General features: G+C 63.0%; 53 protein-coding genes and 3 pseudogenes (1 of these 56 running past the window's edge). 32 read left to right on the top strand and 24 right to left on the bottom strand.

From position 1 onward, the window contains the following. Together NMG46_RS27270 and NMG46_RS27265 are read right to left on the bottom strand one after the other, a co-directional pair. Positions 1-659: the 5' portion of a cell wall hydrolase gene (locus tag NMG46_RS27270; protein WP_254820418.1), read on the bottom strand. It extends 526 nt beyond the left edge of the window; the window shows 659 of its 1,185 coding nt (coding positions 1-659); it begins with the start codon at positions 657-659; the stop codon falls past the left edge of the window. Between the two features lie 107 nt (positions 660-766). Next, entirely contained in the window at positions 767-2,086 is a 1,320-nt protein-coding gene (locus tag NMG46_RS27265) for an MFS transporter (protein WP_254820417.1), read from the bottom strand. Between the two features lie 121 nt (positions 2,087-2,207). Between NMG46_RS27265 and NMG46_RS27260 the strand changes: the two genes are divergently transcribed. Further along, positions 2,208-3,125, top strand: a complete 918-nt coding sequence (locus NMG46_RS27260) for a LysR substrate-binding domain-containing protein (protein WP_254820416.1) — start codon at positions 2,208-2,210, stop codon at positions 3,123-3,125. Positions 3,126-3,493: 368 nt separating this feature from the next. Here NMG46_RS27260 and NMG46_RS27255 read toward each other — a convergent pair whose 3' ends face one another. From NMG46_RS27255 to NMG46_RS27230, 6 genes are all read right to left on the bottom strand, one after another. Further along, a complete protein-coding gene (locus tag NMG46_RS27255; RefSeq protein WP_254820415.1) occupies positions 3,494-4,384 on the bottom strand; it encodes an SDR family NAD(P)-dependent oxidoreductase in 891 nt (296 codons plus the stop codon). After that, positions 4,381-5,160, bottom strand: a complete 780-nt coding sequence (locus NMG46_RS27250; RefSeq protein WP_254820427.1) for a 2-oxo acid dehydrogenase subunit E2 — start codon at positions 5,158-5,160, stop codon at positions 4,381-4,383. The genes NMG46_RS27255 and NMG46_RS27250 overlap by 4 nt, the downstream gene beginning before the upstream one ends. Before the next feature lie 10 nt (positions 5,161-5,170). Continuing rightward, the gene (locus NMG46_RS27245; protein ID WP_254820426.1) at positions 5,171-5,758 is read right to left on the bottom strand and encodes a protein-S-isoprenylcysteine O-methyltransferase; all 588 of its coding nucleotides are present in this window, start codon (positions 5,756-5,758) and stop codon (positions 5,171-5,173) included. Between the two features lie 200 nt (positions 5,759-5,958). Further along, the gene (locus NMG46_RS27240; protein WP_254820425.1) at positions 5,959-6,531 is read right to left on the bottom strand and encodes a hypothetical protein; all 573 of its coding nucleotides are present in this window, start codon (positions 6,529-6,531) and stop codon (positions 5,959-5,961) included. 148 nt (positions 6,532-6,679) lie between these two features. Next, positions 6,680-6,814 (bottom strand): ABC transporter, encoded by a 135-nt coding sequence (locus tag NMG46_RS27235; RefSeq protein WP_254820414.1) that lies wholly within the window; start codon positions 6,812-6,814, stop codon positions 6,680-6,682. A gap of 199 nt (positions 6,815-7,013) precedes the next feature. Beyond that, on the bottom strand, positions 7,014-7,586 hold the full coding sequence (locus NMG46_RS27230) for a L,D-transpeptidase (RefSeq protein WP_254820413.1): 573 nt from the start codon (positions 7,584-7,586) through the stop codon (positions 7,014-7,016). 188 nt (positions 7,587-7,774) lie between these two features. Between NMG46_RS27230 and NMG46_RS27225 the strand changes: the two genes are divergently transcribed. Continuing rightward, positions 7,775-8,530: an SDR family NAD(P)-dependent oxidoreductase gene (locus NMG46_RS27225; protein WP_254820412.1), complete on the top strand. Its 756-nt coding sequence runs from the start codon at positions 7,775-7,777 to the stop codon at positions 8,528-8,530. A gap of 50 nt (positions 8,531-8,580) precedes the next feature. Next, a pseudogene (locus NMG46_RS27220) lies at positions 8,581-8,685 on the top strand (LysR family transcriptional regulator); the annotation flags it as partial. Between the two features lie 12 nt (positions 8,686-8,697). Here the strand turns inward: NMG46_RS27220 and der are convergent. Together der and NMG46_RS27210 are read right to left on the bottom strand one after the other, a co-directional pair. Beyond that, the gene (gene der / locus NMG46_RS27215; protein ID WP_254820411.1) at positions 8,698-10,131 is read right to left on the bottom strand and encodes a ribosome biogenesis GTPase Der; all 1,434 of its coding nucleotides are present in this window, start codon (positions 10,129-10,131) and stop codon (positions 8,698-8,700) included. Positions 10,132-10,137: 6 nt separating this feature from the next. Then, positions 10,138-10,803 carry a tetratricopeptide repeat protein gene (locus NMG46_RS27210; RefSeq protein ID WP_254820410.1) on the bottom strand — a complete coding sequence of 222 codons (666 nt, stop codon included), beginning with the start codon at positions 10,801-10,803 and terminating at the stop codon, positions 10,138-10,140. Between the two features lie 204 nt (positions 10,804-11,007). Here NMG46_RS27210 and NMG46_RS27205 point away from each other — a divergent pair, with 204 nt between their 5' ends. Further along, positions 11,008-12,000, top strand: coding sequence for a polysaccharide deacetylase (locus NMG46_RS27205; RefSeq protein ID WP_254820424.1), 993 nt, complete (start codon positions 11,008-11,010; stop codon positions 11,998-12,000). A gap of 28 nt (positions 12,001-12,028) precedes the next feature. Here the strand turns inward: NMG46_RS27205 and sbmA are convergent, their stop codons facing one another. The 3 genes from sbmA to NMG46_RS27190 form a co-directional block, all read right to left on the bottom strand. Further along, complete coding sequence (sbmA, locus tag NMG46_RS27200; protein WP_254820409.1) at positions 12,029-13,306, bottom strand: peptide antibiotic transporter SbmA; 1,278 nt, start codon at positions 13,304-13,306, stop codon at positions 12,029-12,031. Positions 13,307-13,420: 114 nt separating this feature from the next. Further along, positions 13,421-14,575: a YbfB/YjiJ family MFS transporter gene (locus tag NMG46_RS27195; RefSeq protein WP_254820408.1), complete on the bottom strand. Its 1,155-nt coding sequence runs from the start codon at positions 14,573-14,575 to the stop codon at positions 13,421-13,423. Between the two features lie 105 nt (positions 14,576-14,680). Further along, positions 14,681-14,899 (bottom strand): hypothetical protein, encoded by a 219-nt coding sequence (locus NMG46_RS27190; RefSeq protein WP_254820407.1) that lies wholly within the window; start codon positions 14,897-14,899, stop codon positions 14,681-14,683. Positions 14,900-14,995: 96 nt separating this feature from the next. Between NMG46_RS27190 and NMG46_RS27185 the strand changes: the two are divergent. The 3 genes and pseudogenes from NMG46_RS27185 to NMG46_RS27175 all read left to right on the top strand — a co-directional run bounded on the left by NMG46_RS27185 (position 14,996) and on the right by NMG46_RS27175 (position 17,653). Further along, positions 14,996-15,995, top strand: a pseudogene (locus tag NMG46_RS27185) (LysR substrate-binding domain-containing protein). Beyond that, the gene (locus tag NMG46_RS27180; RefSeq protein WP_254820406.1) at positions 15,992-17,248 is read left to right on the top strand and encodes an aminopeptidase; all 1,257 of its coding nucleotides are present in this window, start codon (positions 15,992-15,994) and stop codon (positions 17,246-17,248) included. The pseudogene NMG46_RS27185 and the gene NMG46_RS27180 overlap by 4 nt, the downstream one beginning before the upstream one ends. 39 nt (positions 17,249-17,287) lie before the next feature. Further along, on the top strand, positions 17,288-17,653 hold the full coding sequence (locus NMG46_RS27175) for a DUF488 domain-containing protein (RefSeq protein WP_254820405.1): 366 nt from the start codon (positions 17,288-17,290) through the stop codon (positions 17,651-17,653). 61 nt (positions 17,654-17,714) lie between these two features. On the opposite strand, the gene NMG46_RS27170 is transcribed toward NMG46_RS27175, so the two are convergent. Beyond that, positions 17,715-18,068: an ArsC family reductase gene (locus NMG46_RS27170; protein WP_254820404.1), complete on the bottom strand. Its 354-nt coding sequence runs from the start codon at positions 18,066-18,068 to the stop codon at positions 17,715-17,717. Positions 18,069-18,239: 171 nt separating this feature from the next. Here NMG46_RS27170 and NMG46_RS27165 point away from each other — a divergent pair, with 171 nt between their 5' ends. Next, complete coding sequence (locus NMG46_RS27165; RefSeq protein WP_254820403.1) at positions 18,240-18,590, top strand: helix-turn-helix transcriptional regulator; 351 nt, start codon at positions 18,240-18,242, stop codon at positions 18,588-18,590. Positions 18,591-18,592: 2 nt separating this feature from the next. After that, a complete protein-coding gene (locus NMG46_RS27160; protein ID WP_254820423.1) occupies positions 18,593-19,072 on the top strand; it encodes an SRPBCC family protein in 480 nt (159 codons plus the stop codon). A 126-nt stretch (positions 19,073-19,198) separates the two neighbouring features. Here NMG46_RS27160 and NMG46_RS27155 read toward each other — a convergent pair whose 3' ends face one another. The 7 genes from NMG46_RS27155 to NMG46_RS27125 all read right to left on the bottom strand — a co-directional run bounded on the left by NMG46_RS27155 (position 19,199) and on the right by NMG46_RS27125 (position 26,706). Next, positions 19,199-20,626, bottom strand: a complete 1,428-nt coding sequence (locus NMG46_RS27155) for an aldehyde dehydrogenase family protein (RefSeq protein WP_254820402.1) — start codon at positions 20,624-20,626, stop codon at positions 19,199-19,201. Between the two features lie 34 nt (positions 20,627-20,660). After that, a complete protein-coding gene (locus NMG46_RS27150) occupies positions 20,661-21,746 on the bottom strand; it encodes an ABC transporter ATP-binding protein (protein ID WP_254820401.1) in 1,086 nt (361 codons plus the stop codon). After that, positions 21,736-22,344: a cupin domain-containing protein gene (locus tag NMG46_RS27145; protein ID WP_254820400.1), complete on the bottom strand. Its 609-nt coding sequence runs from the start codon at positions 22,342-22,344 to the stop codon at positions 21,736-21,738. The genes NMG46_RS27150 and NMG46_RS27145 overlap by 11 nt, the downstream gene beginning before the upstream one ends. A 177-nt stretch (positions 22,345-22,521) precedes the next feature. Next, the gene (locus NMG46_RS27140; protein WP_254820399.1) at positions 22,522-23,592 is read right to left on the bottom strand and encodes an ABC transporter substrate-binding protein; all 1,071 of its coding nucleotides are present in this window, start codon (positions 23,590-23,592) and stop codon (positions 22,522-22,524) included. Further along, positions 23,577-24,455, bottom strand: a complete 879-nt coding sequence (locus NMG46_RS27135; RefSeq protein ID WP_254820398.1) for an ABC transporter permease — start codon at positions 24,453-24,455, stop codon at positions 23,577-23,579. Before NMG46_RS27135 ends, NMG46_RS27140 begins: the two co-directional genes overlap by 16 nt. Beyond that, positions 24,452-25,339, bottom strand: a complete 888-nt coding sequence (locus tag NMG46_RS27130) for an ABC transporter permease (RefSeq protein WP_254820397.1) — start codon at positions 25,337-25,339, stop codon at positions 24,452-24,454. The genes NMG46_RS27135 and NMG46_RS27130 overlap by 4 nt, the downstream gene beginning before the upstream one ends. 83 nt (positions 25,340-25,422) lie before the next feature. After that, positions 25,423-26,706 carry an FAD-binding oxidoreductase gene (locus NMG46_RS27125; protein WP_254820396.1) on the bottom strand — a complete coding sequence of 428 codons (1,284 nt, stop codon included), beginning with the start codon at positions 26,704-26,706 and terminating at the stop codon, positions 25,423-25,425. Between the two features lie 226 nt (positions 26,707-26,932). On the opposite strand from NMG46_RS27125, the gene NMG46_RS27120 reads away from it, so the two are divergent. From NMG46_RS27120 to NMG46_RS27095, 6 genes are all read left to right on the top strand, one after another. Beyond that, positions 26,933-28,090: a fumarylacetoacetate hydrolase family protein gene (locus NMG46_RS27120; protein WP_254820395.1), complete on the top strand. Its 1,158-nt coding sequence runs from the start codon at positions 26,933-26,935 to the stop codon at positions 28,088-28,090. Between the two features lie 77 nt (positions 28,091-28,167). Next, entirely contained in the window at positions 28,168-28,962 is a 795-nt protein-coding gene (locus tag NMG46_RS27115) for an SDR family oxidoreductase (RefSeq protein WP_254820394.1), read from the top strand. 251 nt (positions 28,963-29,213) lie between these two features. Beyond that, entirely contained in the window at positions 29,214-30,146 is a 933-nt protein-coding gene (locus tag NMG46_RS27110; RefSeq protein WP_254820393.1) for a substrate-binding domain-containing protein, read from the top strand. A 106-nt stretch (positions 30,147-30,252) separates the two neighbouring features. Continuing rightward, on the top strand, positions 30,253-31,239 hold the full coding sequence (locus NMG46_RS27105; RefSeq protein WP_254820392.1) for an ABC transporter permease: 987 nt from the start codon (positions 30,253-30,255) through the stop codon (positions 31,237-31,239). A 3-nt stretch (positions 31,240-31,242) separates the two neighbouring features. Further along, positions 31,243-32,037 (top strand): ATP-binding cassette domain-containing protein, encoded by a 795-nt coding sequence (locus NMG46_RS27100; RefSeq protein ID WP_254820391.1) that lies wholly within the window; start codon positions 31,243-31,245, stop codon positions 32,035-32,037. A gap of 57 nt (positions 32,038-32,094) precedes the next feature. Then, on the top strand, positions 32,095-33,117 hold the full coding sequence (locus NMG46_RS27095) for a LacI family DNA-binding transcriptional regulator (RefSeq protein WP_254820390.1): 1,023 nt from the start codon (positions 32,095-32,097) through the stop codon (positions 33,115-33,117). Positions 33,118-33,669: 552 nt separating this feature from the next. Here NMG46_RS27095 and NMG46_RS27090 read toward each other — a convergent pair. Further along, a complete protein-coding gene (locus NMG46_RS27090) occupies positions 33,670-34,251 on the bottom strand; it encodes a TetR/AcrR family transcriptional regulator (RefSeq protein ID WP_031211029.1) in 582 nt (193 codons plus the stop codon). A 251-nt stretch (positions 34,252-34,502) separates the two neighbouring features. Here NMG46_RS27090 and NMG46_RS27085 point away from each other — a divergent pair, with 251 nt between their 5' ends. From NMG46_RS27085 to NMG46_RS27055, 7 genes are all read left to right on the top strand, one after another. Beyond that, positions 34,503-34,778, top strand: a complete 276-nt coding sequence (locus tag NMG46_RS27085; RefSeq protein WP_254820389.1) for a hypothetical protein — start codon at positions 34,503-34,505, stop codon at positions 34,776-34,778. Further along, the gene (locus tag NMG46_RS27080; protein ID WP_254820388.1) at positions 34,772-37,951 is read left to right on the top strand and encodes an efflux RND transporter permease subunit; all 3,180 of its coding nucleotides are present in this window, start codon (positions 34,772-34,774) and stop codon (positions 37,949-37,951) included. Before NMG46_RS27085 ends, NMG46_RS27080 begins: the two co-directional genes overlap by 7 nt. A 16-nt stretch (positions 37,952-37,967) precedes the next feature. Then, positions 37,968-39,122, top strand: coding sequence for an efflux RND transporter periplasmic adaptor subunit (locus NMG46_RS27075; protein WP_254820387.1), 1,155 nt, complete (start codon positions 37,968-37,970; stop codon positions 39,120-39,122). Positions 39,123-39,404: 282 nt separating this feature from the next. Then, positions 39,405-40,130, top strand: a complete 726-nt coding sequence (locus tag NMG46_RS27070) for a GntR family transcriptional regulator (protein ID WP_254820386.1) — start codon at positions 39,405-39,407, stop codon at positions 40,128-40,130. A 50-nt stretch (positions 40,131-40,180) separates the two neighbouring features. Continuing rightward, positions 40,181-41,287 carry a mandelate racemase/muconate lactonizing enzyme family protein gene (locus tag NMG46_RS27065; protein ID WP_254820385.1) on the top strand — a complete coding sequence of 369 codons (1,107 nt, stop codon included), beginning with the start codon at positions 40,181-40,183 and terminating at the stop codon, positions 41,285-41,287. A gap of 214 nt (positions 41,288-41,501) precedes the next feature. Then, positions 41,502-42,824 (top strand): NAD(P)H-dependent oxidoreductase, encoded by a 1,323-nt coding sequence (locus NMG46_RS27060; protein WP_254820384.1) that lies wholly within the window; start codon positions 41,502-41,504, stop codon positions 42,822-42,824. A 20-nt stretch (positions 42,825-42,844) separates the two neighbouring features. Then, positions 42,845-44,338, top strand: coding sequence for an FGGY-family carbohydrate kinase (locus tag NMG46_RS27055; protein ID WP_254820383.1), 1,494 nt, complete (start codon positions 42,845-42,847; stop codon positions 44,336-44,338). Here NMG46_RS27055 and NMG46_RS27050 read toward each other — a convergent pair. Continuing rightward, entirely contained in the window at positions 44,335-45,297 is a 963-nt protein-coding gene (locus tag NMG46_RS27050; protein WP_031211026.1) for a sugar-binding transcriptional regulator, read from the bottom strand. The genes NMG46_RS27055 and NMG46_RS27050 overlap by 4 nt on opposite strands. A gap of 266 nt (positions 45,298-45,563) precedes the next feature. Between NMG46_RS27050 and NMG46_RS27045 the strand changes: the two genes are divergently transcribed. From NMG46_RS27045 to NMG46_RS27000, 10 genes are all read left to right on the top strand, one after another. Beyond that, positions 45,564-46,589, top strand: coding sequence for an ABC transporter permease (locus NMG46_RS27045; RefSeq protein WP_254820382.1), 1,026 nt, complete (start codon positions 45,564-45,566; stop codon positions 46,587-46,589). A gap of 148 nt (positions 46,590-46,737) precedes the next feature. Beyond that, complete coding sequence (locus NMG46_RS27040; RefSeq protein ID WP_254820381.1) at positions 46,738-47,676, top strand: sugar ABC transporter substrate-binding protein; 939 nt, start codon at positions 46,738-46,740, stop codon at positions 47,674-47,676. A gap of 33 nt (positions 47,677-47,709) precedes the next feature. Then, the gene (locus tag NMG46_RS27035) at positions 47,710-49,218 is read left to right on the top strand and encodes a sugar ABC transporter ATP-binding protein (RefSeq protein ID WP_254820380.1); all 1,509 of its coding nucleotides are present in this window, start codon (positions 47,710-47,712) and stop codon (positions 49,216-49,218) included. 126 nt (positions 49,219-49,344) lie between these two features. After that, positions 49,345-50,109: an SDR family oxidoreductase gene (locus tag NMG46_RS27030; RefSeq protein ID WP_254820379.1), complete on the top strand. Its 765-nt coding sequence runs from the start codon at positions 49,345-49,347 to the stop codon at positions 50,107-50,109. Between the two features lie 8 nt (positions 50,110-50,117). Further along, positions 50,118-50,903, top strand: a complete 786-nt coding sequence (locus NMG46_RS27025; RefSeq protein ID WP_254820378.1) for an SDR family oxidoreductase — start codon at positions 50,118-50,120, stop codon at positions 50,901-50,903. A gap of 414 nt (positions 50,904-51,317) precedes the next feature. Next, positions 51,318-52,292: an ABC transporter substrate-binding protein gene (locus NMG46_RS27020; RefSeq protein WP_254820377.1), complete on the top strand. Its 975-nt coding sequence runs from the start codon at positions 51,318-51,320 to the stop codon at positions 52,290-52,292. 68 nt (positions 52,293-52,360) lie between these two features. Continuing rightward, entirely contained in the window at positions 52,361-53,437 is a 1,077-nt protein-coding gene (locus NMG46_RS27015; protein ID WP_254820376.1) for a glycine betaine/L-proline ABC transporter ATP-binding protein, read from the top strand. Beyond that, positions 53,434-55,416, top strand: a complete 1,983-nt coding sequence (locus NMG46_RS27010; RefSeq protein WP_254820375.1) for a proline/glycine betaine ABC transporter permease — start codon at positions 53,434-53,436, stop codon at positions 55,414-55,416. The genes NMG46_RS27015 and NMG46_RS27010 overlap by 4 nt, the downstream gene beginning before the upstream one ends. 158 nt (positions 55,417-55,574) lie before the next feature. Next, positions 55,575-56,198, top strand: a complete 624-nt coding sequence (locus NMG46_RS27005) for a hypothetical protein (protein ID WP_254820374.1) — start codon at positions 55,575-55,577, stop codon at positions 56,196-56,198. Beyond that, positions 56,149-57,108, top strand: a complete 960-nt coding sequence (locus NMG46_RS27000; RefSeq protein WP_254820373.1) for a hypothetical protein — start codon at positions 56,149-56,151, stop codon at positions 57,106-57,108. Before NMG46_RS27005 ends, NMG46_RS27000 begins: the two co-directional genes overlap by 50 nt. Here NMG46_RS27000 and NMG46_RS26995 read toward each other — a convergent pair. Next, positions 57,087-57,203, bottom strand: a pseudogene (locus NMG46_RS26995) (IS630 family transposase); the annotation flags it as partial. The gene NMG46_RS27000 and the pseudogene NMG46_RS26995 overlap by 22 nt on opposite strands.

The raw sequence follows: 57,203 nt of genomic DNA, 5'->3' as shown, positions 1-57,203 counted from the left end.
GCCTTGGCGTAATCGGGGGCAGACGAGGCATAGGCGGTCGCCAGCACGTCGGGATGATCGTTGTTGACCAGCGCGGCAAGCATCGCCGGCACGCCGGAATCCGGCTTCTTGTCGACGCGCGTGTGGAAGGAGGCCGCGATCTGGATTTCCTTGCCTTTGATCTCGGGCTGGGCGAAGGCCATCCTCAGGCTGCTGTCCATGCTTGGGCGCAGCAGCGAGGAGGTTCGCTCGAAGATCGAGCCGGCGTTGAAGTTCTTCGGCGGCGAGACGGGCGAGACCTGGATGATGCGACCCTTCTTGTCGGCACGCGTGATGCGGTTCTCGTCCGGCGTCGTGCCGGCGATGCCGCCCTTGCCGCGAAACGAAACGGCGCCGATGCCGGGCAGTTGGACGCCGGAGCCGGAGAGCGAGCCGGTGCTGCTGGAATCGAGGAAGGGCATTTCGGCTGCGTGAACGGAGCCGGCGATGGATTTCTCGACATAGGCGTTCCAGCGGACGCTCGGCGCCTCCAGGCCGGAGACCAGGCTTGTCATGTCCTGATAGGCAGCGACCGTCGGAAAGCCGATCCAGATGCCAAGGCCAATAATAAACGGAGACAGGAAGGAACGCTTTTTCTCACCGGCGGCGGCGACAAGCCGCGTCAAAACACGTCGATGCACGGAACTCTCCAGAAACGCAACGGACCCCACTGGAGAGCTACAATGATGCATTAACCTTGATGGGGCGTTAACAGCTTAGAACGTTGTTTTCCCATCTCGTGTCGAAGTCAGGCGCTTTTGCGGCTGTCCGTTGGCGGAAGAAAGATCGGCCAGGCGATCAGCGCGCAAATAGCCGCACCCAGCCAGACGCCTGCCCACGAGCAGAGCACGAGAAGCCCGGGAATGGCGATCGGCACCAGGAAGAAGGCAATGAAGACCAGGCTGTTGGCAAGGCCGAGCGCCGTTCCGGCCTGGCTGGCGCCGGCCAGCGTCGCAAGCTCGGTGTAGGCGACGCCATGCCAGGAGGAGACGCAGATGCCGGCCACGACGAGCATCGCAACGATCGCCAGCGACAGCATCGGCGCTTGGCCTGACAAGAGTTGGGCCGAAAACAAGACGAGCGCCGCAAGCACGGTGAAGGCGGCCACGCTCAGCATGCTGCACAGACGCAGGAACGACCGGCGGTTGCCGTGACGGTCGGTGTAGCGGCCGCTCCAGACGCGCATGACCATGGCGCCGACCTGCACGGCAGCCAGGCTGGCGCTGATCACGGCTGTTCCCATGCCGGCAAAATCATGCAGGAAGACGGAAGCAAAGGTGAGCACGGCCACCTGTGGGAAGCACAGCAGGCCGATGGCTGTCGCGATGCGCCAGACGGCGGGGTTGCGCAGCGGCGCGGGGCCGGCCGGCTTTGCCGCGCTGCTCGAATGGGCATGGTCGTGCGCCGGCGGCTCATGCAGCCAGCGCCAGGCGAGTGAGGTCGAGACGGCGGATGCAGCCGCCAGAAATCCGAAGACCGCCGTGAAGCCATGGGCCGAAGCGAGCGACGGCAGCACCAGCGCGCCAAGCCCGCCGCCAAGCGGCACCGCCGTCTGCCTGATGCTCATGGCAAAGCCACGCTCGCCTTCGCCGAACCAGGCCATGATGGAGCGGCCGCTGGAGCCGTTGACGCTGCCGCCGAGCAATCCGGTGACCAGCAGGGCAGCGGCGAGAAGCGCGACGCCGGGAATTTGGGTTGGTGACGGCACGACCAGCGCGGCCATGACGAGCAGCCACACCGCGGTTGCGCCGAGCCCGGTCAGCAGCACGCGGCGGTCGCCCCAGCGATCGGTCAGCAGCCCCCACGGCAACTCGCTCAGCGCCACGCCCAAGCCGAGAAGGCCAAGCGCCAGACCGAGCTCGCCATTGGAGAGATGATAGCCCGAGCGCAGGAACACCGCCGTGGCCGGAATGCCGGAGAATGTCGCGGAGAAGCAGGCATTGGCGGCGACGCCGATGCCCAGCACCTTCCAGCGATGATTGGGTCGAAGCACCGCCGCCTCTGACAGGGTGGTAACGGCGGCCGGGCGACGCGGTTTGCAATCTGCTCGTGTGGCGACAGCGGACATGGTTCAGCTCCTGCATGGGCTGGTTGCGTTCGGTTCTTGACGCGCTGTCTCTACCGCCATAACTTCGTACTGAATATCAGGAAGTTTTTCAGTTAACGTCCCAAATATCAGGATTATTGCTATGCGACGCGTGACATTCGATCTCGACGTTCTGCGCAGCTTCGTTGCCGGCATGGAGCTGGGCAGCTTCGCCAAGGCCGCCGACCGGCTCGGCCGCTCGACCTCGGCAATCAGTGCGCAATTAAAGAAGCTGGAGGAGCAGGCGGCGACGCCGATCTTCCGCAAATCTGGGCGTGGCCTGGCGCTGACGGACGCGGGCGAGACCATGCTCGGCTACGCGCGCCGGCTGATCGAGCTCAATGACGAGGCCGCGTCCGCCATCCACGATGTCGAGCTGGAGGGTTGGGTACGGCTTGGGCTACAGGAGGATTTCGGCGAGGCGGTGCTGCCGGAGGTGCTCGGGCGCTTCGCCCGCGCCCATCCCAAGGTCAAGATCGAGGCCAGGATCGCACGCAGCCATGAGCTTGCCGAAAGGATCATTTCGGGCAGCCTCGATATCGCGCTTGCCTGGCACAATGGCGCGACGCTGCCCTACAGCCGGCATGTCGCCGACGTCCAGATGCGCTGGATCGGCCCGGCAAAACAGATCGAGACCTGCCTGCGCGATGGCGAGCCGTTGCCGCTGGTGGCGCTCGAAGCGCCGTGCCTGCTGCGCAGCGTGGCGACCGAGACGCTGGACCGCGCCGGCCTGGCATGGCGGATGGCCTTCTCCAGCCCGAGCCTTGGCGGCATCTGGGCAGCCGTCGCCGCGGGGCTCGGACTGACGATCCGCACCGATATCGGCCTGCCGGCCAGCGTCAGGGCGACGACGCCGGAGATCGCCGGGCTTCCCGCCTTGCCCAAGATGGCGCTGTTCCTGCATCGCAAGGAGGCCGAGCCCGACCCGATAGCGGCGCGGCTTGGCGACATCCTGCTGCAGGCGGCGCTCGAAGCGTTGCCGGGAAGTGGCGACGCGGATGGTCTGAGGAAAGCGGCTTAGCGCAGACGAGCCGAAAGGGCCGCAGGGCGCTCCATAACTTAGTCTGTCGAAGAAGCAGTAATGCTGGCGATCCCTCGCGCGCCCCTCTGTCCTGCCGGATATCTCCCCCTCGAGGGCCGCTCGAGGGGGAGATTAGCAGCTTCGCCGTCCCACCCGTCTTTCGGCGTCGGAGATTGGCTAAAAGCGGAGGGAACGGCCAATCTCCCCCGGCCGGCGAACCGGTGTCCGAGGTGCGCAAGCGATGCGGATCGGCGCGCCCGGGCATGTCGAAAGCCTCGCCTCTATGCTACCAACATGCTTACTTAACGCCCGTCATCGGCGAGCGGTCTCTTGTTTCAATGAGGTTTTTCGGTGACGTGCTGGTCCGGTCAGGGGATAATTCCCCGAGGGCCCCGGCGTAGCTGAATCTGGCGGGTACCGCAGCATTTCTTGAACTTCATACCTGAACCGCAAGGACATTGATCATTGCCGCCGCGCTGCAGCCGGCCGACCAGGGGCAGCAGCGCCGCGGAAGGCAGGAGCGCTGCCACAAGGGCAGCCAACTTGCCCGAGATTCCCGGTACGACGAGGCGACGACCGGATTTGAACGCTCGCCACGCCTGTTCGGCCACATACTTCGGATCCACCTTGGGCAAGATGTTGAAGAGCACCGTCTGATTGGCGCCTGATCTTGCGAGAAACTCCGTGGACACCGGGCCTGGTGCAACGCATGTGACCGTCACACCGGTTCGGCGCAATTCCTGGTGAAGCGCCTCTGAGAAGAAGCGCACGAAAGCTTTGCTAGCGAAGTACAGAGCCATATAAGGCCCGGGAACGAACCCGGCCACGGAACTGAGATTGAGCACCCCGCCCCGTCGGCGTGCCACCATTCCCGGGAGAAAATGAAGGGTCAGTTCTGTGAGAGAATGTATATTGAGATCGATGATGCCGAGTTGACCATCAATAGGCAGCGCCGTCGTCGCGCCCCGCAGGCCATAGCCGGCGCTGTTGACCAGGACATCACAGACCAGGCCGTGTGCGGACAGAAAGCCCTCCAGGCGCGTTGGCGCATCGCCTGCCACGAGATCCAACTCGAGCGTGAATGCCTCGCCGCCGGCCTCCCTAACCTCAGACGCCGCGGCGGCCAAACCCTCAGGCGAGCGGGCAACCAGCACAACCGCACCGCGCTCCCTTGCAGCGACGCTCGCGATCGCCCGGCCAATTCCACCCGAGCCGCCAATCACGACGATAGCTGGCCGGAATTCACCGTGCGAAATCACGTCGCGTTCCTCTGTCTTGCAGGAGCGGAAACACCTTGACCGAGCAGCACCACTTCATTGGCGACAGTGCCGTTCAGAATCTTTTCGAATCTCTCCAGTGCTCGTGCGACGTTCGCTCCATCCATGACCCGGTGATCGTAGTGGATGCGGACATTCACCGATCCGTCTTTGCCGATCGGACCGTAGTTGAGAAGCGTGGTCAATGGTGTCAGCGGGTTGAGTGATTCCGCACCGAGACCAGAATAGACGGACAGTTGGAAGGTACCGAAGTAATTTGACCTTTGCCGGGCGATGTTCAACCCTAACCACATAAGCAGCCACCTGACTGGCGCGGGCGCACCTGCCATGCGCAAGGCACGCCGGAACTCCGGGACCTCCAGGATCGGCCGTGATCGAGCCGCGTGGATGGATCGCTCAAGTTCCGTGATGGAGTAGCGCTCCGGGCGCTTGATGCAGCTCAGCAGAACGGCCGGCTCGCCATCATATTCGCGCTCGTGGGCAATCGAGGCTACGCTTGCCGGATACTCGTAAAGCTGCGGCCAGGGCAACTTGACATAGGCGCGCCGCAGCTCCGGTATCTCTAGGGCGAGAAGCGCATATCCCTTCAGGAAGATCGCGGTCCACGAGGGCCTGGTCTGCTGCGCCATTCTAGCCCTTACGAGTGGGCCGAGGTTCATCTGACGCTGCACCGCGACCCGTGGCACGCCGATCGAAAACCTCATCAGGTCGCCAACAAGGCGCCGGGGCGCGGAAAGCTTGAGGGCTCGGCCTCGCATAAAACGACCTCTAATAAAGATAAGGGAATATTCGCTTGGTCCTTTCCATATAGACACGGTATTGCGAGCCTAAATTCTCCAGCATCATACGCTCTTCCTTATCCACTCTCAGCAGGAAAAGGACTGCGAAACCAACCAAACCCGATATGCCCGCAACCCAGTTCGGCAGCAGAAAGAGCTGGCCGAGCCCCATAAGCAGGAAAGAGGTGTACATAGGGTGACGGACCAAGGCGTATGGCCCGGCGCTGACCAGTTCATGCCGTTCGCGAATCTCGAGCGTAATCGACCAGTTACGGCCAAGTTCCTTGTGGGATAAGCGAAAAATCCACAGCGCCGAGCAGAAGATGATGGTTCCGAGCGCCACCGACCACACGCTGGCCGGATGATCAGCCGCTGCGGGGATGCCGGTGGCGACATAGAAGCCAGGCAGGATCGCCAGGCCAAGTAGAGCCGATGCAAGCCCGACGGTGTCGGAACTTGAGCGGCCGCCAGCTACTATTCGCACGCGCCTTGCCCGGCGCTCGAAGGGATACCGGATCACGTACCAAGCGACGATGCCGATCACCCATATGATCTCGCCAAGTGAGGCTAAAGCAATGGTCACTTCAGGTCACCAGCGCCCTTTCTGCGATCGCGACTGTAGCAGCTGCCCCTGAGTATGGCCACTTCACCCATCGCCTCGATTTCGTCACCGGCCTACCTTCAGGCGCAGCGATCCTCTCCGAGTTAGTCCGCACACGCGAAAGCCGGAGGGGCAGTACCGATCGCATTCGGTCCCATTCATCCCTCGAATCTTGGTTATGTATTCATCTCCCGAAGCTCGGTTATGAATTGTTGCGGCCGGAGCTGAATGGCGGGAGTCTTATATCCCATGGAATGAGCGATGTCCGCCACGAAGCCGTTGCAGTTCAAGACCGTCGCCTGCCAGACATGCGAGCTCGCCTGCAGCTTGCGGATGTAGGCAACGACTTTGTCGTATTCGGCCCGGGTCAATATGATTCGCCAGCTTGCGGATCTGTATGGTTCTTCCAGATCACCGTCGCTCCACCCGGTTTCGGCTGGCACCGGCACGATATGGCCCAGAACATAGGGAACCGCACTGTTCGAAGCCGGGTGAAGGCCCGCGACTTGGGGATCGATCATTCTCCCGGCCCGGTCCAGGCGCCCAAAAACTGCGTAGGTGTGGCCGTAGCTTAGGGCGTAGCGGGAGCGGAACTCGATGAAGTACCGCTCGTCGTTTTTTTTAGGCGCAGCTCCGCCATCGGCATAAGATACGAAATTCGGCTGGGGCGGCAGGTCTTTCGTCTGACATGCCGCTGCCGGGAGGGCCACCAACGCCACAAGCAAGAGACGGCTACTTACAAGCGTCATCGCCGCGTCCATTCCCGAACTTCACAATGCACAGACCTAATAACGGCCTATGCCCGCCAACCGCGCCGTACGCTATGAAGCCGGCCAAAGCCCCGGCTGCGTATGTATGGGGAAGGGCTTGGCACCCCTTCCCCATACAAGCCGGTCCTTACTTAATCACTGGTTCCTCTACCGGAGCGGGTGCCGGAGCCTTACCCTTTCCTTTGCCGATCCAGTCGTTCGCGCAGCCGCTCAGGCTGGCAACGGCGAGCACAGCAACCATTGCAACCAATATCCTGTTCATCAAGCAATCCTTTCCCCGGGGGCGGAATAGCCTATAGAATCGCCACAACTAAAACGATATGCAGCCCCACCAAGTTAGCTGCGATCTACACCAACGCCTAGTGCAGAAATGACACAGTTGGCATCCAGTTGCCGGCGGCACCTTTGCGGTGACGTGCTGGCAGGGTTCACCATCCAACGGAGATCAGGCCTGCCCACCATCAAACAACCACCACCGTCGTGCCCAAAGGAGTACGGTCGTAGAGGTCAATGACGTCGTCATTTATCATACGGATGCACCCGTTCGATACCGCTGTGCCTATCGTCCATGGCTCGTTTGTACCATGTATCCGGAAGTGGGTGTCGCGCCCGTCTTGATAGAGATAAAGGGCACGCGCACCAAGCGGGTTGTTTAGTCCGCCAGGGACCCCCCCTGCATACTTCACTAGGCGCGGCTTGCGCTTCATCATGCTGGCGGTGGGTGTCCACGACGGCCAGTCCGCCTTTCGGCCGACGGTCGCTGTACCCTTGAACGAAAGTCCCTGCTCGCCGACGCCGACGCCGTAGCGCGTCGCCCACCCGTCCGTCTCGACGGCATAGAGAAAACGTTGCGAAGTATCGACGACGATCGTTCCGGCCGGCTCGTTTCCGTCGTACCGCACATGCTGCCGTCGGTAACGAGGATTCAGGCCAAGCCTTGGTCCGAACGCGGATGAAATCGACGTACATCCGGAGACCATCAGAGCCAGACTACCCAGCACGAGCCCCCGGCGCGCAATGTGGTGTTCTTCCATTTGTACCTGCTAGGAAACTGGTCATCTACCGCCGCCCTCGTCTCTACCATTCCAAGGCCTGCGCGCCAAGTCTCGCTGTGTGGTGGCAAAATGAATTCACAGGATTGACAAGCGAATTGGAGCGAAACTTCTTGCGATAACAGTCTGCCTCTGTTCGGTTATGTCAAAATTGGCATAGGACAGAGACGATGAAGCCTGACTTCCATGGTAAAGTCGCGATTGTGACCGGCGCAGGCTCCGGAATAGGGGCGGCTGTTTCACGGCAACTCGCGCAAGAAGGAGCCGAGATTGTTGTCGCCGACCTTGATGCCGAGGCCGCGCACTGCAGAGCCGCCGAAATAAGCTCGCAAGGCGGCAGGGCCTACGACTTTGCGGTAGATGTCACGGATGCGGCAGCCGTGGAAAGGCTGATCGAGTTCACTGTCCAGAAATGCGGCGGACTGGATATGGCGGTAAACAATGCAGGTATCGACGGCATTCGAAAAGCCACGGCAGACTATCCGCTCGACAACTGGCACAAGCTGATAAACGTCAATCTAAATGGCGTTTTCTACAGCATGAAGTACGAAATCGCCGCGATGCTGGATCGAGGCGGAGGCGCCATCGTGAACATGTCCTCCGTTCTCGGTTCCGTCGGCTTGCCAACTGCGTCCGCTTACACTGCAGCGAAACACGGGGTCGTTGGATTAACCAAGGTTGCGGCGATTGAATATGCGAGGATGGGCATCCGGATCAATGTCGTCGGCCCCGGCTGGATCGAAACGCCTCTTTTATCGGAGCAAATGGAGGCATTAGCCAGCCGGCGCATGGCAGGTCTTCAGCCGATGGGCAGGCGCGGGAAACCGGAAGAGGTAGCGGCTCTTGTATGCTTCCTCTTGTCCGACCAGGCCAGCTTTATCACTGGCAGCTACCATCTGGTGGACGGAGCCTACACTGCCCATTAGGTGCAGAGGCTGCCCCCACTCGCGCCGGCCACCCTCAGGGCGATGACGCGCCGGAGATCGCCGGGCTGCCCGCCTTGCCCAAGATGGCACTGTTCCTGCATCGCAAGGAGGCCGAGCCCGACCCGGTAGCGGCACGGCTTGGCGACATCCTGTAGGGACAGCGGCGCTCAGCGGCGCTTCTTCGCCCTGTTGGCGAACGGGTTGTCCGAGGTGCGCAAGGCGATGCGGATCGGCACGCCAGGCATGTCGAAAGCCTCGCGCAGGCTGTTCGAAAGATAGCGGACATAGGATTGCGGCATCGCGTCCGGCCGTGAGCAGGAGACGACGAAGCCCGGCGGCCGCGTCTTGGCCTGCGTGACATATTTGATCTTCAGCCGGCGTCCGGCAACCGCGGGTGGCGGATGATGCGCCAGGATGCCCTCCAGCCAGCGGTTGAGCTTGCCGGTTGAGACACGGCTGTTCCAAACTCGATGCGTCCTGATGACAGCATCCATCAGCTTGTCGAGCCCGCGCCCGGTCTCGGCTGACACCGGCACCGCCTGCATGCCGCGCGCCTGGGGAAGAAGCCGCTCGGTTTTTTCGCGCAGCTCGGCCAGCAGCTCCTGGGGATGATCGACAAGGTCCCATTTGTTGAAGGCGATTACCGGGGCACGGCCCTCGCGGATGATCAGATCGGCGATCTGCAGATCCTGCTTCTCGAAGGGAATAGTCGCATCGAGCACGATGATGACGATCTCAGCAAAGCGGATGGCGCGCAAGCCGTCCTGCACCGACATCACCTCGAGCTTTTCGTGGATCCTGGCCTTGCGGCGCATACCGGCGGTATCGAACAATTTTAGCCGGCGGCCATGCCAGTCCCAGTCGACCGAGATGGAATCGCGAGTGATGCCGGCCTCAGGGCCGGTCAGCAGCCGCTCCTCGCCGATCAGCGCGTTGATCAGCGTCGACTTGCCGGCGTTGGGCCGGCCGACGACGGCGATGCGCATCGGCTTGGTGTCGTCATAGCTCGGCTCGGCGTCCGGGTCGGTGATGTCTTCGCCGATCAGCACCTCGCTGGCGGCGATCTCCTCCTCGCCGGCCTCTTCGTCCTCGCCGAAGGCGCGCGCCTCGCCCAGTGCGGCGATCACCGCATCGCGCAAATCGGGCAGGCCCTGGCCATGTTCGGCCGAGACCGGGATCGGCTCGCCAAGGCCGAGTTCCCAGGCCTCCAGCATGCCGCCTTGGGCGCCGCGCGCCTCGGCCTTGTTGGCCACGACGACAACCGGCTTGCCGGACTTGCGCACGATCTCGGCGAAAGTCTTGTCGTCGGGCATCAGCCCGGACTTGGCGTCGATCGTGAAAAAGATCAGGTCGGCCTCGCGGATGGCGATCTCCGTCTGGGCGCGCATGCGGCCGGGCAGCGTCGAGGCGGCCGCATCCTCGAAACCGGCGGTGTCGATGACGTCGAAATGCAGATCGTAGAGCTTTGCGGCATGGACGCGTCGATCGCGGGTGACGCCGGGCGTATCATCGACAAGCGCCAGCTTCCTTCCCACCAGCCGATTGAAAAGGGTCGATTTGCCGACGTTAGGCCGGCCGATGATGGCGACTTTGAAGGTCATCCGTTGTTACGATACACCGCCCGAGCCGCGGATCAGCTCGGACATCAATGTCGCCCGCTCGCGCGTGTTGCGCGGGGCGCCGTCGTCCGCGGCAATCTGGTCGAACAGCTTCAATGCATCCGCCGCCTTGCCTTCCTTCCAGGCAGCAAGGCCAAGCGCTTCGCGCGCCGTATGGCGCAGCGTGTTGGTGTCGGCGGTTAGCGACTCGACGCGGCTGGAGACATCGGCGAAAGTGCCGTGGTCGACCAGCAGCAGCGCTGCCCTGAGGCGCGCCATGTCGCGAATGCCGGAAGGGATCTTGGTGTCGGCGGCGACCTCGTCGAAATCCTTGACGGCGGCATCGACGTCGCCCTTGTCCGCCTTGACGGTTGCCGCGCGCATACGGGCGAGAAGCGGATAGGCGCCGTAGCCGTCCTTCTCCAACGCCACCAGAGCGGCAAGCGCCTCGTCGTTCTTGCCCTCATTGGCGAGCTTGAGCGCCTGCGAAAAAGCATCGCCCGAGCGGTTGGCGCGGGTCTCGTCCCAATAGCGGTAGCCGACGACAGCGGCAGTGCCGAGCACCACCAGTACAGCCAGCACGAGCAAGGCGGGACCGAAACGGTCCCACAGCGCATGCGCCTGGTCGCGACGAATCTCTTCGTTGACTTCGCGGATAAAACTGTCGTCCGACATGGATCAAAACCATTCATGCCCCGGCCGGGGCGGTTGATGAGCCCGCGTTTTAGCGAAATTTTGCCGGCATGGAAGGGGTTCGGCAGGAAAATCGCCCATTCACGAGGCAGCCACCGCCAACGGCGGCCGCACAGATCGATCGTACCCGTGCCATATTTCACCGGTAGGCGGTGCTTCTATATTCCGTGATCCGGTCAGATGCCTTTGCCCCGTTTGTCCCGCGTTGTTGCGTTTTCGATTGCCGCGCTTGCTGCCAGCGCGGCTTTTGCCGACCCGCCGGCGGCGCCGGCAAAACCGAAGCAGACCGTCATCATCTCGTTCGACAGCGCCCGCGACATTTCGCAGTGGCAGCGCAGCCGGGCGCTGGCCCAGCGCACCGGCGCGCATTTCACGTATTTTGTCTCCTGCGTGTTCCTGCTGTCACCCGAGACGCGCAAGGAATACACCGCGCCGGGCAAAACGGCCGGCAAATCGAATATCGGCTTTGCCGCCTCCAAAGAGGAAGTCGCCGAGCGGCTCGAGCAGATCAACCTCGCCGCCAGGGAAGGCCACGACATCGGCAGCCATGGCTGCGGCCATTTCGACGGCAAGGACTGGAGCAAGGCCGACTGGCTGAGTGAGTTCGGCTCGTTCAAGCACATTCTCCAAAACGCCTATTCGATCAACGGCATTGCACCCGAACCGAAGGGTTGGCGCGATTTCGCAGGCAAGGCAGTGGTCGGCTTCCGCGCGCCCTATCTGTCGGCAAACAAGGCGCTTTACGAGGCGCTGCCCGCGGCCGGTTTCCTGCTCGACGCAAGCGGCGTTTCGCGTGGGCCGGTCGAGCCGCCGACCGTCAACGGCATCACGCGCTTTTCGCTGCCGCAGATCCCGGAAGGGCCGAGCTCAAGGCGGGTGATCGCCATGGATTACAATCTCTATGTCAGACATTCCGCCGGCTTCGAGCGGCCGAGCATGGCAGAAGCGTTCGCTGACCGGACCTATCACGCGTTCCGCGCCGCCTTCGATGCGCAATACGAGGGCAAGCGCATTCCGCTGGAGCTCGGCTTTCACTTCACGTTGATGAATGACGGCGCCTACTGGAACGCGCTGGAGCGCTTTGCCGGCGAGGTCTGCACTAGGTCCGATGTCGAGTGCATCAGTTTTCGCGACTACGTCTCGCGGCGAGGCGAAAGACAGGCGGCGGTGGGCGGCTGAGCCCAAGTGGATCGCCGCCCGTTACCCTTTAGCTCACCGGCTGATCTTCAGGGCGCAAGCCGGCTTGCTCACGCTCCAGATAGCGCTGGTCGATGTCCGGAAGCGGTTCGCCATAGATCGTTGCCTCGAAGGCGCGCAGACGCTTGTGCACCGACAGAAGCTCGACAATCGTCGACCATGAATTGACAAGATACTGGAACGAGCTCGTCACCTGACTGAAGGCTGAACTGATCTGGTTGATGAGACCCAGCGTTATGGTTCCCGCGATGATCGATGGCACCATCAAAAAGAGGGCGAATATGTTGTTGGTTTGCAAATAAAGATAGCGAACCACATTAAAATAGACGTAGTGGAAATAGAGGCGAAAGTAGTTTCTGCGCACATTTCCAAACAGTTCTATGACTGTGGGCGGCTGCGCCCGATCTGGATTGTCCTCGCCGTAGACGAGTTCCTTGCGGTATGCCGCTTCGACGCGCTGATTTCTAAACTGCAGACCGGGAAGCATTATGCCGGCGGTGGCAATGCAGACGGTTCCGAAAATTGCCCAGAAGATCGCAGCCACGACCAGCGGCTGAGGAACGTGACCAATGAACGGCAAAACGGTGATGTGCTTAGAGTAAGCCAACAAGATCGGCATGAAAGCGATCAGGGTCATGATGGAATCGACAAAGCTAGTACCAAGATCTTCCATGATCTGAGAAAACCGCATCGTGTCTTCTTGCACACGCTGGGAAGCTCCTTCAATATGGCGCAGCTTGGGCCAATGCGACATGTAATAATTGTTCATCGCAGTACGCCAGCGGAACACCCAATGGCTGACGAAAAAGTTCGTAATGACGAAAACTGTGACCGCCACCAGAGCGATGCCGAGGAAAGCTAGTACTTGCGCGTAAAGGTCGGATTCTGTCGCTGTTACAGTTTTGCTGAGGATGGCTTGAATGAGGTCCCAGAACGGCCCGTACCAGGCATTAATTGCGACGCTCACCTGCACCTGAAAATAGGTCGTGAACAAGATCAGCGAGGAACCCAGGATTGACCAACGTTCCCAAGGGTGCGGAGAATACCAATGCCAGAAGGCGTAGAAGAGCATTACGCCGAGGGTAAAGTAGATGTAAAACCAAAGGAATGGAGGCGACCAGAACACGGAAACGCCAATGATGGGCGCCGCGTCCGCTGCGAGGGGGGGCAATCCGATCAAGGCGCCTAGCTGGTAGCCGCCGAGAAACCAGACGGCCACCATTACCACGCTCCAGATGGCCGCCGAGGTGAAGAACAGCTTCGGCTGCGGGAAGAAGGATACGAACACTGTGGGGAATCCTCGGTCGATGCGCAAATCAGCGGCGTTCAGCGGGCATAAAGTCACACATTAGTGGGAAAGAAAATGCCCGTGCCAGGTGCCCGGCGCCGAGCAAAACCATAATCATGGCGATTTTGGCGCAGCCGACCAGACGATTGCACCGGAAGCGAGCAGGACGGCGGCAGCAACGATCGAGGCAAGGAAAAAGTCACCCGAGGCCTGCGCGAGCAGCCCGGCGACGATCGGGCCGATGATCTGGCCAAGGCCGAAGGCGGCCGTCATCACCGCCAGCATCCGGCGTGGTGCCTGCGGGGCCAGCTGCCTGCCGGCCTGCAGGCCAAGCGCGGTGATGGCGATGAAGGTGCCGCCGACAAGAAGGCCGCCGAGCAGCGGCCCGGTGCGTCCGTCCATGACGACACTGGCGCTGACCCCGACCACCTCGACCAGGCACCCCAAGGCATAGGTGGCATAAAGCCCTACCCTTGCCGCGAGCTTCTGCCACAGCCAGACCGATGGGAAACCGGCAAGGCCGGTGACCATCCAGACCACGGCCTCGAAGATCCGGCCGCCGCCGCCCTGGCGGACGATCGCGACCAGGAACGTCGCCGTGACGATGTAGCCGAAGCCGAACAGGCCGTAGGCGACAATGACCTTCACCAGTGAAGGGTTTTTTGGCAACGCCGGCTCCGGCCCGGCAACGCTGCTCGCGGTCGAGGTGCCGCCGGCGAGCAAGGCGACGGCGGCAAAGCCGCAGGCCGAAATCGCCGCGGACCACAGCCAGCCCGCCGCCCAGCCGGCGTGTTCGGTGACAAGGAGCGCCAACAGCGCCGAGGATGCCGCGATGCCGAGGCCGACACCGCCGAAATACAGCGCCTGCAGGTCGTTTCGCCCGGCCGCGGCGAGATGACCGAAAACGATGCTGGTCATGAAGACCAGCACGAAGGCACTGGCGAGGCCGGCAAGAAGGCGGATGAGGAGGAAGGCGGCCATCGTGCCGGTCAGGCCCATCAGCCCGGCGAGTATCGCAGTGGCGGCAAGACCGGCCAGCATCAGCTGGCGCTCGCGGCCTTGCGCCCAGCCGCCGGTGGCGGCAAGCGCGCCGACGAGGTAGCCGAAATAATTGGCCGATGCGATCCAGCCGGCATCAGCCGGCGACAGGCCGAGCTCTTCCATCATGCCAGGCAGGATCGGCGTATAAATGAAGCGGCCGATGCCCATGGCGACGGCCAGGGCGATCATGCCGGCGATTGCCAGGCGCAAGGGCGAAGCGATGTTCATCGCGGTGCACAATAAGTGCGCCTGCTCGCGAGACAATCCGCCTTTTGTTGGGCCAGAAGGGGTTGCGCAGCCGCGTCGGCGGCTGGCTCGCCTGAGGTGCTTCGTTCAGGAGACTCTGCCGCAGCAGGCCCTCGTCAAGGCCGTCTCATGGCGGGTATGACACGCGGTCAGCCTGAACGGCATGTCGGCGAGTTCGCGTTCCGACATGGTGTCGAGCACCGGATGCGACAGCGGATCGGTCACCCAGCTGGTGGCCTCGCTGTCATGCCGGTGCGGCTGCGCTCCGATCGGGGAAAAGGCGCCGAGCCATGACAAAATCTTCATCAGATTGCCTCCTCATTCTGCGTAACCCACTTAGAATCCGTCATCCTGCAGTGTCTGGCAATTGAGATTTCAGCCGTTCGAGTTTAGAAAAACTGTATGGCTACTTTGAACCGCGTCCATCTCAACGGCTTGCGCGCCGTGGAAACCGTTGCCCGCCTAGGCTCGCTCGCGGCGGCGGCCGGCGAGCTCAACGTTTCGGTTAGCGCCGTCAGCCAGCAGATCAACCGGACAGAAAAGCAGCTCGGCCGGGCGCTGTTCGACCGGACGCCAGCTGGCCTGGTGGCGACCGAATTCGGTGTCGTCTTTACGGCGCGGCTCAGCGCCGGGTTTCGCGAACTCGCACAGGCGGTGGCGCTTGCTGATGAAAGCTCGGGGTGCACGCTGGTGGTTTCGGTGGCGCCGGCGTTCGCCTCGAAATGGCTGCTGCCGCGGCTGTCGCGGCATTTTGCCCGGCATCCGAACGTGCTCCTGCGCATCGATGCCTCGGTGCGGCTTGCCGATCTCGATCGTTCGGACGTCGACGTCGCCATCCGGCTCGGCGACGGCAAATGGCCGGGCGGGCGGGCCGAATTGCTGCTGGCGCAAGAGGTGTTTCCGGTCTGTGCACCGGTGATCGCCAGCAAGCTGAAAACGATCGAGGACCTTGCTTTGACCTGTGCGATCACCGACGAAAGGTCGATGATCAGTTGGGAGAGCTGGTTCGAAGCGGCCGGGGTGGAGCCGGTCACCTTCATGAAAGGCGCGCGCTTCACAGATCCGATGCTGTGCCTGGAATCGGCGATTGCCGGTCACGGCGTCATGCTCGGCTGGCAGTTGCTGGCCGCCGACGCGCTGGCCGACGGCCGTCTCGTTGCGCCGTTCGGCATACGCGCCCAGAGCGGACTCGGCTATTGGCTGGTGACCTCGGCCAGCAAGGGCGAAAGCCGCAAGGTCAGGGATTTCAAGATCTGGGTGCGCGAAGAGATCGAGGCGACGATGGCGCAGTTCAGGTCGCTGGAGAGCGTCAGCTAGACCTGCCGGCGTGATCGGAGTGGAAAGGTCGGTAACGCCGGTCTATGTAAGACACAGTCCCCAATCACGGCAGGCAGGATCATGACCACACATTCGCGCGGCGTTTCCGCAACCATCGACCCGGTGAAGCTCGACAGGCTGGCGGAGGTCGCCGTCAAGGTCGGGCTGCAATTGCAGCCGGGTCAGGATCTGGTGCTGACCTCGTCTATCGCCGCGCTGCCTCTGACGCGGCGGATCGTCGAGCACGCCTACAAGGCAGGTGCCGGCCTGGTGACGCCGATCTTCAACGACGACGAGATCACTCTCGCGCGCTTCCGCTACGGCGCCGACGCCGGTTTCGACCGCGCCGCCGGCTGGCTCTATGAAGGCATGGCAAAAGCCTTCGCCAACAATGCGGCGAGGCTTGCCGTGCGCGGCGAGGATCCGTCGCTGCTTTCTTCTCAGGACCCGGCAAAGGTGGCGCGTGCCAACAAGGCGAATTCGATGGCCTATCGGCCGGCGCTTGAGAAGATCACCGGCTTCGACATCAACTGGAACATTGTGGCCTATCCCGATCAGGCGTGGGCCAAGCAGGTTTTCCCGGACGATGCCGAAGACGTCGCCGTAGCCAAGCTCGCCGATGCCATCTTTGCCGCCTCGCGGGTGGACGTCGAAGACCCGATCGGCAACTGGACGGCGCACAATGCGGCGTTGAAGAGCCGCACCGAATGGCTGAACGGCCACAATTTCCACGCACTGCATTTCACCGGCCCCGGCACCGACCTGACCGTCGGGCTGGCCGACGGCCACGAGTGGATGGGCGGCGCCTCGACCGCCAAGAACGGCATCACCTGCAACCCGAACATCCCGACCGAAGAGGTTTTCACCACGCCGCATGCAAGGCGCGTCGAAGGTCATGTCACGAGTACAAAGCCTCTGTCCTACCAGGGCACGCTGATCGACGGCATTGCGGTGCGTTTCGAGGCGGGCCGCATCGTCGAGGCCAAGGCCTCGAAAGGTGAGGATGTGCTGCAGAAGGTGCTCGATACGGACGAAGGCTCGCGCCGTCTCGGCGAGGTGGCGCTGGTGCCGCACTCCTCGCCGATCGCCAAAAGCGGGCTGCTGTTTTTCAACACGCTGTTCGACGAGAACGCCGCCTGCCACATCGCGCTTGGCCAGTGCTACTCGAAGTGCTTTGTCGACGGCGCCTCGCTCAGCCAGGACGAGATCGCGGCGCGCGGCGGCAACAAGAGTTTCATCCACATCGACTGGATGATCGGTTCGGACAAGATCGATATAGACGGCGTCCACAAGGACAGCAGCCGCGTGCCGGTGATGCGCAAGGGCGAGTGGGTTTAAGAGCACCAGCACGCAGCCGCGCCTGTGACGCATGCGGGGTTGGCAATGGAACTCGGGGTCAAGCGCATCTATGAGCCGCCGGCGCCCGATGACGGGCAGCGGGTGCTGGTGGATCGCATATGGCCGCGCGGCATCGCCAAGCAGGACGCGGCGCTGACGCTATGGCTGAGGGACATCGCGCCAAGCGACGCGTTGCGCAAATGGTTTGGCCATGAGCCGGCGCGCTGGGCAGAGTTCCAGCGGCGATACAGCGATGAGCTCGACCGGAACGGCGAGGCGGTGGCGGAACTGCGCGCCTTGCTGCGTGAGGGCAAGGTGACGCTGCTCTACGGCGCGCATGACGAGGCCCATAATAATGCGGTCGCGCTGGCGAGCTATTTGCGTGGGAAAACCACAAGCATCTGATACGATCAATATGCATGCCGGGCAGGACAGAGGGGGCGCGACGGATCGCGGTCGGTCGGTTCTACTTCCCGCCAACCGCCTGCTGATAGACATCGGGCTTGAACCCGACGAGAATCCTATCGCCAAGTTCCAGCACCGGACGCTTGATCATCGTAGGCTTTGCCAGCATCAGCGCCTTGGCCTTCCTTTCATCCAGGCCCATCCTGTCCTCCTCCGACAGTTCGCGAAACGTCGTGCTCGCCTTGTTGAGCAGAATTTCCCAACCGACTTTTCCTGACCAGCCGTTCAGCCGATCCGCATCCAGCCCGTCGACCCTGTAGTCATGAAAGCGATAGGCAACATCATGGCTCGCCAGCCAGGAACGGGCCTTCTTGATCGTGTCGCAATTGGTGATGCCATACATGGTGATCGTCAAAAACAGTCCTCGGGCCGGTCGAATCTGACGGCACCCTAAAACCGCACCTCTCAGTTTTCCAGCGGCTTGCCGGCCATCCATGATCTTCGCCCTTGCCAATAGTAAGGAATTTCCCTAAGTGTTTCTAAGCCAACTCTGGTCACGCGGAATGGCCGAGGCAAGGAAACGACTATGACGAGCCTGCAGACCGAAAGCCCCCCGCCCGTCGACGGCATTTTCCGGGCGCTCGCCGATCCGACCCGGCGACGCGTGGTCGAGCGACTGAACCGAAGCCCCGCCTCGGTCAGTGAGCTTGCCCAGCCGTTCGAGATGGCCCTGCCATCCTTCATCGAGCATCTCAGGGTTTTGGAAGGCTGCGGGCTGGTGCATTCGGAGAAGGCAGGCCGCGTCAGGACCTACCGGCTCGCGCCGGAGCCGCTGAAGCTCGCGGAAAACTGGCTGGCCGAGCAGCGGGCGCTGTGGGAGCGCCGTCTCGACCAGTTCGACGACTACGTGCTGAAACTCAAGGAGAAAGACAGATGAACATGGCTCCGTTGTTCCAACCCGATCCGAAGCTCGACCTCGTGCTCGAACGGTCGATCGAGGCACCGCGCGAACTGCTGTGGATGGCCTTGACGAAGCCCGAGCATGTCCGCCAATGGTTCACGCCGAAGCCGTGGATCATCACCGATTGCGAGATCGACCTGCGGCCCGGCGGTCTGTTCCGCACCCGCATGCAGTCGCCCGACGGCAAGCAAGTCAACGACAGGCGTTGCTGCTACCTCGAGATCGTCCAGGACGAGCGGCTGGTGTGGACCGATGCGCTGCTGCCAGGCTACCGGCCGTCAGGCGACCCATTCATTACAGCCGTCATATCGCTGCAATCGCGGGGCGAGGCGACGCGCTACACCGCGACCGCCATCCACCGCGACGAAGCCACGCGCAACAGCCACGAGGAGATGGGCTTCTACGACGGCTGGGGCACGGTGGCCGATCAGTTGGCGGGCTATGTCAAAACGATCTGAGGCGACCCTGCTTCGCACTTACATTGCGGCCACGCAATCGTTGTGGCCGTTCAACCGAACGCCGCTGCCGAAGGCACCAACGCTCGCAACAAACTTGACGGTTGGCGTAATGCCAATGTCGAAGGCTCAGGCGCCGTAGCCGATGATGCCCTTGATCTCGAGGAAATCGTGGATGGCCCAGTCGGCGTATTCGCGGCCGTTGCCGGACTGCTTGTAGCCGCCGAAGGGCGCGAACGTGTCCCATTCCGGATAATTGATCGACACCTGCCCGGCACGCAGCCGGCTGGCAATCTTGCGGGCGTGTTCGATATCCCGGGACTGCACATAGGCGGCCAGCCCATAGACGGTGTCGTTGGCGATCTTCACCGCATCATCATCGTCCTCGTAGGAGATGACCGACAGAACCGGCCCGAAGATCTCCTCCTTCTCGATGGTCATGCCGGGTCTGACGTGGCCGAAAACGGTCGGCCGCACATAATAGCCGCGGTTGAGGTGCTCCGGCCGGCCGGGGCCGCCGGTGACCAGCGTCGCGCCTTCGGCGATGCCGGCCTCGATCAGCCGCTGGATCTTGTCGAACTGGATGTTGTTGACCACCGGCCCGAGCTTGGTCTCCTCGGAGCGCGGGTCACCGACCTTGTGCCGTTCGGCGGCCTTCCTGGCGATCGTCAGCGCCTCGTCGTGGCGGGCGGCTGGTACCAGCATGCGCGACGGCGCGTCGCAAGACTGGCCGCTATTGCCGAAGCAGGCGTTGACACCCTTGCGCACCGCCGTCTCGAAGTCGGCATCGGGCAGCACGATGTTGGCCGATTTGCCGCCCAGCTCCTGCGCGACGCGCTTGACGGTCTCGGCCGCCGTCTTGGCGACGATGATGCCGGCCCGGGTCGACCCGGTGAACGAGACCATGTCTACGTCGGGATGGCCGGCCATGACCTGGCCGACATCCGGACCGGTGCCATTCACCATATTGTAGACGCCCTTCGGCGTACCGGCGGCGTCCATCACCTCGGAAAAGATGATGCCGCTGATCGGCGCGATCTCGGAAGGCTTCAGCACGACCGTGCAGCCGGCGGCGATCGCCGGCGCCACCTTGCAGACGATCTGGTTGAGCGGCCAGTTCCACGGCGTAATCAGCGCGCAGACGCCGATCGGTTCTTTGACCACCATGGTGGTGCGGCGCTTCTCGCTGAATTCGTAATCCTCAAGCGCCTTGATGGTGGCTTCCATATGCGCCCTGCCCGCCCAGGCCTGCGCCTCGCGCGCCCACCTGATCGGCGCGCCCATTTCCTGGCTGACCGCCTGGGCGATGTCCTCGTAGCGCTCATTGTAGACTTCGAGGATACGCTTCAGCAGCTTCAGGCGCTCGGCCTTGCTGGTTTGCGAGAAGGCCGGGAATGCCGCCTTGGCTGCCGCCACGGCCTTGTCGACATCGGCTTTCGAGCCGACCGAGATTTTGGTGTAGGCCTCTTCGGTGGATGGATCGATCACATCCAGCGTTGCCGCAACCACGGGGCCGACCCATTTGCCGCCGATGAAAAAATTGAGATGATTGCTCATGGGCCGTGCTCCGGTTTTCCAAAAATGAGTGAGACTAGCTGGGCAGCATAGGGCAGTTGGCGCCGCGGCGCAGGCTGATATGCGCCACATCGCCGACGCTGAATTGAAACCCCTCTGTCGGGCGTGGCGCGTCGATCACCACCTGTGTCCCCTGCCCCAGCTCTGCATGAAGGCGCAAGGTGCGGCCGTGGAAGACGATGCTGTTCACCCGCACCGGTACAGTGCCGGCCGTGGCCTCGGCCGTCGCCAAAAGATCCTCCGGACGCACGCCGATGGTGCGCACCGTGCCCTCGCCAGGCAATTCGCCCGTCTCCGAAACCGCTTCCAGCGGCAGGGCGCCGGCGGCGAACCGCAAGCGCTCGCCGTCGCGGCCGACAAAGCGCGACTGCAGAAGGTTCATCGTGCCGATGAAGCTGGCGACGAATTTGGTGGCGGGCCGGTCGTAGAGGGTCGCCGGCGGCGCGATCTGCTCGATGCGGCCTTTGTTCATGACGACGATGCGGTCAGAGATCGACAGCGCCTCGGTCTGGTCATGCGTGACCATGACGAAAGTGGTGCCGAGGCGCGACTGCAGGCGCTTCAATTCGACTTGCATCTGTTCGCGCAGATGCGCATCGAGCGCCGACAGCGGCTCGTCGAGCAGCAGCACGCGCGGTTCGCAGACTATGGCGCGGGCGAGCGCGACGCGCTGGCGCTGGCCACCCGACAATTCCGACACGCGGGCGCCGAGCTTGTCGGCAAGGCCGATCATGTCGAGCGCCGCGCCGACGCGCTTTGCCTGTTCGGCACCCGCGAGCTTGCGCAGCGACAAGCCGAAGCCGACATTTTCGGCGACGTTCATGTGCGGAAACAGCGCGTAGTCCTGGAATACGGTGTTGACCGGGCGGTCGAAGGGCCTGAGCCCCGTGATGTCGCGCCCTTCGAGCAGGACCCTGCCGCTCGACGGGCCTTCGAAACCAGCGATGACCCGCAGGCTGGTGGTCTTGCCGCAGCCGGACGGTCCGAGCAGGGTCAGGAACTCGGCGCGCGAAATATTGAGATCGACAGTGTCGAGCCCGACGATGCCGCCGGGGAAAATCTTGGAGACCTTGTCCAGCCGGACTAGCGGATCAGGCGCCATCGCGAACCTCGGACGGCTTGGTGGTGTTGACCCACAGGATCTGGCAGCGCTCGCTGCCCGGATTGCGGAAGGCATGCAGCAAGGTGCTCTTGAAGGCGAAGCTGTCACCGGCCTTCAGCCCGTATCTGGTCGAATCGACCACCAGCTCGACCTCGCCCGACAGGACGAAGCCGAATTCATGGCCGGCATGGGCGTAGGCTTCGGCGGTGCCGCCACCGGCTTCCACCGTCACCAGCATGCCGGTCAGCGTGGCAGCCGGCGGCGACAGCAGCGCCTTGGCGATGCCTTCCGACTTGACCGGGATCTGACGCCGGCTGTTGGCGCGCACGCAATAAAGATCGTTGCCGGCATCGTTGCCGTCAACGATCAGTGCCGACGGCTCGATGTCGAGTGCGGCGGCGAGCGGCCAGATCACTCGCACCCGCAATGACGACATGCCGCGCTCGATCTGGCTCAGCGCACCGATCGACACACCGGCTTTGGCGGCAAGTTCGGCCAGCGACAGGTTACGCTCCAGCCTGAGCGCCCGCACACGCCGGCCGACCCTGACGTCGGCGTCGTCCTTCGGCTTCTCAGCCGCTTCGTCCAACATGTCCATTCGTTCGTCCTTGTTTGGTAAGGTTCCCCTTCTCCCCTTGTGGGAGCAGGTGGATCGGCGCGAAGCGCCGAGACGGATGAGGGGTGTCGGCCGGAGTGCCGTCGGTGCCATCTGGAACACCCCTCATCCGCCGCCTTCGGCGACACTTCTCCCGCAACGGGAGAAGGAATTGCGAACTCAGCCGCCTGCCTTGACCTTCTCGAACATCTTGGCGAGTTCGTCATTCTGTTTCATCGGCCCGGTAAAGATCGTGGTCTTCAGCATCACCTCGGGATCGGAAGGCAGCTGCAGTTTCTCCAACTCCTCCTTCGGCACGGCGGCGAAAGCCGAGCTGATCGAGCTGCCATAGCCGTAGGCCTGGATCAGATACTTTCCGGAATCCGTCTCCAGCCGGCTGTTGATGAAGTCATAGGCTAGGTCGACGTTCTTGGCGTCCTTGAGCATGACGAAGCCGCAAGCCCAGGTCAGCATGCCTTCTTTCGGCTTCATGAACTCGACAGGCACGCCCTGCTTCTTCAGCGAGGTGGCCGAGGCGTTCCAGGTCATGGCCGCGACCAGCTGGCCGCTCGCCAATGCCTGTTCGACCGAGGTCATGTCGGTGGTGTAGTTCGAGAGCAGCGGGCGCTGCTCGCGAAGTTTTTCTGCCACCTTGTCCATCTGTTCCGGTGTCATGTCGAATGGATTGACGCCGGCGAGAAGGGCCGCCACCACCGGTGTGTCGTGGACGGCATCGATGGTCGCCATACGCCCGGCATATTGCTTGTCCCAAAGCAGGTTCCAACTGGCTTCCGGGTTCTTCACCAGATCGGTGCGGTAGAGGATCGAGGTGTTGCCCCAGTCCCATGGCACCATCCAGACCTTGCCGTCGCCGGCCTGCAGGTCGGGCAGGTTCTTGAAGACCGGGAAGATCGAATCCCAGTTCTTGATGCGCTTGGTGTCGATCGGCTGCAGCAGGCCTTCCTTGTTCCAGCGCGCCACCTTGTCATAGCATGGGTGCGCGACATCGGGGCGGAAGCCGGCCTTGACCTTGGTGAACGCGTCATCGTCGTCGCCAAACATCGAGGCTTCGACACCATCGGGGTGCGCGGCGAGGAAGCTCTTGTTGAAGTCGGGCAGCTCATAGCCCGACCAGGTGAAATATTGCAGCTTGTCCCCGGCAAAGGCGACAGTCGACGCAAGCGCCAGCGCGAAGGCAGCCAGTCCGGTTTTCGCTGTCTTTGCCGTTATTGATTTCAGGTCGAATGCCATTGCAGTTCTCCTCTTTCGGTTTCTTCTGGTTTTGACAGGTTGGCGGGCGCTGACCGCCGGGTGGCAGCAAGCCCGCGATGGCGAAGCATTTCGGCGAGCGCGGCGATGAGGAACGACACGGCCAGGATCGCGGTGCCGAGCGCCATGACGGTCGGCAGCGATTTCGGGAAGCGCAGCTGGCTCCAGATATAAAGCGGCAGCGTCGGCTCGGTGCCGGCAAGGAAGAAGGCGACGATGAACTCGTCGAAGGAGGTCAGGAAGGCCAGCATGAACGCCGAAATAATGGCCGGCAGGCTGAGCGGCAGCATCACCCGTCTGAAGGTCGTCCAGTCGGAAGCGCCGAGGTCGAGCGCTGCCTCGCGGATGGTCTTCGGGATGGCGGCGAAGCGGCTGCGCATGACCACCACCGTCGTCGGCAGCGCCACCAACACATGCCCGAGCACAATGGCAATGCGCGACGGCCCAACGCCGGCGAGGTTGACCAGGATGAGCAGCGATATGCCGACGATGACGCCTGGGATCAGGATCGGCAGCCGCGCTATAGCACTGATCGTGGCGGCCAGCGGCGAGCGGCCGTAGAGGTCCATATAGGACACGGTCACGCCGCAGAGTGTTGCGCCAGTGGCAGCAATTGCGCCGATGACGAGGCTGGTGGCAAGCGCGCCGGACAGCGCCGAATTGCCGTAAAGCGTGCCGTACCATTCAAGCGTGAAGCCTTGCAGCGGAAACGCCGCCTGGATTGAATTGTTGAAGGAAAACAGCGGGATCAGCAATATCGGCAAATACAGGAATATCAAATAGGCAAGGACATAGGCGCCGAGCCAGCCGCCGCCCTGTTTTGCATCGACACGCGCCTTGTTCATGTGCGGCTGCCGTATCGGCGGTCGGCGAAGCGCACCACCAGCACCACGGCGAGGATGACCAGCATGACGGCGACGGCGAGTGCGGCGCCGAACGGCCAGTCATTTGCCTTGCCGAACTCGGCCTGGATCAGCGTGCCGATCATGGTGCTGGCCGGGCCGCCGACCAACGCCGGGGTGACATAGTCGCCGACGGTCGGCACGAAGACGACGAGGGCCGCCGCCAGCACGCCCGGCATCGAATTGGGCAGCACGATGCGGCGGAAGCTGGTGAACGGTTTTGCGCCGAGATCGGAAGCGGCTTCGAGCAGCGATTTCGGGATCGTGTCCAGCGCCACATAGATGGGCAGGATGGCGAACGGGGCATAAGCGTGGGCAAGCGTGACGATGACCGCTGCCGGCGTATTAAGGAAGGCCAATGTCGGCTCCGACCAGATGCCGCTTTCGATCAGCGCCGAGTTCAGCACGCCATTATAGGCAAGTACGATCTTCCAGGCGAAGACGCGCAGCAGATAACTGGTCCAGAACGGCAGGGTCAGCAGGAACAGCAGCAGCCCACGCCACCGCCCGGCATGGAAAGCCAGATAATAGGCGACAGGATATGCCGTGACGACGGTTGCCAGCGTTACCAGGCCGGCGATGCCCAGCGAGCGCAGCGTAACCGTCCAGTACAGCGGATCGGTGGCCACCGTGACGAAATTCGCAAAGGTGAAACCAGTCCCCAGCAGCGAGCCGTCATTGCCGCGAAAGGCCAGGAAGAACACCAGGCCAAGGGCGAAAAGGATCAGCAGAAAGGTGACGAGCCCGCCCGGCAGCAGCATGGCGAAGCGGAATCCCGGCGAAGACCGGGGTTCCGGCAGCGGCTGCGTTGCGGCGATGGTCGACATCGACTGCCTATGGTATTTGAAATCGGCTAAGCTTTTTTCATATTCGTGAAGCTGTCAAGCTGTTTCACGTTTGGGAATGAACGTCAGCGTTCGAAGGCGTCCAGCATCCGGTACCAGGCGATGGTCGCGGCAACGCCGACCTGCCGAAAGGCGTGAAACGGAATCGGCCGGATCGGCGAGATCGGGAACGGCAATTGCCTGGTGTCGCCGCTCGACAGATAGGAGGCGATGCGCTCGCCAAGCGCGGTCATCAGGCCGATGCCGCGGCCCTGGCAGCCAACCACCGCCAGCAGACCCTTCTCTGGCTCGTGGATATGCGGGAGATGGTCCGGCGTCATTGCCACCCGGCCGAACCAGCGCTTTTCAATGGCCACGTCGGACAGCGCCGGGTAGAGCCGCAGCAGCGCGCGTTCCAGATGCGCCCAGTCGGCCGGGCCGTTCGGCAAGGCCATGCGGCCGCGTCCGCCAAGCACCAGCCGACCATCGGCACTCTTGCGGTAATAGACGAGGATACGGCGCGAATCCGAAACCGCCTGCCCCTCCGGCAGGATCGCCGCCGCGAGATTGGACGATAGCGGCGCTGTCGCGATCTGAAAGGAATGCAGCGGGATGATCGTCTCGGCAAGGCCGGGAAGCAGGCCGCCGGTATAGGCGTTGGTCGCCAGGACAATCGCCTTGGCCTTGAGTTCGGCGCCGCTCTCCGTAAAAACGTGCCAATTGCCGGCATTCTTGCTGATCTGCATCACGTTCTGGCGCTCGGCGATCTTCACGCCCGCCGCTGCAGCGACGCGCGCCAGTTCCGACGTGTAGGCGAGCGGATCGATGACGCCGGCACGGCGATCGAGCCAGCCGCCGAGATAGCCTTGCGCGCCGGTCATCGTCGCGATCTCCGTCCCGCTCAGCAACCGGACATCGGCGCCCCGCGCCCGCCACTGCCGATCCCGATTCGCCGCCGCTTTCAGCGCGGTCTCGGTATGTGCGGCCTGGATCCAGCCATTGCGGACGAACGGCACCGCCAGTTTTTCGTCGCGGATCATTTCGAAAACGGCGTCCGCCGTCGAGGCGGCAAAATTGACGAGCGCCTCACCGCGTTCGAGACCAAAATGCTCCAGCAGCCAGTCCGGATCGTATTTCAGGCCAGGAATAACCTGACCGCCGTTCAGACCGGACGCGCCATTGCCAATTTCGCCGGCCTCCAGCACCTGGACCGCAAGGCCGAGCCGGGCAGCGTGCAAGGCCGTTGACAGCCCCATGATGCCGCCGCCGACGATGACGACATCGACGCGTCGGCCGGCTGGACAAAGCGACTGGAACGCGGTGGCTGTCCGCGGCCTTTGCCAGATCGGATCGGAAAACCGTAAGGACAAGGGTCACCTGGGCTGCGCTTTTCAGTGAAAATCCTAATGACGATTTCATGGATTTGACAGCCTGTTTTCGGCTCGCCATTGGCGCAGGGCGCAATCGATTACGATCCAGCAGCGCAAGACGACCTTAACAGATTGACAAAGCTGGCCTTCGAAACGGGATAGACCTTTGCCGGGAATTTGTTGAAAGTGCCGCGGCCGAAGGACAAGACAACAGGAAATACAAGCCATGACGAACGCCACACATTTGCCCGCCGAAGGCCTCTTCGTGGGCCGCGCCCGGGCGAGCGATGCTTCCCATCCGCTGGTGGTCACGGTGCGTGACGGCACGGTCTTCGACATCACGTCAAATGTGGCACCGACCGTACGCGACGTTTGCGAATTGCCGGATCCGGCAGCGCACGTCCGCTCGGCAAAGGGGCGGCCGATCGGCCCGCTCGATGCCATTGCGGCCAACAGTTTCGAGACAGCGCGCGACCCGGGGAAACCGTACCTGCTGTCCCCCGTCGACCTGCAGGCGATCAAGGCGTCTGGCGTCACCTTTGTCGTCAGCCTGCTCGAACGGGTGATCGAGGAGCAGGCGCGCGGTTCGGCGGAAAAGGCCGACGCCATTCGCGCCGACATCGCCGGGCTGATCGGCCACGACCTGTCCAAGCTCAAGCCCGGCTCGCCGGAGGCGATGGAGATCAAGGCCAAGCTGATTGCGCGCGGCGCCTGGTCGCAATATCTGGAAGTCGGCATAGGCCCCGATGCCGAGATCTTCACCAAATGCCAGCCGATGGCCTCGGTCGGCTTCGGCGCCGATGTCGGCCTGCATCCGGTTTCGACATGGAACAATCCGGAGCCGGAGATCGCCATGATTGCGGCCAGCAGCGGCAGGATCGTCGGGGCGACGATCGGCAACGACGTCAACCTGCGCGACGTCGAGGGGCGCTCGGCGCTGCTGCTCGGCAAAGCCAAGGACAACAACGCTTCGGCAGCACTTGGCCCCTTTATCCGGCTGTTCGATGAGACATTTTCCATCGGCGACGTGAAGCAGGCGATCGTACGGTTGAAAGTCGAAGGCGAGGATGGGTTCTCGCTGGAGGGCGCCAGTTCGATGGCCGAGATCAGCCGCTCGCCGGAAGAGTTGGTCGCCGCCGCCATGGGGCCACATCACCAATACCCGGACGGGCTGGCGCTCTATCTCGGCACGATGTTCGTGCCGTCGAAGGATCGCGGCGAAACAGGCAAAGGCTTTACCCACAAGGTCGGCGACATCGTCACCATATCGTCGGAGAAGTTCGGTGCCTTGGTCAACCGCGTGCGGCTGTCGCCCGACTGCCCACACTGGACCTACGGCGCCAGCCATCTGATGCGTGACCTCGCAAGGGCCGACCTCATCTAGTCCCCCAGCCTCACATCCGATAGATCTAGAATTCTCTGATTGGAAATTACCTGCTCGTCGGCATTCGGGAGAGTCCATTGATCGTCGCTCTTGAGGGCAAGACCCTTGTCGTTACCGGCGGGACGCAAGGGCTTGGCGAGACCATCGCCCGGCTGGCCTCAGCCGGCGGCGGCGAAGGGATCGCCATTGTCGGCCGCAATGCCGAGCGTGGCGCACGCATCGCCGAAGAGCTTTCACGACCAAGCCGGCCCGTCGTCTTCATCCAGGCCGAGCTTGGAGATCCGGCCGCGCCTGCAGCTGTCATGGCGGAAGCGATCAAAAGACTCGGCCGCATCGATTGTCTGGTGAACGCTGCGGCCCTCACCGACCGGGCCTCGCTGGAAACTGGCACAATCGACGACTGGGACAGGTTGTTTTCCGTCAATGCGCGCGCGCCGTTCTTCCTCATGCAAGCGGCCGTAGCCGACATGAAGACACGGCAGGCGGCGGGCGCCATCGTCAACATACTGTCGGTGAATGCGCATTGCGGTGCGCCGGACCTTGCCATCTATTCCGCCACCAAGGGCGCGCTTTCGACGCTGACCAGAAACATTGCCAACGCGCATCTTTCCGATCGCATCCGCGTCAACGGCATCAACATGGGCTGGGTAGCGACGCCGGCCGAACAAGAGATGCAGGCGCGCACGCTGGGCAAGGGCGAAAACTGGGCAAAGATCGCCGCCGCCGGCCTGCCGCTTGGTCGATTGCTGACCATGGACGAAGTCGCCCAGCTAACGCTGTTCCTGCTCAGCGACGCCTCCGGGCTGATGACCGGGACGCTTATCGACCTAGAGCAATCCGTGCTCGGCGCGCCGCCGCGCGGCATTGCGTGACGGTCGCAGGGCCGATCGTCGGCCGCCCGGAAAATATCAGCCTAACTGATGCAATCTGATGGGATTGCTGATGGCGTCGTGCTTTGCGCCAACGTCCATTGACAATCGAGGCTTGCCATCGATCGAAAAAGGGAATGCTCTAATGCGCCCAGGTCGACGCTGGCAAAATGCGACCACCGTTTTGGCCGCGCACGGCTTTTCGCGGTGATCGTCGTCGGAGGAGGAGTTCGGTTCAAATGGGAGGAAATCAAATGCTGACGAGGCTAAGACTGCTTGTACTTGGCTTGGTAGTGGCGCTGGCCATTCCGGCCGCGGCACAGGCCAAGACGTTCTACTGGATTTCGCATGGCGGCCCGGCCGATCCGGTCTGGACCTACTTCCTTGCCGGCGCCAAGCAATGGGCGGCGGACACCGGAAACACTGTCAACACATCGTTCCACAATGGCGACGTGGCGTCGCAGCAGGAGGCTATTCGCGCCGCGATTTCCGCGAAGGCCGACGGCATCACCACGACCAGCCCTGATCCGGGCAGCCTTGTCGAGATCGTCAAGGAAGCGCGGGCGGCGAACATCCCGATCATCAACTTCAACACGCCCGACCCGAAGGCGGACTTCAACGCCTATGTCGGCGGCGACAACGTCACCTTCGGCAAGCACTGGGCGCAGTATCTGGTCGACAAGGGCCTTGTGAAGAAGGGCGACTTCGTCTGGATGCCGGTCGAGGTTCCCGGCGCCACCTATGGCGTCCAGGAAGAGGAAGGCATCAAGAGCGTGTTCGAGCCGCTCGGCATCACCTACGAGATCACCGAAGCGACGCTCGACCAGGCCGAAGTGATCAACCGCATGGTCGATTACCTCACCGCCAACAGGGCCAAGGTCAAGGCGGTTATCGGCCTCGGCGACCTGGTCACCGGTTCGATCAAGCGGGTGTTTGACCAGGTCGGCGTCAAGCCGGGCGAAATCCCGGTCGTCGGCTGGGGCAACTCGCTCGACACCACCCAGGAAGTGCTGAACGGCTACGTCAATGCCGCGCAGTGGCAGGATCCGCAGGCGACCAGCTACGTCGCGCTCTCGCTCGCCAACATGGCGGCAAGCGGTATCCCGCCAGGCTTCGACGTGATCACCGGCGCGCTCTACGAGAAGGACACCGCCGCGGTATACGACAAGATCCTGTCCGGCAAATAGGTCCGCGATCGAGTTGGTCACGGCCGCTTTGGCGGCCGTGACAGTCTCATCATTCCGCCGAACCGCTTGCTGTCTCGGCCAAATCCAATCCTATCGCGGGTCCAAGGTGGAAAATCGTTCTCTTATCCAACGCTCGATCGCGCGGCCTGAGTTCGGGCCGTTCGTGCTGCTCGTCATCGAGATCGCCGTGTTCTGGGGCATCAACCACGACTTCCTGTCGCCGCAAAACATCTCGAACACGCTGGCCTTCACGGTCGAACTCGGGCTGATCGCGCTGGCGATGACGCTGTTGATGACATCAGGCGAATTCGACCTCTCGGTCGGCTCGGTGTTCGGCTTCTCGCCGGTCCTGATGTGGACCTTGTTCAACAGCGGCGTCGCCTCGCTCGAAGCCGCCTTCGTCGTTGCGCTGGTGGTCGCTGCCTTCATCGGACTGGTCAATGGCTGGTTCGTGACGCAGCTCAAGATCCCGTCCTTCCTGGTGACGCTTGGCATGCTGCTGGTGGTGCGCGGCACCGCTTTGTTCGTCACCAGCGGGTTTCCGCAGCGGACCTGGAGCGCCGAGGGCAGCTGGCTGGCGGAAGCCCTGGTCGGCGATTTCTTCATCGGGCCGTTCCGTATCTATATGTCGCTGTTCTGGTTCATCGCCGCCGCAATCGCGCTCGGCTACGTGCTGACGCAGAGCCGGACCGGCAACTGGATCCAGGCGGCCGGCGGCAACCCGAGTGCTGCAAGGGCGCGCGGCGTCAATGTCAGCGGCGTCAAGATCGGCCTGTTCATCCTGTCGTCGATCCTGGCCTCGCTCGCCGGCGTCATCTCCTCGCTGCGTACCTCGGCGGCCAACCCCAACAGCGGCACCGGCTACGAGCTCGAAGTCATCGCCATGGTAGTGATCGGCGGCACGGCGCTGACCGGCGGGCGCGGCACAATCATCGGCACGGTGCTCGGTATCCTGATCCTGCGCGTGATGCGCAACGGCATCGTGCTGATCGGTGTGCCGGGCCTTGCCTACAACATCTTCATCGGCGCCATCATCCTCGGCATGATGGCGCTCCACTCATGGCTGGAACGCCGGCATCAGGCAGGGACTTGAACCATGGCCGAACCGCTTGTCCGCATGGAAAATATCCGCAAGTCCTATGGGCGCGTGCAGGCGCTGGTTGATGCCAATTTCCATGTCAACGAAAGAGAGATCGTCGGACTGCTCGGCGACAACGGCGCCGGCAAGTCGACGCTGATCAAAGTGCTGTCGGGCGCGGTCCCGCTGACCAGCGGCGACATCTTTATCCGCGGCAAGAAGGTGAATTTGCGCAGTACCAGCGACGCCATCGCCCATGGCATCGAGACGATCTACCAGGATTCCGCGTTGGTGACGCAGCTGTCGATCGCCCGTAACCTGTTCCTTGGACGCGAGCCGATCAAGCCGCCGCGTTTCCTCAACCGCATGGACCAGGAGGCGATGAACGTGGTTGCCCGTGACCTGCTCAAGCAGGTCGGCATCTCGAAGAACATCCCGCCGACGACGCCGATCGGCTCGCTCTCCGGCGGCGAGCGGCAGGCGGTGGCGATTGCACGCGCCATGCATTTTGACAGCGACCTCATCATCCTCGACGAGCCGACCAACAATCTCGGCGTCGCCGAAACGCAAGGGGTGCTGAGTTTCGTGCGCAGTGCCCGCGATTCTGGCCATTCCTGCATCTTCATCGCCCACAACATCCATCATGTCTTCCAGGTGGTCGACCGCATCGTCGTCATGCGCCGCGGCAAGGTGGTCGCCGACGATATCGACCCGAAGAAGACCAGCGTCGCCGAAGTCGAGCGCGTCATCACCGGCATGTCGGACAAGGAGATCCGTGACGCGCTGGCCGAGGGCACGCAACGGCCCGGCTGAGCAGCCGGGCCGGGCTTATCGTCGAGGCACTGGATCGCCTCGCCACATGGTTGCGACATGAAAGCCACCGTTTCGGATATTGCCAGGAGCTGCGGCCTGTCGACCGCGACGGTCGACCGTGTGCTCAACAACCGGCCGGGGGCGAGTGCCGCCAACCGGCAGCGCGTGATGGAGGCGGCCAAGCAGCTCGGCTATCTGCCGGTCGTCGACCAGGTCGCGTTGCCCTCGCGGCCGGCACATCTCGAATTCTTCCTGCCGATGGGCAGCAATGCCTTCATGGCCGATCTGGCCAGGCACATCGAGGATTATGCGGCGCGCCTGCCGCTGGTCGCCTCCTGCCGCATCCACAAGCTCGCCGGCATCTCGCCGAGTGCCTTGCAGACGGCCGTCGAAAACCTCTCGCTCAAGGCGAACGGTGTCGGCGTCATCGCCATCGACCATCCGAGAACGCGCAACATCTTGCGCGAGATCGTCGAGGCCGGCATCCGCCTGGTCACGCTGGTGTCCGACGTTCCCGGCGCGCCGCGCTCAGCTTATGTCGGCATCGACAACAGGGGGGCCGGCCGCACCGCGGCGCTGCTGATGGGACGGTTCCTCGGCGGCCGCCAAGGCCATCTGGCGATGGTGGTCGGCTCACGTTCCTATCGCGGCCACGAGGAACGCGAGATGGGCTTTCGCTCGGTGCTCGGCGAGGAGTTCCCCAACCTGGTCGTCACCAGCGCCGTCGAGATCAACGACGAGCCGGAGGTCAGTTATACCGCGACCATGAAGGCGCTGCACAACGAGCCGGAGCTGCTCGGCATCTACTGTATCGGCGCCGGGCGCTCGGGCGTGGCAAAAGCATTGCTCGAAGCCAGGCCGCGGACGAAGCCGGTGTTCATCTGCCATGACCTGACGCGCGAGACGCGCGGCTATCTGGTCGACGATCTGCTCGACGTCGTCATCGACCAGAATGCGCGGCTGATCGCCGAACAGTCGGTCATTCGCCTGCTCGGCTCGATCGCCTCGTCGGCGCCCTATCTGACGCGGAAATTCATCGAGCCGCGCCTGATCTTCAAGGAAAATGTCCCGGTGCAGTGATGTCGTGCGGGGGCGATGGTCGCTCGGGCCTTGATCGTTAAAATTCGGTTGATACCGCAAATCTGCACATCACCTATGCAACTTTTTTGGTTGCCGAATCATTGGGCAATTGATAGTTTCGCAGGTGTCGGCCATCTACTCCTCCCAGATGCGATGCCGACGCTGAGTGCGGTACACCTCCTCCCGTGCCGTATTCGAAATCGAGCCCGCTGCCACCTCCTCCCGGCAGCGGGCTTTTTTTGTTCCGGCGCCGGGATAGCGGGCGATGCTGGGATCGTAACTGGCACCGGACACGATTGCTGATCCGCGGATCGATGAGCTTCGCTGCGACCGCCGCGGCTTATCGGGCGGAATCCAGTCACACTTGTCACTCTCACCGGTTCGCCGGCGGCCCTATCCTACCTCACCACCAGCAAACAACGCCGCGCCAGCAATGCTGCTGCGGAGGATCGGCAAGGGAGACGCGAGATGGCACATCGCGATGGGACGAGACATCACGCGGCGGCACGGCGCGCAATCGAAACGCCGCGGATCGTTTCGCCGCTTGCGAGATTATCTGGCCCTGAAAGAAGTGATCAGGCCTTCCGCCATGCGGACGAACTGCGCGCTCGGGCCCTCGGCGCCGACGCTTTGCAAGCTGACGCGGGCGCCCTCGAGCAGAAGCGACAGCGTATCGGCGAGAAGCTCGGCCTGTCCGATACCCGCATCGCGACACAGCGAGACCAGACGCTCGCGCTGCGCTTCCTTGAGTTCCTTGATCACTTGCCTTGCCGGATGATCGGCCTCGCTCAGCTCGATGGCGGCGTTGGCCATGTCGCAACCGCGGCGATCCGACATCAGGCAATCGGCCGCCATCCGGACCCAGGCGTGCAGCTGCGCCAGCTTGTCGCCCGGATTCTCCGCCTCGAACTTCTCCCACATCGCGTTGGCGCTGCAGGCGGTCGCCCGCAGACATTCGATGATCAGGTCGTCCTTGGACTCGAAATGCCGGTAGAGCGTCATCTTGTTGGTGCCGGCGGCCTCGGTGATGGCGTCGATGCCGACGCCGCGAATGCCATGCTTGTGAAACATGTCCCGTGCCGTCTCCAGGATCCTGTCCCGGGGGCGAACACGCTCCACAACACCGTCTGTCATCAAAACCTCCGTGATTGCGTTTCCGAAATTCCCTCGGTGCACCTCTTGACTAGGGTGTTACCGGTCTGTAACGTTAGCGATGTTACTTACCTGTAACACCCGCATTGCATCATGTCAAACTCGCAAGTGCCGGCCATCAGCCCCGCCCCGATCGGCAAGGGGACGAACCGCACCTTACGGCCTCGGCTGGCGAGCAAGAAAACACCAGATCCGCGGCTTGCCGCGTATCGCCAAAACCAGGAGCCGCTTCGATGTCGCAGCGCAATGATCTGACGATCGATGAAGTCGTGAGGGATCCGATGATCCGCATGCTGATGAAAGCCGACCGCGTCGACCCGCGGTCTTTCGAGGCGATGCTGCGTACGCTGGCGGACGAGCAGGCCGAGCGCCGCAATGCGCCGCGTCGTCCCCTGCAAGATTTCGGCTTTCTCGAAGATTCCGGCTCAACGCGCAGCCGGCGGCTGTCCAGGGTGGCCAAGGCCTTCGGCCGGGCCAGAGCATCGGGCGAGGCGTGCATCTCATGGTAAACTTCTTCATCCATCGTCCGATCTTTGCGTCGGCGATCGCCATCATCATGGTGCTCGCCGGGGGTATCTCTTATTTCCTTCTGCCGGTCTCGCAATTTCCCGACATCACGCCTCCCCAGGTCGTGGTCAGCGCCCACTACCCGGGCGCCAGCGCGCAGGTCGTCGCCGACACGGTGACGACACCGCTCGAACAGCAAATCAACGGCGTCCAAGGCATGATCTATATGTCGTCGTCGAGCTCCAATGACGGCTCGTCGACGATCACCATCACCTTCGACGTCGGCTACGATCTGAGCACGGCGGCCGTCGACGTCCAGAACCGCGTTTCGCAGGCGGCTTCCTCGCTGCCGGCCATCGTCAATCAGGGCGGCGTGACGATCAAGAAGCAGAACCCGAACTTCGTCCTGATCGTCGACCTCACCTCGCCGGACGGTTCCGTCAACCCGGTCGCGCTGAGCAATCTCGCCTATCTGCAGGTGGTCGATCCGCTGAAGCGGCTGCCCGGCGTCGGCGACGTGCAGATCTTCGGCGAGCGGCGCTATTCGATGCGCATTTGGCTCGACCCCGACAAGCTCGCCAATCTCGGCATTACCGCCGTCGACGTGCAGAACGCCGTCGCCGAGCAGAACGTTCAGGTGGCGGCCGGCAAGATCGGGCAATCACCGGCTCCGGCCGGCACTGCCTTCGAGATGCAGGTCAACGCCGTCGGCAGGCTGAGCGATCCCAAGGAGTTCGGCGACATCGTCGTGCGGGCCAATACCGCCAACGGCTCGCTGGTCAGGCTGCGCGACGTTGCGCGCATCGAACTCGGTGCGCTGCAATATTCGTCGTCGGCCTTCTTCGGCAAGGACCCGACGGTGGTGCTCGCGGTCTACCAGATGCCGGGCTCCAACGCGCTCGATCTGCAGCAGCGCGTCAAGGACAAGATGCAGGAGCTGTCAGCCCGTTTCCCGAAGGGCGTCAGCTACGCCATGCATTACGATACGACACGTTTCGTTTCGGCCTCAATGCACGACGTGCTGATCACGCTCGGCGAAGCGCTAGTCCTGGTCGTCGCCGTGGTGTTCATCTTCCTGCAAAGCTGGCGCACCACGATCATCCCGACGATCGCAATTCCGGTGTCGCTGGTGACGACGCTGGCCGTCATGCATATGCTTGGCTTCTCGCTGAACATGCTCAGCCTGCTCGGCATGGTGCTGGCGATCGGCCTCGTCGTCGACGACGCCATCGTCGTCGTCGAGAATGTCGAACGCCAACTTGAGGCCGGCCTCAAACCTCTGGCTGCCACGCGCACGGCGATGGCCGAGGTCACGGGCCCGATCATCGCCACGACCGCCGTGCTGATGGCCGTGTTCGTGCCGGTCGCCTTCATTCCCGGCGTGTCCGGCCGGCTCTACAACCAGTTCGCCCTGACCGTCGCGATCTCCTTCGGCATCTCGGCCTTCGTCTCGCTGACGCTTACCCCGTCGCTCAGCGCCGCCTTCCTGCGCCACCGGCCGGAAACCCAGTTCGTGCTGTTCCGCTGGTTCAACACAGGCTTCGAACGGCTGGCGCATGCCTATGCGAATGGCGTACGCATTCTCATCCGCCTGCGCTGGATCATGCTCGGCGTGTTCGCGGCCGGACTTGTCGCGACCTATTTCGTCTGGCAGCGCCTGCCGTCGACCTTCCTTCCGGTCGAGGACCAGGGCTATTTCTTCGTCGTCATCCAGCTCCCCGACGGGGCCTCGCTGGAACGCACCGATGCGGTGGCGCAAAAGGCGCGCGACATCCTGCAAAACACGCCCGGCGTCGACATCGTCGGCTCGATCAGCGGCTTGAATTTCCTGACCAGTGCCGCGCAGTCGAACTCGGCGGTCGAATTCGCGATCCTGAAGCCATGGGACGAACGCGGCCCCGACCAGAGCGCCTCGAAGCTCGTGGCCGACGTGCGCAACAAGCTGCTGCAAATTCCGGACGCTTTTGCGCTGAGCTTCGACCCGCCGTCGATCCCGGGCATCGGCACCACCGGTGGCTTCGAGTTCCAGGTCGAGGACCTGACCGGCCGCGGCAGCGTGGCGCTCAACGATGCGACGCAAGCCGTGATTGCCGAGGCGCGCAAGCAGCCCGAGCTCAACCCGCAGCAATTGTTCTCGTCGTTCTCGACCTCGACGCCGCAGTTCAACTATGATCTCGATCGCGCCAAGGCGAAGCTGCTCGGGCTCAACCTGCCGGACGTCTTCAACACGCTGCAGATCTATCTCGGCTCGCTCTATGTGAACGATTTCAACCTGTTCGGCCGCACCTTCCGGGTGACGATCCAGGCCGACAAGGACTCTCGCGCCGGTCCGGCCGACATATCGCGGCTCTATGTCCGCAATGCGTCGGGTGGCATGGTGCCGTTGAGCACGTTGGGCAAGCTTGTGCCGATCGTCGGCCCCGAGACCGTGCCGCATTACAACAACAATGCGTCGGCGCTGATCAATGGCGGCGCCGCCCCCGGCTTTTCGTCCGGTCAGGCGGTGGCGGCAATGGAGCGTGCCGCTGCCACGGCATTGCCGAGAGATTTCGGCTACGAATGGACCGGCATCACCTATCAGGAGCTCAAGGCAGGATCGATCGCATCCGTCGTCTTCGGCCTTGCAATCGTCTTCGTCTTCCTGATCCTGGCCGCGCAATATGAGAGCTGGGCGATGCCGTTCATGGTGCTGCTGGCGGTGCCGCTCGCATTGTTCGGTGCGTTCGTCGTGCTGTGGCTGCGCGGCATGCAGATCGACGTCTATTCGCAGATCGGCTTCGTCATGCTGATCGGACTGGCGGCCAAGAACGCGATTCTGATCGTGGAGTTTGCCCGGCGCCGACGCGAAGAAGGCCTCAGCATCGTCGACGCCGCAATGGAAGCGGCGCGGCTTCGGCTGCGACCGATCCTGATGACCGCCTTCGCCTTCATCCTCGGCGTGCTGCCGCTGATGTTCGCCACAGGTGCGGGTGCCGCAAGCCGGCAGTCGATCGGCACCACCGTCTTTGGCGGCATGGTCGCGGCGACGATCCTGTCGCTGGTGTTCGTGCCGGTCTTCTATGCGGTGATCGAGCAGCTGCGCGAGCGCCGCAGCGAGAGCGAACCGGTTTCCGAAGCGACCGAACAACCAACTGCCGAACCCGCCTTCGAGCCATTGGCCGAAGCGGCTGAATAGGACTGGAGAATTGATCATGCGTAAATGGAAAATCGCGCTGGGAACGGCCGTCGCCCTTGGGGCGATTTCGGTGGCGAGCGTTCACCTGCTCGACATGGGCAGCCTCAGCCTCAACGCCGGCACAGCCGGGGCGGCAACACCCAAGCCGGAAGCCTTCGTCATGCCGGTGCCGGTGGTGAGCGTCGTCAAGAAGACGATCCCGATCTATCTCGACTACGCTGCCCGGGTGGAGCCGATCCGCAGCATCACGCTGCAGGCGCGCGTGCCGGGCTACCTGCAGGAGCAGGTCGCCATCGACGGCAGTGACGTTGCGAAGGGCGACCTTCTCTACAAGATCGCCCCCGAGGATTTCCAGGCTGCCCTCGAGCAGGCGAAGGCGCTTATCCAGCGCGACACGGCAACACTCGACTATGCGCGCTCCAATCTCGGGCGCGGCAGCGAGCTCGCCAAGAGCGGCTATCTCGCCAAGGACGTGTTCGACCAGCGCACCAGCACCTTGCGTGAGGCTCAGGCCTCGCTCGCCGTGAACCAGGCCGCCTTGCGGACCGCCGAGCTCAATTTGAGCTATACCGAAATCCGTGCCCCGTTCGCGGGACGCATCGGACGCAGCCAGGCATCCGTTGGAACGCTGGTCAGCGTTGCCGGCACGGTGCTCAATTCGCTGGTGCAGCTCGATCCGATCTACGTCACCTTCAATCCGAGCGAAACGGACCTGACACAGATCGAGGAAGCCCGGGCCGCGGGACCGATCAGCGTCGACGTCCTGCTTCCCGGTGAAACGGAACCGCGCCAGAAGGGCGATCTTACCTTCATAGACAACACGATCGATCGCTCGACCGGCACGATCACGGCACGGGCGACGATCGGCAACGCCAAGTTCACGCTGCTCCCCGGCCAATATGTCCGCGTCCGGCTGCACGTCAAAGAGCAGCCCGATGCGCTGATGGTACCGCAGACGGCACTCGGCTCAGGCCAGCTCGGCAAATACCTCTATGTCGTCGGCAAGGACAACACGGTCGACCAGCGTATCGTTTCGCTCGGACCGACCAATGGCGATCAGGTCGCCATCTTGAGCGGTGTGGCCGAAGGCGACCGGGTCATTACGGGCAATCTGCAGAAGATCGGCCCGGGAATGCCGGTCTCGCCGCTGCCCGAGAAACCGGCCACCTGATAACCCCCATCAGGTCCGGTCCCGCGGCGCCCTCGGCTCCCACGCCAAGGGCGCCGTTTTGCTATGTTTCGTCTTACGCAATTCCTTGGGGAAAGCGCTGCATACGCCGGCTTCGAGAAGCCGGCGTATGTTCAGCAGGGTCGGTTTTTGCGGCCGTGCGGCCTGACGGCCTTGCCTGCGCCGCAAGCCACCGGCCAAGCGGAAGTCAAGAAATCCACGACCCGCATCTTGTAAGATTGTCGACAATCTGTTTTTCCTTCCGGTTTGCTGGAGCAGCCGGAAATGGCAACGCTGGATTTCAGTCCGATCGCCGACACGACAAGACGCGCCGAGATCGTGGCGCTGCTCCGGCGGGCGATCCTGACCGGCCAGTTGGAACCGGGGCAGAAGCTCAACGAACTCAGGATTTCCGAGCAGATGCGGGTGAGCCGTGCGCCGCTGCGCGAGGCGATGCGCGAATTGGTGCAGGAAGGCATCCTGACCAGCATCCCCTACGCCGGAACCTTCGTCATCGACGTTACCGCCAAGGACATCGACGATGCCTATTCGCTCAACAAGGTGATCGACGAATTCGCCATCGCGCGGACATGGCCGCTTCGCGACCAGCGCTTCTTCGACGAGCTCGACCGGCGCCATGCGGCGGTGAAGCAGGCGACGCGCGAACTGGACACGACGCGGCAGATCGAAACGGCGCTGCAACTGCATGGCCTGATCCACGAATGGGCCGATAATTCGGTGCTGCTTGAGACGTGGCAGCGGCTGACCAGCCGGCTGCAGATGTATTTCGCGCTGCACCAGCGGGCGCGCAACGAGCCGGTGCCTGCCGAAGATGCTCACGAGACCTATGTACGGCTGCTCAAGGGCAGCGACATGCGCGCTGCCCAGCGCCACGCCAAGGAGCATATCGATTTCGATTTCGAGGCATTGCTCGCCTATGCGCGCGGGCTGGAGCAGCGCGGCTCAAAGGGTGCTGGCGCCAATCGTGCCGGACCGCCTGAAGGCGGCTGAGCCAGACAATTCTGGTGGTCATCCCGGAAAATAGGCAACGGACAGAAAACGTGCAGATCAAAACCATCAAGGCCTTTCATGTCGTGCAGCCCTTCGTTGACGGGCCTTACCGCATGTCCAAGGGGCGCGTCGCCGATGCGTTCGACGCGGTGATCGTCGCCGTCACCACCGATAGCGGGCTCACCGGCTGGGGCGAGATGGCGCCGCTCGGCAACTTCTATTCGCCTGCCTTCGCCGCCGGCACGCGCGCCGGCGTCGTCGAGATCGCGCCGCATCTCATCGGCCATGACCCACGCGGGCTTGCCAGTATCAACAGGCTGATGGACACGGTGTTCAAGGGCCATCCCTACGTCAAGTCGGCGCTCGACATGGCATGCTCGGATCTCGCGGCGCGCGCCGCCGACGTGCCGCTGGTCACCCTGCTCGGTGGGCGCGAAAGCGAGACGGCCGAACTCTACAAGGTCGTCACCCACGGCACCGTCGACGCGATGGCCGCACTCGCCAAGCGCATCCTCAACGACGGCTTTCACCGGCTGCAGGTCAAGGTCGGCGGCAACGTCCATGACGACATCGAACGCGTCACAGCCGTCGCCGCCGCCGTGCCGAAGGGCACCGTCATCTTCTGCGACGCCAATGCCGGTTGGACGCCTTACCAGGCGCGCCAGTTCGCCGATGCGACGCGCAACATCGACTACACGTTCGAGCAGCCCTGCACGACGATCGACGAATGCCTGTCGGTGCGCCGCTCGCTCGGCAAGCCGATGGTGCTCGACGAATCCGTCGCCTCGCTTCACGATATGCTCGACATCCATCGCAAGGGCGCCGCCGACGGGCTGACGCTGAAGATCTCACGCCTTGGCGGCGTCACCAAAACGCGCCAGATCCGCGACCTTGCCGTCGACCTCGGCTTCATGATCACGGTCGAGGACACTGGCGGCGCCGAGATCGACACATCGGCCATGGCGCATCTGTCGCTGTCGACGCCGGAGGAGCGCCGGCTGCACGCTATCGCCTTTCACGAATGGGTGACGGTGCGCACCGCATCCAACATGCCGCCGGTTTCGGGAAGCCGTATGGGCATTCCGGATGGGCCGGGCCTCGGCATCGATGTCGTTCCCGGCCTGCTCGGCGCGCCCTTTTTCGAAATCGGCAGCTGAACTGCAATAAGGCTGCACCGAATCAGCCTGAATATGCCGCGTCCTTCTGACTGCGGAGGCACGGCCGTGTGGATTGACCGCTCATCCAATCGTCTTCGGCCGATTGCAGAGCGGCAATGCCCAATTGCCGGTTGAAATATTTTTCATTTGCAAATAGAAATGTTCAAAACGTTGATTTGGACGCTGCGGCGCGTCAGGAACTGGAGGAAGCGACATGTCCCATCCGCAATTTGCAGCGGAACTTCTGCAGCGCGCTGAACAGCAGGGGCCGATCACCATCGGGCTTGCCGGCGCCGGGCAGATGGGCACCGACATCGTCGTCCAGGTCGCGCTGATGCCGGGCATGCGGATCGGCGCCATTTCCGAAGTCAGGCCGCAGGCAGCGATCGACGCGGCGCTGCTCGCTGGCCATGACCATTCCGACATCGTTCAGGCCGGCAATGCCGCGGCGATCGACCGCGCCATCGAGGCGGGCAAGATCGCGGTGACCGAAGATTTGCATGCGCTGGCGGCGGCCGGCCGGATCGACGTCATCATCGACGCAACGGGCAATCCCAATATCGGGACGCTGTTTGCGCTCGAAGTGATGAAGAACGGCAAGCATATCGTCATGCTCAATGTCGAGGCCGACATCACCATCGGCCGCTTCCTCAAGGAGGAGGCACGCAAGGCCGGCGTCGTCTATACCGGTGCCGCCGGCGACGAGCCCGCCTGCACGCTGGAGATCATCGGCTTTGCCAAAAGCCTCGGCTTCAACATCATCGCCGCCGGCAAGGGCAAGAACAATCCGCTGAAGATCGACGCCATGCCGGCCGACTACGAGAAGGAGGCGGCCGAGCGCAACATGAATGCGCGCATGCTGGTCGAATTCGTCGACGGCTCGAAGACGGCGATCGAAATGGTGGCAATCGCCAATGCTACCGGCCTGGTGCCCGATGTGCCGGGCATGCACGGCCCGACCGCGACGCTGGAGGAGCTGGCAAGCGTGCTTTGCCCGCGCGAGGACGGCGGCGTGCTGCACCGCAAGGGCGTTGTCGATTACTCGATCGGCAAGGGTGTGGCGCCCGGCGTGTTCTGCATCATCGAAACCCGGCATCCGCGTGTGCTGGAGCGCATGATCGACCTCAAGGTCGGCCAAGGCCCCTATTTCACGATCTTCCGGCCCTATCATCTGACCAGCCTGGAAGTGCCGCTGTCGGCGGCGCGCGCGGTGGTCTACAAGCGTGCCGACATGGAGCCGCTCGACCATCCGGTCGCCGAGGCGGTGGCGGTTGCCAAGAGCGATCTCGGCGTTGGCCAATCTCTCGGCATGATCGGCGAGAACGACTATCGCGGCTTCGCCATGACCTGGGAGGATGCGCGCGCCCGCGGCGCCCTGCCGCTCGGCCTTGCCGAACGCGCCAAGGTGGTCAAGCCGCTCAAGACCGGCGACTTCCTGACCTATGAAAATTGTGTACCCGACGATTCGATGGTGATAACCCAGATCCGCCGCCGTCTCGACCAGTCAGACGGACGGTTCGCCACCAACGCGGCCTGACCCCGCCGGATCTCCGCCTGATGGAAGATGTCGTAATCGGGATCGACGCCTCGACCACGGCCGTGAAGGCAATTGCCTTCGCGCGCGACGGCGAGGAGCTGTTCCAGGCGCGCGAGCCGTACCCGCTTTCAAATCCGAAGCCCGGCCATTTCGAGCAGGACGCCGAACATTGGTGGACGGCGCTGCTTGGCGCATTGAAGCAGGTCACCGAGGCGGTCGGCGGTGCGCGGGTGGCGGCGATCTGCATCGCTCATCAGCGCGAGACCTTCACGCTGGTGGACGGCGCCGGCGAAGCACTCATCCCGGCGATCCTGTGGCTGGACGAACGCGCCCGTCCGCAGGTTATCAGGCTTTCGGCCGAACTCGGCCGCGAGGCGATCCGCGACTGGAGCGGCAAGCCGCCGGACCCGACGCCGGCACTCTACGCCATCGCCTGGCTTGCCGAGCAGCAGGCGCAAGTGCTTCGCCAGGCAGCGGCGCTGGTCGACGTGCATGGATTCTTCGTTCAGCGACTGACCGGGCGATTGGTCACCAGCACCGCAAGTGCGGATCCGCTCGGGCTGCTCGACGTCGAGAAAGGTACCTGGCATCCCCGCCTCGTTGCGGCCGCCGGACTGCAGATGGAGCAATTGCCCGAGTTGGCCGCGCCGGGCGCAATTTGCGGCGGGCTTTCCACAACCGCTGCGCAACTGACCGGCCTGAAGGCTGGCACGCCGGTTGTGGCAGGAGCCGGTGACGGGCAAGCTATGGGCCTCGGCATGGGCGTCTACGGGGAAGGCAAGAGCTATCTCTCGCTCGGCTCCGGCGTGGTCAGCGGCTGCTATTCCGGCAAGGTGAAAACCTCGGACGCTTTTCGAACGCTGGTCTCGCCGACCGGCTCCGGTTTCATGCTTGAGACCGTGCTGCGCTCGGGCATGCAGCTGGTCGACTGGATCGTTCGCACGACCGGTTCGCCATCGGCGGCAGCGCTGGAGAACGCGGCGCTGGATGTTGCTGCAGGCAGCGACGGCCTGCTCATCATGCCCTATTGGGCCGGCGTCATGAGCCCCTATTGGGACGGTGCGGCGCGCGGCGCCATTGTCGGCCTGTCGCTGGACCACCGGCCGGAGCATCTCTTCCGCGCTGTCCTGGAAGGCATCGCCTTCGAGCAGGCCGTCGCCACCGAGGCCATGGAAGCCCAGGCCGGCGGACCGGCGGCGATGATTGCCGCCGGCGGCGGCACCAATTGCGCGCTGCTCATGCAGATCATGGCAAGCGTGCTCGAGCGGCCGCTCTCGGTCTCGCCGGTCAACGAAGCCGCCGCACTCGGCGCTGCGATGCTTGCGGCAGCGGCTATCGGCTGGTTTGCCTCGCCGGAAGCCGCCGCGCAGGCAATGGCTGCCGCTCCCACCAGGCATGTCGATCCGGTCGACGGGCTTGTCGCCGCCTATCGCGACCGCAAGGCAATCTACCGCGACCTTTACCAAGCGACGCGCGATATCCATAGCCGCCTCGGCGCTCTCCGCGAAATCTAGCGGTTGAGCAGGCCCTTTGCCGCGTCTTCGTCGGTGATCAGAACCGATACCTTGGTGTTGGCGAGCGCAGCCCGCATCACCGCAACCTTCTCGCTGCCTCCCGACACCAGGATGATGCTCGGGATATCCGACAGATCCTGCAGCGGATAGGCGCAGACGCGGCGGTTGACCTCGTGGTCGACCGGGCGGCCCTCGGCGTCGATGAAATGACACAGAATATCGCCTACGGCACCGGCCGCCTGCAATTCCTCGAGTTCGCTTGGCTTGATGAAGCCATAATTGGCGATCGGGCTGTCGTTGGAAAACGAGCCGACGCTGAGCACGGCGATGTTTGCCCGGCGTGCGCGGAAGACGACGTCCTGAACGCTGCGCTGGCTCATGAAGGCGTCGCGCTGCTCCGGCCTGTCGGCATAGACCGGCACCGGCAGCAGGAAGCACTCCGCACCGATCTTTTCGGCGAAATCCCAGGCGCTTTCTGTCGGGTTGAGCGGCTGGGCATGGGTGAGGCCGCCAAGCATCGAAACCACCGTCGTCCTGGCGATGGGCCGCCGCGGCAATTCATTGATGGCGAATTTCAGTGTCCGCCCCCAGCCCAGCGCGATGACATCGCCGGCATTCACATGGTCGGCCAGGTAGGCGGCAGCGGCGTGGCCGATCATCAGCGGCGCATTGCTTCGGTCGGCTGCCGACGGCACGACCACGGCCTGGCTGAGCCCGAACCGCTGCTTCAGGCTTTCCTCCAAAATCACGCATTCGACGACGCTGTCACGGATGCGAAACTGGACGACCCCCTCTTCGCGGGCGGCGGAGAGAATGCGATGCACCTTGATGCGGCCGACGCCAAGAATTTCGGAAATCCGTTCCTGTGTAAGACCCTCGACGTAATAGTGCCAGGCGGCCCGGGCCTTGAGTTCGGCGTCGGGGAAGCGCGAGGCTCTTTCGTTCTCTACGATCGTCATCTGTTTGCCTTGCCGCAGCCGCCGGCTCTGCTCATGAAATTCCAATCCGGCGACTTCGAAATGCCCAAGATTTCGGAGACCTTGCGTAAGCCAATCCGGCGGACAGCGCAAACCCGTCCTCGAATGAAGCGGCAGGCCTTGACAATTTTCCGACGAACAGTTTAGCTGAACAAAATTGCATGTTAAAGATAAATTGTTCACAGGGAGGAGCCTGGTGAGCAAAGTGGCCCGGTGATGCAGCGCCGGATTGCTGTGGAGGAGACAAAGTGGCTGTGAGCAACGACACAAGCAATTTGAAGGCAGGCGAGTTGAAGGCAGGCTCTGGCGCGCAGGCTACCGCGGGCGCAAGGTTTTCAGCTGTCTTTGCCGGAACCATGGGTCCGCTGATCGGGCTGGTTCTGCTGTGCCTGGCGCTCTCGCTGACCACCGACACGTTCCTGACCATCCGCAACATCCTCAACGTGCTCGACCAGGTCACCGTGCTCGGCATCATGGCGATCGGCATGACGCTGGTCATCCTGATCGGCGGCATCGACCTGTCCGTCGGCTCGGTGCTGGCACTGGCTTCCATGGTGATGGGCTTCGTCGCCCATCCGGACTATCTCAATCTCGGCCTGCCCGCCGGCATCGCCGCGGCCCTCGTCGTCGCCGGTCTTTGCGGCCTGGTTTCGGGCCTGCTGGTCACGATCACCAAGCTGCCGCCCTTCATCGCCACGTTGGCGATGATGTCGGTGGCGCGCGGTCTCGCCAACATGATCACCGACGGCTCGCAGATCGTCGGCTTTCCCGACTGGTTCACCAGCCTGTCGATCATCCGCCATTTCGGCTTCCTCTCGGTCACCGTCGGGCTGATGATCGTGCTTGCCGTCATTTTCGCGATCTTCCTCAACTACCGCGCCACCGGCCGCAGCCTGTACGCAATCGGCGGCAGTGCCGAAGTCGCCCGGCTGTCCGGCATACCGGTCAAGTCGCTGACGAACTGGGTCTATGCGATCTGCGCCGTGCTGGCCGGTCTCGCCGGCATCGTGCTTGCCGCGCGGCTCGATTCCGTCCAGCCGAGTTCCGGCCTCGGCTACGAACTCGACACCATCGCGGCGGTAGTGATCGGCGGCGCCAGCCTGTCGGGCGGCGTCGGCTCGATCGGCGGCACCGCCATCGGCGTCCTCATCATCGGCGTGCTGCGCAACGGGCTGAACCTGCTCGGTGTCTCGCCCTTCATCCAGCAAGTGGTTATCGGCGTGGTGATCGCGCTGGCGGTGGCCACCGACACCTGGCGGCGCCGAGCACAATGAAGAATGGGCACAATGAAGAATGGGGCTCAATGAGATTCACCCGGATATTCGGGCGAAAACGGATCGGTGATCCGAAACTGGGAGTTGTTCGGCCAAGGGGCGCCGCGATGCGCGGGCAGGACAGATTGAACATCAACGGAGGAATAACATGCTGACCAAACGTTCATTGCTGCTTGCCGCCGCGGCCGTCATCCCGCTGCTTGGCCTGTCCGATATGGCCTCGGCCAAGGAGGCCAAGAAGCTCGGCCTCGCCGTCGCCAATCTGCAGGCCGACTTCTTCAACCAGATCAAGCAGTCCGTCGAAGCCTATGGCAAGGAAAAGGGCATAGAGGTCGTTACCGTCGATGCCAAGGGCGATTCGGCGACCCAGGTCAGCCAGGTGCAGGACCTGATCACGCAAAACATCGACGCGCTGATCTACATTCCGGCCGGCGCCACCGCCGCCACCGTGCCGACCAAGACGGCCAAGGCGGCCGGCATCCCAGTCATCAATGTCGATCGCAACGCCGACGGCGCACCCGGCGACACCTTCATCGCCACCAACAGCGTGGCATCGGCCAAGGCGGTTTGCGACTACATCGCCAAGCAGGCCGGCGGCAAGGGCGAGTTGATCATCATCCACGGCCAGAAGGGTACGACGCCCGAGGTCGATCGCTCGAAGGGCTGTGGCGAAGCATTGAAGGGCTATCCCGACATCAAGGTGGTCGGCGAATTGTGGAGCGAAGGCTGGCACCAGGACGAAGGCTTCAAGCTGACGCAGGATCTGTTGCAGTCGCATCCGGATGTGTCGATCGTCATCGGCCAGGCCGACGCGCTGGCGCTCGGTGCGGCGCAGGCGGTAAAAGTCGCAAATCCCGGCCACAAGGTCTGGGTTGCCGGCTTCGACGGCGACGTGGCGGCGCTCAAGGCACTGAAGGACGGCGTCTTCGACGTGACGGCAACGCAGCAGACGCAAGGCATGGGCCGGCTTGCCGTCGACGCGGCAATCAAGCTGGTGGCCGGCGAGACCATTCCCGCCGAACAGCTGCAGGATGCGACTTTGACCACCAAGGACAATGTCGAGCAGTTCATCGCCAAGCATCCTTGATTGAGACCAGTCCGGCAGTCAGCGAGCGCAACGATGTCCACCGATCCTCGCCATACGCACAGCCCCCATAACGGGCTCGTCGTCAGCGGCCTCTGCAAGAGCTACGGGCCGGTGCAGGTCCTGGCCGATGCGAGCTTCGAGGTGCGGCCGGGCGAGGTCGTGGCGCTGCTTGGCGAAAACGGCGCCGGCAAGTCGACCGTCTCGAACATCATCGCCGGGTCGACGAAACCCGATGCCGGCACCATCACCTGGCGGGGGAACCCTTATTCCCCCGCCAATCCTGCCGCGGCGATCGACGCCGGCATCGGCATGATCCACCAGGAGCTGAAGCTCTTGCCCGATCTGTCGGTCGCCGAAAACGTCTATGTGGGGCGCCTGCCGATGCGCGGCGGCCGCATCGATCGCACGGCAATGAATGCACGGGCATCGGCCCAGTTGAAGCGCCTCGGCCTCGATGTCTCACCCGAGCGCAAAGTGCGCACGCTGCGTATCGCCGCCCAGCAGCAGGTCGAAATCGCCAAGGCGCTGACGCTCAATGCCGAGTTGCTGATCTTCGACGAACCGACGGCCGCCCTTGGCGGCGAGGAAACGGAGCTCCTGTTCCAGCAAATCCGCAAGCTCAAGGCGGAAGGCATGTCCTTCATCTATATCAGCCACCGGCTGGACGAGATCGCCCAAATCGCCGACCGCGTGGTGGTGATGCGCGACGGACGCATCGTCGCCCGGCACGAGCGCGCCGACGTTCCGGTGCGCACCGTGGTCGAGCAGATGGTCGGCCGCAGCGTCGAGCGGATGTTCCCTACGGTATCGGCGCCGGGCAACGACACGCTGCTCGAAGTCGAGAACCTGTCCTCGCCGGAACGCAGCTTTCAAAATGTCAGCTTTTCAGTGCGGGCCGGCGAAATCCTCGGCATTGCCGGGCTGATCGGCGCCGGACGCACGGAGCTGGTGCGGGCGATCGCCGGTGCCGATCCGATCTCATCGGGTTCGGTGCGCGTCGCCGGCAAGCCGGTGCATCTCAATGGCCCGGCGGCGGCGATCACGGCCGGCGTCGTTCTCGTACCGGAAGACCGCAAGGCGCAAGGCGTGGTGCTCGACCAGACGATCGGCGAGAACCTGGCGATCGGCAATTTCGACCATGTCGCGCCGAATGGCTGGGTGTTCCCGAAGGCGGTGCAGAAATTCGCCGAGGCCGGCATTCGCCGGCTCGGCGTCAAGGGCCGGCCGAACCAGGCGGTCAGCAAGCTCTCCGGCGGCAACCAGCAGAAGGTGATCATCGCCAAATGGGTGTCGCGCCCGCCCAAGGTGTTCATCCTAGACGAGCCGACGCGCGGCATAGACGTCGGTGCACGCGCCGCGATCTATGATGTCATCGCCGACCTTGCCCGTTCCGGCATGGCGGTGGTGGTGGTGAGTTCCGACCTCGAGGAAGTGCTCGGCCTGTCGCATCGCGTGCTGGTGCTGAGCCGCGGCCGGCAACGCGGCATTCTCGACCGCAACGAAGCGAGCAATGTCGCCGTGATGGAACTCGCCACGAGCTAGGACGGCCCATCGAAACAAAGCGCAGCAGGTGGTATCCTCCCGGGCACCAGACCGCGCGGGGCGCCAGCAACAGAGTTGGCGCCCCTTTATTTCCGGAGGACGGCGGTTGGAACAGAGGGACCGACGATGAAACTATTCGAACTTCATGGTGACGTGGCACTTGTTACGGGCGCCGGCAGCGGCATCGGCCAAGCAATCGCCATCGGCTTGGCCGAGGCCGGCGCCGACATAGCCTGCTTCGGCCACGCCTCCAAAGGCGGGCTGGAGGAGACCGCGCACCGGATCACGGCACTTGGCCGCAAGGCGCTGGTGCTGAACGGCACGGTGACGTCAGAGGCCGATCTCGCGGCCGCGATCGAGCGTACGGAGAAGGAACTCGGCGCGCTGACGGTCGCCGTCAACAATGCCGGCGTCGCCGGAGCTGAGCCGGCCGAGACGCTGTCGCTGGAGAAATGGCAGAAGCTCTACGACGTCAATGTCAGCGGCGTGTTCCTGTCCTGCCAGGCCGAGGCCCGCGCCATGCTGACGCGGCGCAAAGGCTCGATCATCAACATCGCCTCGATGTCGGGCTCGATCGTCAATCGCGGCCTGACCCAGGCGCATTACAATTCGTCGAAGGCCGCGGTCATCCACATGTCGAAGAGCCTGGCCATGGAATGGGCCGATCGCGGCCTGCGGGTCAATGTCGTCAGCCCCGGCTACACGCTGACGCCGATGAACAAGCGGCCGGAGGTCGCCGACCAGGTCAAAATCTTCGAGCGCGACACCCCTATGGGCCGCATGGCGGCGCCGGAAGAGATGGTCGGCCCGACCGTGTTCCTGGCCAGCCGCGCCTCGAGTTTCGTCACCGGCATCGACCTGATCGTCGATGGCGGCTTCGTCTGCTGGTAGGAGAAAAGATGCAGAAGCGATTCCAGGGAAAAACGGCGGTCATCACCGGCGCCAGCGGCGGCATTGGGGCGGCAATGGCCAGGCGCTTCGCCGCGGAAGGTGCCGCGGTCGTCATCAGCGCCATCGACGCGCGCGTCGATGAGGTTGCCGCCGACCTGAAGGCTGCGGGCGCCAGGGTCGCATCGCTGCGCATGGACGTGACCAGGAAGGACGAAGTCGTCGCCCTCTATGACCTGGCCGAGCAACAGTTCGGCCGCGTCGACATCTCCATACAGAATGCCGGTGTCATCACAATCGCCAGGGTCGAGGCGATGACAGAGGCCGAATGGGACAAGGTGATGGCGGTCAACACCAAGGGCGTGTTCCTGTGTTGCCAGGAGGCGATCGCGCGCATCCGCAAGCATGGCGATGGCGGCCGGCTGATCAACACCGCATCCGGCCAGGCGCGGCAGGGCTTTATCTACACGCCGCATTATGCTGCCTCGAAATTCGGCGTCGTCGGCATCACCCAGAGCCTCGCCAAGGAAGTGGCAAAGGAGAAGATCACCGTCAACGCGATCTGCCCCGGCATCATCGACACCGACATGTGGGCCTATAACGACGCCGCGTGGGGCAAGCTGATGGGCGATTACAAGCCCGGCGAACTGATGGCCGAATGGGTGAAGAACATCCCGATGGGCCGCGCCGGCAGCGGCGAGGATGTCTCCGGCCTGGTCAGCTTTCTCGCCAGCGACGATGCGGCCTACATCACCGGCCAGACCATCAATGTCGATGGCGGCCTGATCATGTCGTGAGGATACTCGGGCGGCAGTGCCCTGTCCGAATTGCATGACCGTGACGGCATAATGCGTTGCGAGGCATGAATGTTGGTATATATAATTTCATCCCATGAAACGGCTCCGGCGAGATGGGTTCGCCAGGCCGACAGCTGAGATCATGGGACCTTGATGGCTCGCACCTTTCAGAGCGCCGCCAGACCGGCGATCGATCCGCGGACTGCCTTGGCAGCAATCCATCAGCAGCCATGACACGGTCCCCTCCGGCACATCTTCACAAAATTGGGCATCATCCGCTCTGCGCCGCTTCAGCGCCGGTAGCAATCTGGCGCCAACGCCCTTGCGCAACGACCAGCTTTTCCAACACAATCAAAAAAAGACGCAAGAAGGGAACGAACGATAACTTCACCAGAGCTTGACAGGAGAACAAGCATGTCACTTCGGAACATGATTTCGCGTTTCTCAATGGGAGCCTTAATACTTACCGCGGCGAGCGCGCTGACGTCTTCGGCCTATGCGGCAGCGCCGGAATCCAACGACCCGATCAAAATCGCGCTGTTCGACTGGACCAGCGTCAATCTGAACGCCAAGATCCTCGGCGGCATCCTCGAAAAGCTCGGCTACACCGTCGAGTATCCGACCGCCGACTATCTCTCCAGCCTGACCACCGGCCTGACCAATGGCGACATCGATGTCGGCCTGGAATTCTGGGACACGACGGCCGGCGAGGCGATGAAGGCCTCGGACGCGACGGGCCAGACCGAACGCCTCGGCAAGCTCGGACCCAAGGCCAAGGAAGAATGGTGGTTTCCCGAATATATGAAAGAGAAATGCCCCGGCCTGCCTAACTGGGAAGCGCTGAAAGACCCGAAATGCGCCAAAGCGTTCTCGACCGCCGAAACCGCGCCGAAGGGACGCTATCTCGGCGGACCCGTGACATGGGAAGGTTTTGATGACGAACGCGTCGAGGCGCTGAAACTGCCCTTCACCGTCATCCATGCCGGCACCGATGCGGCGATGTTCGCCGAACTGGACTCGGCCTATCAGCGCAAGGCGCCGATCATGCTGTGGATCTATTCGCCGCATTGGGCGCCGGCTAAATACAAGGGCGAATGGGTCGAATTCCCCGACTATACGCCGGAATGCTACAACGACCCGAAATGGGGCGTGAACCCAGATGCCAAATATGACTGCGGCAAGCCGCATGGCGAGATCTGGAAATATTCCTGGGCCGGCATGAAGGACAAATGGCCGGTCGCCTACAAGGTCGCGAAAAACTACACGGTCGATACCGACGAGCTCAACAAGATGAGCGGCGAGATCGATCTCGAAGGCAAGACGCCGGAAGACGTCGCCGCCGCTTGGATCGCCGCCCACGAAGCCGACTGGAAAGCCTGGGCCGAGTGACCGTCTGACTGGAAACGCGACGACCCGGCCACTCAGGGCCGGGTCCCCTATTCCAGAAGGACGGTTGAATGAGCGATACGATTGAACAGGCGGCGAAAGCGGGCAACGATGCACGCCCGATAAAACTTGCCTGTCGCAATGTCTGGAAGCTGTTTGGCGCGGACGCGGCCAATTTCATCCGCCGGCGCGACGGCAAGGCCAGCATGACGGACATCGCCGCGGCCGGACTGGTTGGGGCGGTGCGCGCCGTCGATCTCGAAATCCGCCAGGGCGAGATCTTCATCATCATGGGACTTTCGGGGTCAGGCAAGTCGACGCTGGTGCGCTGCATGTCGCGGCTGATCGAGCCGACCCACGGCAAGGTCGAGTTTGAAGGCAAGGACCTGCTCAAGATTTCCGATGCCGCGCTGATCGAGCTGCGACGCCACCGTATGGGCATGGTGTTCCAGAATTTTGCCTTGCTGCCGCATCTCAACGTACTGGAGAACATCGCCTTTCCCTTGGGCATCCAGGGACAGGACCGGCCGACGCGCGAGGCGCGCGCACGGGAAGTGATCGAGCTGGTCGGCTTGCGCGGCCGCGAGCATTTCTATCCGCGCGAGCTTTCCGGCGGACAACAGCAGCGTGTCGGCATCGCCCGCAGCCTCGCCACGAAGCCGGAAATCTGGTTCCTCGACGAGCCGTTCTCGGCCCTCGATCCGCTGATCCGCCGTGAGATGCAGGACGAGCTGATGCGGCTGCAGACCATGCTGCACAAGACCATCGTCTTCATTACCCATGATTTCGACGAGGCCATCCGGCTGGCCGACCGGATCGCCATCATGAAGGACGGCGAGGTCATCCAGATCGGCACGCCGGAAGAGCTGGTGGTCAACCCGGCGACCGACTACGTCGCCGAATTCACCCGCGATGTCGATCGCGCCAAGGTGATATCGGCGCGCAGCCTGATGCGCGCCTGCGACGGCGCCGAGTACGGCGGCACGGTCGCGCCGGATGCCAAGATATCAAGTTTTTCGGCTGATATCGTCTCTGCCGGCAAGCCCTTCGCGGTGGTCAACGGCACCGGCAAGCCGATCGGCTTAGTCACGCCGCAGGTGGTGATCGATCTTCTCGCCGGCATAGAACGTCGTGGGGCCGGCGCATGACGGTCACGGCAAGCGCCAGCGCAGCGAGGCCCCGGCCGGTTCAAACCTGGCTGGCGATCTGGGCCTGCGCGCTCGCCGCCGTGCTTATCGTCTTCCTGCTGCAGGAAAGCCTGCCCTGGGCGGTCAATTACCCGGCCGGCGCGATCGTTCCTGTCGCAGACTGGGTCGGTGCGCTGATGAACTGGGTGAAGTCGAACTTCTCCTGGCTGACCCGCTCGATCACCGCGGTGCTCGGCGTGCCGCTCGATTTCGCGCTCGGTCTTCTGGCCAAGAATTTCAAGATCGGCCATGGCGCGGAAATGATCGTGTTGCCGCGCCTGTCCTGGGTCGGCATCTGCGCTGCCGCCTACCTTGCCGGACGCGCCGCCGGCGGCTGGAAACTGGGTGCGCTGGTCGGCGGCTGTTTTCTCTACATCGCGCTGTTCGGGCAGTGGACCAGCGCCATGCTGACGCTGGGCTTAATCTCGATCGCCGTGCCGTTTTGCATTGTCACCGGGCTGTTCGCCGGCATCTGGGCATGGCGCAAGCCTTGGGTGGAGAGGCTGTTGATCTCCCCTGCCCTCGATCTGATGCAGACGATCCCGACCTTCGCCTATCTCATCCCGATGCTGCTTCTTTTCGGCAACAGCCCGGTCTCGGCAATGATCGCGACGGCAATTTTCGCGACGCCGCCAATGGTGCGGGCGACGATGCTCGGCCTGTCGCGGGTGCCGTCGGAGATCGACGATTTCAGCGAGATGGCCGGCTGCACGGCACGGCAGAAGCTGTGGCGGGTGCTGTTGCCGTCGGCACGGCCGACATTGATGGTCGGCGTCAACCAGGTCATCATGCTGGCGCTCAATATGGTGATCATCGCCTCGATGATCGGCGCCGGTGGGCTCGGCTATGACGTGCTTTTGGCGTTGCGCGCGCTCAAGGTCGGCGAGGCGATGGAAGCTGGCCTCGCCATCGTCGCACTGGCGATTGCACTCGACCGGCTGAGCCAGGCGATCGCCCACAATCACGCCAAGGGCAATGTCCGCCATCAGGCCGGCACCAGCTTCTGGCGGCGTTATCCCAATCTGACGCTGGCCGTCGCCATTCTCGCCGTCACCACGCTGCTCGGCCTGTTCGTGCCGGCCTTCGCCGCGATGCCGAAGGCGATCACCTTAACCACCGCGCCTTTGTGGAAGGCGGCGGTCAACTGGATCACCATCAACTTCTTCGACACGATCGAAGCGTTCCGCGTGGCGCTTATCCTCAACGTGCTGAACCCGGTGCGCGCCTTCTGCGAGAGCTTTCCGTGGCTGGGCGCGGTTTGTCTCCTTGGCCTTGCCGGATACCAGCTCGGCGGCTTGCGTCTCGCCGCCCTGGTCGCGGCTTTGACAGCGTTCTGCGCCGTCACCGGCCTTTGGGAAAAGACCATGGCGACGGTCTATTTGTGCGGCATCTCGGCCTTTATCGCTTGCCTCATCGGCATTCCGATCGGGCTGATGGCATCGCGCAGCGACCGCTTCGAAAAGACCGTCACGCCGGTCATCGACACGCTGCAGGTGCTGCCGTCGTTCTGCTTCATCATTCCGGTGGTGATGCTGTTCAGGGTCGGCGACGTCACCGCGATGATCGCCACGGTCGCCTTCGCCGTGGTGCCGGCGATCCGCTACACCAATCACGGCATTCGACAGGTGCCGCCGGCGCTGATCGAGGCGGCGAAGGTGTCCGGCTGCACCAGGCGGCAGACCTTCTTTCGCGTGCAGCTGCCGCTGGCGCTTCCAGAGATCATGCTTGGCGTCAACCAGACAATCCTGATGGCACTGGCGATGATCATCATCTGCGCCATGGTCGGCACGCGCGATCTCGGCCAGGAGGTGTTCATCGCGCTGTCCAAGGCCGATTCCGGCCGCGGCATTGTCGCCGGCCTGGCCATTGCCTTCATCGGCATCGTCGCCGACCGGCTGTTCAACGCCTGGACGGCGAAGGCTCGCGCAAGGCTGGGATAGTCCGGAATAGGACGGCCTCAGGAAGCTGCCGCCAAGCGCGCCGCTAACGAGGCACCGATCCCTACGCCTAAAGATATAGCCATTCGGGATGATTGCTCGCTGTTACCTCACATCGTACGGCTGTCATCGGACGGGCAGGCTCAACAGGAGAGCGAACAATGGCTATACGCGTTCCCTTTACTCCCGGTGATCTAGTAGATCGTCAACGGGGCGCCGATGACGTCCTCGCAGGCGATCTAAATACAAACATCTTAATCGGCGATGCTGGCGGCAGCCTGCTCGATTTCTCAAGAGGCGGCAACGACACCTTCACGGGGCCGCCATCCTCCACCACCACTGCGTACGGAGATGCCGGCGAGGATGGCTCGGACCACAGCAAGGGCGGCAACGACACTTTCACAGGCGCCTCGCTAGGCACGTACATCTTCTACGGTGACGTCGGCGGCAACATGTTCGTCCATGCTCTGGGCGGAGACGACAGTTTTAGAGCCGAGGGCGACTCCTCCAACACTTTTTACGGCGATGCCGGCGGCGATATGTCGGACCACAGCAAGGGCGGCAACGATACGTTGAGCAGTGAAGTGGGTAGACGGGTAGACAACACGTTCTACGGTGACGCCGGCGGCAACATGTTCGGCTTTGCTCAAGGCGGCGACGACATTTTCGTGACCAGCACTCGACAAGGAGCCGATCACACCTTTTACGGTGACGCGGGCGGCGAGATGTCCGGCCATGGCAAGGGCGGCAACGACACCTTCCAGGGGCTCGATAGAAGCCAATAACATTTTCTACGGTGACGCGGGCAGCAACATGTCCGGCAATGCGCAAGGCAGCGACGACAATTTCACGAGCAGGACCGACTCCTTCAACACTTTCTACGGCGATGCCGGCGGCGATATGTCGGCCTACAGCAAGGGTGGCAACGATACCTTCACGGGTAGCTTCTTTTCCACCAACACCTTCTTCGGTGACGCCGGCGGCAACATGTCTGACCATGCTCAGGGCGGCGACGACCACTATACGGACACGGGTGGGGAGATCGGGAGCAAAACTCTTTATGGCGATGCGGGCGGTGATCTTTCCGGTTTCGCCGCGGGCGGCAACGACACTTTCACGAGCGCGGGTGGCTCGGAGATAACGTTCTACGGCGACGCGGGCGGCAGTATGTTCGATCACGCGCTTGGGGGCGACGACGTGGCCGTGTTGCAAGGCACTCATAATTTGGGGTATGGCGATGCGGTCACGATGCTCGGCAGCGCTGTGGGCGGCAATGATACCCTGACTGGCGGGGACAAAAGCGCCTTCCCTGATGTTCTAAACGAGTTATACGGCGACGCGCGCGCTATGTCCGGTTCCGCCCAGGGCGGCAACGACATTCTTACCGGGGGCCACAACAGCGAAAGCGGCCAGGTCCGTAACTTCCTGTGCGGCGACGCTCTACAAATGTCCGGTTCGGCCAAGGGCGGAAACGATACCCTGTACGCCGGGAGCGCGGCACCCGGCTGCACGGTCATCAATGACATGTGGGGCGACGGGCAACTGAGCGAGTTGGCTCAGGGCGGCAAAGACCAATTCATATTCAAGGACGATGGTTCAATGACGGTCGGAACCCAAAACACCATTTACGACTTCAGCCAGACCCAAGGCGACACTATCGTGTTTAGAGTCTTTCACGTTTTGACGGAAGCGTAGCCGGCGTTTGCGAAGTAGTTGTTGCATTCGGTTGCCTCGATCGTTTCAACGAGGTGGCCGATGTGGCGCCAAGTGTCCTCGGCGGTACGCTTCTG

It is taken from the genome of Mesorhizobium sp. LMG 17147 (assembly GCF_024297145.1).
Lineage (GTDB): Bacteria > Pseudomonadota > Alphaproteobacteria > Rhizobiales > Rhizobiaceae > Mesorhizobium.
Note: the sequence above shows the minus strand (reverse complement) of the source record. Positions and strands in the feature narration are given on the sequence as shown.

Coding starts and splice junctions, on each gene's coding strand:
- NMG46_RS27180 (WP_254820406.1), top strand. CDS start 15,992: ATGACCACACATTCGCGCGGCGTTTCCGCAACCATCGACCCGGTGAAG.
- NMG46_RS27130 (WP_254820397.1), bottom strand. CDS start 25,339: ATGTCGACCATCGCCGCAACGCAGCCGCTGCCGGAACCCCGGTCTTCG.
- NMG46_RS27040 (WP_254820381.1), top strand. CDS start 46,738: ATGCTGACCAAACGTTCATTGCTGCTTGCCGCCGCGGCCGTCATCCCG.
- NMG46_RS27005 (WP_254820374.1), top strand. CDS start 55,575: ATGGCTATACGCGTTCCCTTTACTCCCGGTGATCTAGTAGATCGTCAA.
- NMG46_RS27090 (WP_031211029.1), bottom strand. CDS start 34,251: ATGACAGACGGTGTTGTGGAGCGTGTTCGCCCCCGGGACAGGATCCTG.
- NMG46_RS27030 (WP_254820379.1), top strand. CDS start 49,345: ATGAAACTATTCGAACTTCATGGTGACGTGGCACTTGTTACGGGCGCC.
- NMG46_RS27250 (WP_254820427.1), bottom strand. CDS start 5,160: ATGCGAGGCCGAGCCCTCAAGCTTTCCGCGCCCCGGCGCCTTGTTGGC.
- NMG46_RS27195 (WP_254820408.1), bottom strand. CDS start 14,575: ATGAACATCGCTTCGCCCTTGCGCCTGGCAATCGCCGGCATGATCGCC.
- NMG46_RS27010 (WP_254820375.1), top strand. CDS start 53,434: ATGACGGTCACGGCAAGCGCCAGCGCAGCGAGGCCCCGGCCGGTTCAA.
- NMG46_RS27150 (WP_254820401.1), bottom strand. CDS start 21,746: ATGGCGCCTGATCCGCTAGTCCGGCTGGACAAGGTCTCCAAGATTTTC.
- NMG46_RS27025 (WP_254820378.1), top strand. CDS start 50,118: ATGCAGAAGCGATTCCAGGGAAAAACGGCGGTCATCACCGGCGCCAGC.
- NMG46_RS27120 (WP_254820395.1), top strand. CDS start 26,933: ATGACGAACGCCACACATTTGCCCGCCGAAGGCCTCTTCGTGGGCCGC.
- NMG46_RS27230 (WP_254820413.1), bottom strand. CDS start 7,586: ATGGAAGAACACCACATTGCGCGCCGGGGGCTCGTGCTGGGTAGTCTG.
- NMG46_RS27100 (WP_254820391.1), top strand. CDS start 31,243: ATGGCCGAACCGCTTGTCCGCATGGAAAATATCCGCAAGTCCTATGGG.
- NMG46_RS27015 (WP_254820376.1), top strand. CDS start 52,361: ATGAGCGATACGATTGAACAGGCGGCGAAAGCGGGCAACGATGCACGC.
- NMG46_RS27155 (WP_254820402.1), bottom strand. CDS start 20,626: ATGAGCAATCATCTCAATTTTTTCATCGGCGGCAAATGGGTCGGCCCC.
- NMG46_RS27265 (WP_254820417.1), bottom strand. CDS start 2,086: ATGTCCGCTGTCGCCACACGAGCAGATTGCAAACCGCGTCGCCCGGCC.
- NMG46_RS27225 (WP_254820412.1), top strand. CDS start 7,775: ATGAAGCCTGACTTCCATGGTAAAGTCGCGATTGTGACCGGCGCAGGC.
- NMG46_RS27240 (WP_254820425.1), bottom strand. CDS start 6,531: ATGACGCTTGTAAGTAGCCGTCTCTTGCTTGTGGCGTTGGTGGCCCTC.
- NMG46_RS27075 (WP_254820387.1), top strand. CDS start 37,968: ATGCGTAAATGGAAAATCGCGCTGGGAACGGCCGTCGCCCTTGGGGCG.
- NMG46_RS27145 (WP_254820400.1), bottom strand. CDS start 22,344: ATGGACATGTTGGACGAAGCGGCTGAGAAGCCGAAGGACGACGCCGAC.
- NMG46_RS27020 (WP_254820377.1), top strand. CDS start 51,318: ATGTCACTTCGGAACATGATTTCGCGTTTCTCAATGGGAGCCTTAATA.
- NMG46_RS27080 (WP_254820388.1), top strand. CDS start 34,772: ATGGTAAACTTCTTCATCCATCGTCCGATCTTTGCGTCGGCGATCGCC.
- NMG46_RS27210 (WP_254820410.1), bottom strand. CDS start 10,803: ATGTCGGACGACAGTTTTATCCGCGAAGTCAACGAAGAGATTCGTCGC.
- NMG46_RS27000 (WP_254820373.1), top strand. CDS start 56,149: ATGGCAAGGGCGGCAACGACACCTTCCAGGGGCTCGATAGAAGCCAAT.
- NMG46_RS27060 (WP_254820384.1), top strand. CDS start 41,502: ATGTCCCATCCGCAATTTGCAGCGGAACTTCTGCAGCGCGCTGAACAG.
- NMG46_RS27165 (WP_254820403.1), top strand. CDS start 18,240: ATGACGAGCCTGCAGACCGAAAGCCCCCCGCCCGTCGACGGCATTTTC.
- NMG46_RS27035 (WP_254820380.1), top strand. CDS start 47,710: ATGTCCACCGATCCTCGCCATACGCACAGCCCCCATAACGGGCTCGTC.
- NMG46_RS27110 (WP_254820393.1), top strand. CDS start 29,214: ATGCTGACGAGGCTAAGACTGCTTGTACTTGGCTTGGTAGTGGCGCTG.
- NMG46_RS27235 (WP_254820414.1), bottom strand. CDS start 6,814: ATGAACAGGATATTGGTTGCAATGGTTGCTGTGCTCGCCGTTGCCAGC.
- NMG46_RS27160 (WP_254820423.1), top strand. CDS start 18,593: ATGGCTCCGTTGTTCCAACCCGATCCGAAGCTCGACCTCGTGCTCGAA.
- NMG46_RS27260 (WP_254820416.1), top strand. CDS start 2,208: ATGCGACGCGTGACATTCGATCTCGACGTTCTGCGCAGCTTCGTTGCC.
- NMG46_RS27190 (WP_254820407.1), bottom strand. CDS start 14,899: ATGAAGATTTTGTCATGGCTCGGCGCCTTTTCCCCGATCGGAGCGCAG.
- NMG46_RS27095 (WP_254820390.1), top strand. CDS start 32,095: ATGAAAGCCACCGTTTCGGATATTGCCAGGAGCTGCGGCCTGTCGACC.
- NMG46_RS27140 (WP_254820399.1), bottom strand. CDS start 23,592: ATGGCATTCGACCTGAAATCAATAACGGCAAAGACAGCGAAAACCGGA.
- der (WP_254820411.1), bottom strand. CDS start 10,131: ATGACCTTCAAAGTCGCCATCATCGGCCGGCCTAACGTCGGCAAATCG.
- NMG46_RS27085 (WP_254820389.1), top strand. CDS start 34,503: ATGTCGCAGCGCAATGATCTGACGATCGATGAAGTCGTGAGGGATCCG.
- NMG46_RS27055 (WP_254820383.1), top strand. CDS start 42,845: ATGGAAGATGTCGTAATCGGGATCGACGCCTCGACCACGGCCGTGAAG.
- NMG46_RS27135 (WP_254820398.1), bottom strand. CDS start 24,455: ATGAACAAGGCGCGTGTCGATGCAAAACAGGGCGGCGGCTGGCTCGGC.
- NMG46_RS27050 (WP_031211026.1), bottom strand. CDS start 45,297: ATGACGATCGTAGAGAACGAAAGAGCCTCGCGCTTCCCCGACGCCGAA.
- NMG46_RS27070 (WP_254820386.1), top strand. CDS start 39,405: ATGGCAACGCTGGATTTCAGTCCGATCGCCGACACGACAAGACGCGCC.